This window comes from Pseudomonas sp. Irchel 3A5 (assembly GCF_900187575.1).
Classification (GTDB): Bacteria; Pseudomonadota; Gammaproteobacteria; order Pseudomonadales; family Pseudomonadaceae; genus Aquipseudomonas; species Aquipseudomonas folii.
On sequence record NZ_FYDU01000008.1, the window covers coordinates 173,015 to 230,685 of the forward strand.

The following is a 57,671-nucleotide window of genomic DNA, read 5'->3' on the forward strand; positions in this document are numbered from 1 at the left end:
GTCGGACACCGATGCAGGCATGCCTCTGATGACCAACACCGGAACGGCACCTAATGCAGTGCCCAGAGCGCAAATCGCTCCGCCCTCAAGCGCCCGCATCAAGCGTGGCTCAAGATTCAGCCATTCAAGCGCGTGTGCAACCAGAAGCGCCATACCTGCCAACAGCAGAACCGTTCCCAGTGCCAGGCGGAACAACCGCCCACTGTTGACGGTGAGTATTTCCGTGCGCATAAACTGCCTTGGATCTGATTATCGGGAGATCAGACCAGAGCGGCCTGGTAACGCCGAGCGACTTCCGCCCAGTTGACGACGTTGTAAAACGCGTTGATGTATTCCGGGCGACGATTCTGGTAACGCAGGTAATACGCGTGTTCCCAGACGTCCAGCCCCAGAATTGGCGTATTGCCATTCATCAGCGGACTGTCCTGGTTACCGCTGCTCTCAACCACCAGCTTTTTCTCCGGGGTCACGCTCAGCCATGCCCAGCCACTGCCGAAACGAGTCAGCGCGGCCTTGGTGAAAGCATCCTTGAACTGCTCGAAGCCACCCAATTGCTCGTCAATGGCTTTCGCCAGTGCGCCATCGGGCAAGCCGCCCCCCGCTGGCGTCATCACATCCCAGAACAACGAGTGATTAGCGTGACCACCGCCTTGATTGATCACCGCCGGGCGCAGCTTCTCAGGCAACTGTGCGACAGCTGCCACCAGCTTCTCGATTGGCCACTCGGCCCACTCAGTGCCTTCAACCGCCGCATTCAGGTTGTTGATGTAAGTCTGGTGGTGCTTGCTGTAGTGAATCTCCATGGTCTGCGCATCAATGTGCGGTTCCAGGGCGTCGTAAGCGTATGGCAAGGCAGGCAAAGTAAACGGCATATCAATGTACTCCGTAGAAAAGGCCGGAAGTGGCTGAAGCATTCCGTTGTAATGACGAGCGCGAATGCTCGCCGCCACTGTTCAACAGGCGATGGGTGCGCGGGTATTCACCGTGCTCACTGATAAAATTCAGCAGCTCGGCGTAAGTTTTGCTGCTATGGCGCAACGCGGCCTGACGCAATGCTGGCGGCAGGCGATGCTCTTGCATGACCCGCAACAGGTGCTGATGGATCGCGCACAGGTACTCCGCGCTCTCCTCCGGCTGGCCCAGACTCAAATGCAGGTCGGCAAGGTTGTGGTGGGAAATGACGCAAGCGGCCACCGCTTCATCAGGGTTGGGCCAGCGCTCGAACAACACCTGAGCCAGCGCCAGCGCCTGCAAATACAACTCGCGGGCGTCAACCAGCTCACCGAGATTGAAACAGCGATTGGCTTTTTCGATTGTGCGTTTCCAATGCTCCATGGCGCGACTCCTCAAGCGATGGCCGACAGGTCAGATCCCGCCAGCAGTGAGTTTTTCCGGATCCAGCAGCGCTTCCAGTTGGCTGCGCTGCAGGTCGGTGTGTTCAAGGGCGACATCAATGATCGGACGCCCCTGCTTGTAGGCCGTCTTGGCAATTTCGGCGGCCTTCTGGTAACCGATGATCGGGTTCAGGGCTGTAACCAGAATCGGGTTGCGCGACAAGGCTTCCTTGAGCTTCGCTTCATTGACCTTGAAGGTCGCGATGGCCTTGTTGGCAAGCAATCGGCTGGAGTTGGCCAGCAGTTCGATGCTGCTCAGCAGGTTTTGCGCAATGATCGGCAGCATCACGTTCAACTCGAAGTTGCCTGATTGCCCGGCGACCGTGATCGCCGCGTCATTGCCAATGACCTGTGCCGCCACCATGGCCGTAGCTTCCGGGATCACGGGATTGACCTTGCCCGGCATGATCGACGAACCCGGCTGCAACGCTTCCAGTTCAATCTCACCCAGGCCAGCCAGTGGACCCGAGTTCATCCAGCGCAGGTCGTTGGCGATTTTCATCAGCGAAACCGCAGTACCCTTGAGCTGGCCGGACACAGCAACGGCAGTGTCCTGAGAGCCGATCAACGCGAACAAATCCTTGCCGGGCACAAAAGCCACGTTACTCAAGCGGCTCAAGTGACTGCTGAAACGCTTGGCAAATTCAGGGTGCGCGTTAATCCCGGTTCCCACAGCTGTGCCGCCCTGGGCCAGCGCTTGCAGACTTGGCAGCAAGGCCTGGAGATGTTCGATGTTGGCGCGAATCTGCTGAGCCCAGCCGTTGAGCACCTGACTCATGCGCACCGGCATAGCGTCCATCAGGTGCGTGCGGCCGGTCTTGATGAAGGGATGCACTTCATCGGCCTTGCGCTCGATCACGGCAACCAGATGGTTCAACGCGGGCAGTAACTGCTCATGCAATGCCAGTGCAGCGCTGACATGAATGGTGGTCGGGATGATGTCGTTGCTGCTCTGTCCGCAGTTCACGTGGTCATTGGCATTGACCTTGTCGCCCAATACGCGACTGGCGATGGTTGCAATGACTTCGTTGGCGTTCATGTTGGTGCTGGTGCCGGAACCGGTCTGGAACACATCTACCGGAAAGTGCGCCATGAAGTCGCCGCTCAACAATTCCTGGCAGGCGCTGACGATCGCCCCACTCTGCGCAGCCGTGATCTGCTCCAACTCGAGGTTGGCGTGCGCGGCGGCGGCCTTGGCGAGCAATAGCGCGCGAATGAATTGCGTTGGCATGCGCAGGTTACTGATAGGGAAGTTGTTTACCGCACGCTGGGTCTGAGCGCCATACAGGGCCTCGGCCGGGACCTGCAATTCGCCCATGCTGTCGCGTTCGATACGGGTATTACTCATCGGAATTTCCTTGCACCAGTTCAGTAGGAGAGATCGAGGGCTGCAGCAGACAGGTCGCCAACTGCCAGCTATAGGCCTGCCAGCGTTGTTGATCGGCCGCAGAGTTGATGAGGGCCTTGAGGTCGCGCAACGGACGCCAGGCCTGATCGACGCATAGACAGCGCCAATGCCAGGGCAGAACCGTATCGCGAGCGGTGTCGATGAGCAGCCGGAAGGAGGTTTCAGCGATCATTCGCTGAGGCGTAGCGGTGAAGCGCGCCAGATAACGGCCTTCGGCGAGGTAGTGATCAATCAGCCGGGGTTCGTCAGGCTCCAGGGCACAACGAATTCTGAAACTCATCCCGCGCCAGTTTTCCAGGTGCGCAGGAAGTGCGTGCAAGACAGGACCCATGACCACGGCTCATTCAGATAATGATATTCATTATTAAATGATATTGAGAATCAAAACAACCGTAGAGGATGAAGGGTTTTCGATAACGAGATGTGAAATGCATTGTGGGAGCGGTGCTTGACCGCGATAAGACTGGATGCGATCTGAAGTGAACCGCGTCCAGCCTTATCGCGAGCAAGCACCGCTCCCACAGAGACAGGGGTGGGAGGCGGACAAATTTTTGTATCAGCTACCGGCCACGGTCATCCGCTCGATCAGCACAGACCCCGTGCGGATGTTGCTACGCAGCTCAAGATCGCTACCGACGGCGACAATTTGCTTGAACATGTCACGCATGTTGCCGGCGATGGTCACTTCCTGTACCGCGAACTGGATTTCACCGTTCTCGACCCAGTAACCCGCTGCACCGCGCGAATAATCACCGGTCACCATGTTCAGGCCGCTGCCCATCAACTCGGTGACCAGCAGCCCGCGGCCCATGCGGCGGATCAGCGCTGCTTGGTCTTCCGTCCCGTGGGTGACGAACAGGTTGTGCACGCCGCCCGCGTTTGCAGTGCTAGGCAGGCCCAGTTTGCGGCCCGAGTAAGTACTGAGGATGTACGAGACCAATTCGCCGTTTTCGACGAATGGCTTGGCGTAAGTTGCCAGACCGTCGCCGTCGAACGCCGAACTGCCCATGGCACGCATCAAATGCGGACGTTCATCGATGGTCAGCCACTCAGGGAAGAGGCGCTGGCCGATGGAGCCTTCAAGGAAAGACGACTTGCGATACAGGTTGCCGCCCGAAATCGCTCCCAGGAAACTGCCGAACAGCCCACCCGCCAGCTCGGCGGAAAACAACACCGGGACTTCACACGTAGGGACCGGTCGCGCCCCAAGGCGGCTGGCTGCACGCTCGGCAGCTTTGCGACCGATGCTCTGCGGATCGGCCAGCAACTCACCCTGGCGACTGACGTCATACCAGTAATCACGCTGCATCTGGCCATCGCCTTCAGCAATCATCACGCAGCTCAGACTATGGCGAGTCGAGGCATAACCACCGATAAAGCCATGGCTGTTGCCATACACGCGGCAGCCCTGATGGGTATTGAGGGTCGTGCCGTCGGCATTTTTGATCCGGCTATCGGCATCAAAAGCTGCGGCTTCGCAGATCAACGCCTTCTCGATGGCTTGTTCCGGCGTGATATCCCAGGCGTGGAAAAGATCAAAATCCTGCTGTTCCCTGGCCATCAGCGCAGCATCAGCCAGGCCAGAGGCTTCATCTTCGGAAGTATGTTTAGCGATGGCCAATGCGGCAGCGACAGTTTCACGAATCGCATCAGCGCCGCTGGCCGACGTGCTGGCCGAGCCTTTACGCTGGCCTACGTACAAGGTAATGCCAAAACCCTGGTCGCGATTGAATTCGACGGTTTCCACTTCACGCTGCCGAACCGAGGTCGACAGGCCCTGCTCCAGCGACACAGCTACTTCGCAGGCACTGGCACCCTGACGCCTGGCTTCGGCAATGATTTGCTCGACTTGTTCCTGCAGTGCGGGCAAGGCCTGTGGGCCGACGCTTTGTGATGCACTCATGACTTTCTCCATCAAATTCTGCTTTCGGCACGAGCCGAATACCGAGTGGGCCGGACAAGAGGCCCCTGACTGGTTATCATGGCGGCGTTTATTTGCGGACTGCCCCCATGGTTGATTCTTACGACGACTCCCTCGACGGGGAGAAAAGCAAAACCCAGGTCAAACGCGAGCTGCATGCTCTGGTTGAACTTGGCGAGCGTCTTGTGTCGCTCAAACCTGATTTGCTGAACAAACTGCCTTTGACCGATCCGCTGCGCAGAGCCTTGGCCGATGCGCCCAAGCACACGGCTCATATCGCACGCAAACGGCATATTCAGTTCATCGGCAAGCTGATGCGCGATCAGGATCTGGACGCCATTCTGGTGCTTCTCGATCAACTCGATGCCTCTACTCGCCAATACAACGAACGTTTTCACGGCCTGGAACGCTGGCGTGATCGCCTGATCGCCGGTGATGACGGTGTCCTCGAAACGTTCGTTGCGGAGTATCCGGAAGCGGACCGTCAGCAACTGCGTTCCTTGATCCGTCAGGCCCAACATGAGCTGGCCCATAACAAGGCGCCTGCTTCGAGCCGGAAAATCTTCAAATACATCCGTGAGCTGGACGAGAAGCAACGCGGTCTGCGTTGATTCCCGCATCACACTACGGGACCGCCTTCTGTGGGACCGGCTTCAGCCGGGAATAAATCCCCAGTTGAAGACGGTCCCGCAGATTCAAATCATCAACCGCCCGTACCGCCTACCGTGATCGCATCGATCTTCAGGGTCGGCTGACCCACACCCACCGGAACCGACTGACCATCCTTGCCGCAGGTACCGACGCCGCTGTCCAGCGACAGATCGTTACCGACCATCGACACCTTGCTCATGGCTTCCGGCCCGTTACCGATCAACGTCGCACCTTTGACCGGCGCAGTAATTTTTCCGTCTTCGATCAAATACGCTTCGCTGGTGGAGAACACGAACTTGCCGCTGGTGATGTCTACCTGACCGCCACCCAGATTGGCGCAGTAGATGCCGCGCTTCACTGAAGCAATGATTTCCTGTGGATCGCTTTGACCACCCAGCATGTAAGTGTTGGTCATGCGCGGCATCGGCAGGTGCGCATAGGACTCACGACGACCGTTACCGGTACGCGCAACGCCCATCAGACGCGCATTGAGCTTGTCCTGCATGTAGCCTTTGAGCACACCGTTCTCGATCAGGGTCGTGCATTCGGTTGGCGTCCCTTCGTCATCAACGCTCAACGAGCCGCGACGACCGGCCAGGGTGCCGTCGTCGACGATGGTGCAGAGCTTTGAAGCAACCATCTCGCCCATGCGGCCACTGTAAGCCGAACTGCCTTTGCGGTTGAAATCACCTTCCAGGCCGTGACCAACCGCCTCGTGCAGCAAGACACCGGACCAACCGGAACCGAGCACCACAGGCAGCGTGCCCGCGGGAGCAGGAATCGCTTCGAGATTGACCAGCGCCTGACGCAACGCTTCACGGGCATAACCCATGGCGCGGTCCTCGCTGAGGAAATAACGGTAGTCGGTACGCCCGCCGCCGCCATGACCACCACGCTCGCGACGGCCGTTCTGCTCGACGATGACACTGACGTTGAAACGCACCAGCGGGCGCACATCGGCCGCCAGGCTGCCATCGGTGGAAGCCACTAGAATCCGCTCCCAAACGCCCGCCATGCTCACCGTAACCTGCTGAATGCGCGAGTCCAGTGCACGGGTGGCAACATCGACACGCTTGAGCAGTTCGACTTTCTCAGCGCGGGTCATCACTTCCAGCGGGTTATCCGGCGCATACAACTGGGCAACGTCCTGTGCAGTGAAAGCCTGCACGGTGCCGTTCTGACCGGCACGGGAAATCGAGCGGGCAGCGCGAGCCGCCGTGGTCAGGGCTTCGTGAGTGATGGCGTTGCTGTAGGCGAAACCGGTTTTCTCACCCGATTGGGCACGCACGCCGACACCTTGGTCGAGGTTGAAACTGCCCTCTTTGACGATGCCGTCTTCCAACGACCAGGACTCAGAAATCTGCCCCTGGAAATACAGGTCAGCGGCATCAATGCCCGGACCGGCCAGCTCGCCCAACACCGATTGCAGGCTGTCGAGGTTCAAGCCGCCGGGCGCCAGAAGGTGTTCGCTGACAGAGGACAAGTCGCTCATATTCACTCCGAGGTCTGCACAGGCCGCACGGCGTCCTGCGTAAAAAATCGCCGGTGACTGGACACCGGCATCCGCGCCCTGATGGACGCCTGTTCTTCATTGTCCCGTTCGGCCAGCAACACCGCCTCGCCCTGCGCCTGTTCGGCCAGGACTCGCCCCCAGGGGTCGACGATCGCTGCATGCCCGTAAGTCTCCCGAGGCCCCGGATGGACCCCGCCCTGCGCGGCCGCCAGCAGATAACACTGGGTTTCAATGGCTCGCGCACGGATCAAAATGTCCCAATGCGCTGCGCCGGTAACGGCGGTGAAAGCCGACGGCGCAGTAATCAATTCAGCCCCTGCCGCTCGCAGGGCGGTATACAGCTCAGGGAAGCGCAAGTCGTAGCATACGGTCAAACCGAGACGCCCTACTGGCGTGTCGGCAACCACCACATTGCTGCCATGAGCATAGTCATCGGATTCCCGATAACGTCCACGACTGTCTGACACGTCCACATCAAACAAGTGCAGCTTGTCGTAGCGCGCCACATGCTCGCCATGTTCATCAATCAACAATGAACACGCGGTAATCTTGCCTTCAGGCTGATCATTTGGCGGTAAAGGTATGGTTCCGGCAACTATCCATAACTTGAGGTCGCGAGCGGCAAGTTTCAACCAGGGCAGGATGGGCCCGTGCCCTAACGCTTCGGCCCGACCAATATCGGCAACGTCGCGACGGCCCATGGCCGCAAAGTTTTCCGGCAACACCACCAGGCGGGCGCCAGAAGCTGCGGCTTGCTCCAGCAAGTGACGCGCCTGAGCCAGATTGCCCGGAACGTCGCTCTGGCTGACCATTTGAATCACGGCGAAAGACATGGCGGATTCTCCTCAAACGACACGCGACCCTCTGAATCCGGAGACTTTTTTCTGTAGGAGCTGACGAGCACCTACAGGGTATCGCGGCGTCTGGGCGTTAGCTCTCGTAATGGCTCCCACTGTACTCCATGACGAACTATTGAGGTTTTTCAAACGGCTTGTCGAACGTGATCTTCGGCTCTTTCCAGGGCCCTTCGACCTTGTACTGAACGCTGGCGAAACGTGCGACCCGATCGCCCAGCAGCTTATCGACCAGGAACAACGCGCCGCCAATAGCGGGCGCACCGACAATCAAAGCAGCAATCGGCAGGTTGTTCGTGACCGGCAGCGTGACCAGCAGCTTGGCATCGACTCGATCCTTGACCATGTCCAGCGTACCGTTCAGCTCCAGATTACTCGAAGGACCCGTCAGGGTAATCGGCGTTCGTGTGACATAAACACCATCGCTCGCGACCAGCAGGCCTTTGACTCTATCGTAGCTCAAGCCCTTGCCCAGCAAGTCCGAGAAATCCAGACGCAAGCGGCGGCCGATGGAGTTGAAGTTGAGCAGACCAAACACCCGCAATGCCTGTGCGCCGCCTTCCACCTCGACAAACTGGCCCTTTTCAAGTTTGGCATCCAGGCTACCGGAGAAGCGCTTGAGCGCCACCCAGGCCGGTGAACCGGGCCAGCGACCGTCGGCGTGCAACTCGAACTTTTCGGCGGTGACCGTCGGGGCAAACCCCCATGCCTTGAGGATGTCCCCCAGGTTCTTGCCTTCAACGTTGCCCCGATACCAACTGCTGGTTGAACCCGGCGTGCCTTCCCAGCCGCCCTCACCCTTCAAGCGTATGCCCTTGAGACCAAGATCCAGGTCAGACAGACGAATACCTGTGGGCGTCGGACGAACTTTCAGGGCCCAGGCCCCCAGTAACTGCTCGCCCTGAAATAGCTGTGTGACCTTCACGTCCAGCGCCGGAATCTGGCTCGGATCGACATCGGCCAAGGGGTCTGGTGCATTTTCCACAACGGCGGCAGCTGGATCAGGCGCAGGCAGCCGGACATAAAGCATGTCGATGCCAATGGGTGCGCTTTTTACATCGGGCAGTGTCGCCGTGCCCTTGGCAAGCTGGCTATCCAGCGAAAGCGCCCAATTGTCGGTGTTGCGTTTAAGTTGAACGCTGGCGTTGTCCAGCGTCGTGCCCATGGCGGTCAGCTTGCCAATCTGCAGGTCGACGTTATTGACCAATTGCTTGGCGCTCCCACCGGGATCATCACCGGCGTAACGTTTAACCATGGCTTGCCAGGGCGCGACATCGAGTTCCGAAAGTGAGCCCCTGACACGCAAGCCTTTTGCATCCGGCACAATTGCACCGCCGTCGCCGAGAAACACCTCGCCACGCCCCTCGCCCATTTTGCCCGGTGCAGCGGCGTAGGCCAGATTGGCCAGCTTGCCGTAGGCAAAACCGAAGCGGCGTTCTGCGCCCTGGAGTGTCATGCGGAATTCGCTGTCCAGACTGCTTTCAGCCGTTTTGCCGAACGGTGCAGGCAAATCCACTGCCACACCTTTCAGGCTGGAGTTGATCCGCAACGCACTATCTGTGCCCAGCGTCAGTTGAAGTTGATACGGAATATCGCCAGAAACAGGTAGCGCTTGGGTAACGCCCAGCCATTCAGTCAGCCGTTTTACGGTGACCTGGCCGTTGGCAACCACACGGGTAAGATTCGCACTGGGCGTGCCTTCGGCAGCGATTTCGGCGGTGACAGGACGATCGAACGCCTGCGCCTGAACACCCTTGCCACTCAACCCTTTAGCGTTATCAAAACGAAACTCGCCTTTCAATTGAGTCAGGTCCAGCGCCGGGTCAGCCAGTTTCAAACGTGCGCCCTGGGTGCTGAAGTCCACGGCGATTTTCGGCTCCTGCCCTTTGACCAGCGGGATATCCAGCTTCAGCTTGCCGTCCAGCGGCCCCGTGCCCTGCCATCCCGCGAAGGTACTGGCAGTACCAATAGGCGCCTCTTGCAGAATCTTCACACCATCGGCCAGTTGACCGGAAAAGTTACCGTCTACCAGCAAATGGCTGGGTTGTCCGGCTGGCGCGTGGGGAATGTTGACCACGACCTTGCTGACATCGGTATTGAGCAATTTGCCCTTGCTGGCTTTGACACGTACGCCGCTGTTCTCGACATAGACCTTGCCGTCCACACCGGTCAGCTGCGGCCAGCCAGGCTCGAAGTCCAGTGTCGCGTCGCGCACTTTGAAGAACAGGCTGATGACCCGAGCCGTATCTGCCGCGCTCTTGCTCAGCGAACCTTGATACTGGAAGAAACCCTGATCGACCTTGCCGCCAATGATTGCCGTACGCAGCCATTTGTCCAGATCCGGACTGAGGACAGCCGGCAGATACTTGCTGGTGTAACTGCCGTCGCCGTCGACCATGCCCACCCGCAGGTCCATATAATCCTCATCAGCCCGCTCATGGTCCAGATGCAGTCGAATCAGGAAGTCTGCAGCGATCTTGCCCTCATCACCCAGCACTTTGATGTAGGGCGCGATAAGCGTGAAGGTCTCGTCGTCCAGACGCCACGTCAAGCGAGCGTTGGCTTTTGGATAGGTCCACTCGTTTTTGAAGATCGGATACAGGTGCAGCATGAAGTTGTCGCTGTCGAGGCGCAGTTCACCCCGCCCAAGATCGCCGCTGATCGCGCCGCTGACATTACCTGCCGCCGGAGCACCGTGATAAGCATGAAATCCGATGTTTTCCAGATTGGCGTCAAAGCTCAGGCGCTTGTCACCCACCGCTTGCGGGCGGTAATCCACCAACGCGTTACGCAGCGCACCCGTCACCTTGAGGTTATCAACGACCTGCATGACGGTGTCGGGCAAAGGAGCCAGGGATTTCAACAGCGGCGTTACCGGAGTCAGATCGAGTCGGTCAGCCTGAACATGCCAGGTTTCTTCCTGATCAGGGGTGGCCATTTTTTGCTCAAGCTGAATACGGCTTTCCCAGCGCTTGCCGTTCAGGTCCATAGCGAGGGAGCCGAGGTTCACTTCAACACCGCTATCGCTTCGTTTGAGCCAGGCGTTGAGCGCCAGATTGTCGATCTTCGAGGATTTACGCTCGGCGTAAGCCGCTTTCAGCGTCGGGGCATTGAGGCGGGCAACAGCACTTTGCACAGTGCCTTTGCCCCAGCTCAGCCAAAGCTCGCCACCGGCCTTGAGGGTCGACACTTTCCATTGGCGGGTCAGGGTTTTGGGTAGCCACTTTGCCCAGTCGCTTTGCGGCAGGCTCAGATAGGCATCGGCTTCACCCTCTTTCCACGTTCTGGCCTGAATCCGCGAGCGGACGTTAAGGGCCAACGGCTGACCATCCGGAAGCGTCAAACGCGCGTCAAGGCGCTGATGAGTGCTCCCCGTCGCCAGACTGATATTCACGTAAGTCAGGGTCAGCGGTGCTTGCTCGAAAGGTTGCAGAGTGACCTGACTGTCGAGCAGCGACAGGCGCGAAACCACCTGCATCTGATTGAGAATCTGCTCGGGATCAAGGGGTTTGTCATCCCGGACCGGCAGCCCTTGCAGCGCCCATTGGCCGCCCTGATCCTCCTTGAGGATCACCTGCAGACCGTTGACTTCCACATGGGAAAGTCGCACATCCCACGCCAGCAAGCTGGCCCACAGATCGGGCTCGGCGCGCACTTCATCAAGACGCACAGCGTTCGCGCCCTCGCCGACCATCACATCGTTGGCAACGAAAACCGGTGAAAAGCCACGCCAACTGCCTTCAAGGCTGCCGATGGCCAAGGGCATGCCGACTGCAGTCTGCGCCTTGCTCTGAACCTCGACACGGTAACCCGCGACCAGCGGCGTCAGTTCCCGGCCAACGCTGACATACAGCGCCGCCATGACCAGAACCAGGGCGCAGAGACTCAGGCCCCAGCGAGTCAGGAGCGATGCCAAACGTGTCAGACGCCCCATTTCAGTGAGCCTCCGGACCGGGATGCACACCAACCGGCTTGCGTGAAATGGCCCCACTCAATGGTGCAGATACTGCCAAGGGTTAGCTCATTTACCACGCATAGTTCTCTGCTTGTGACGGCATGCATGCCGCTGGCCCTGAGGCACCGTTAACAATTCACTTTATCAGGCGCACTCTCAGAGCAGCACGACGTCGTATTGTTCCTGTGAATACATGGTTTCTACCTGAAAACGAATAGTGCGGCCGATGAACGCTTCCAGTTCCGCCACATTACCCGACTCTTCGTCCAGAAGGCGGTCTACCACCCGCTGGTTAGCCAGTACCCGGTAACCCACCGCCTGATAGGCACGGGCCTCACGCAGGATTTCGCGGAATATCTCGTAGCAGACGGTTTCCGGCGTCTTCAGCTTGCCGCGCCCCTGGCACGCATGACAAGGCTCGCACAGCACCTGCTCAAGGCTTTCACGGGTACGCTTGCGGGTCATCTGCACAAGCCCCAGCTCGGTGATGCCGATGATGTTGGTCTTGGCGTGATCCCGCTCCAGCTGCTTCTCAAGGGTACGCAGTACCTGACGCTGGTGCTCACCGTCTTCCATGTCGATGAAGTCAATGATGATGATGCCGCCCAGATTGCGCAGGCGCAGTTGACGGGCAATGGCGGTTGCCGCTTCCAGGTTGGTCTTGAAGATGGTTTCTTCGAGATTGCGATGCCCCACGAACGCGCCGGTGTTGACGTCGATGGTGCTCATCGCTTCGGCCGGATCAATCACCAGATAGCCACCCGACTTGAGCGGCACTTTGCGCTCAAGCGCCTTCTGAATCTCATCCTCTACGCCGTAAAGGTCGAAAATCGGCCGCTCGCCGGGGTAATGCTCCAGGCGGTCCGCGATCTCAGGCATCAGTTCAGCCACGAATTGCGTGGTTTTCTGGAACGTTTCCCGGGAATCGATGCGGATCTTCTCGATACGCGGGCTGACCAGATCACGCAGCGTGCGCAGCGCCAGACCAAGGTCTTCATAGATCACATTGGGCGGGCTGACGGTCTTGATCTGCTCACCTATCTGATCCCAGAGGCGACGCAGATAGCGGATGTCCATGAGGATTTCGTCAGCCCCGGCACCTTCGGCCGCAGTGCGCAGGATGAAGCCGCCAACCTCTTTGATGCCTTCAAGGGCGACGCAATCGCTGACCACTTTTTTCAGTCGCTCACGCTCGCCTTCATCCTCGATTTTCAAGGAAATCCCGACGTGCGCAGTCTTGGGCATGTACACCAGATAGCGCGAAGGAATCGACAGCTGCGTCGTCAGCCGCGCGCCTTTGCTGCCAATCGGATCTTTAGTGACCTGAACAACCAGGCTCTGACCTTCATGCACCAGAGCACTGATTGTTTCAACGGCAGAGCCTTCACGCATGGATATTTCCGAAGCGTGAATGAACGCCGCACGGTCCAGCCCGATATCAATGAACGCAGCCTGCATACCGGGTAAAACCCGGACAACCTTGCCTTTATAAATATTGCCGACGATGCCGCGACGCTGGGTCCGCTCGACGTGAACCTCTTGCAAAACACCGTTTTCCACCACTGCCACGCGTGATTCCATTGGCGTGATGTTGATCAGAATCTCTTCACTCATGACTTGTCACCTTCCTGGCCTTGCCAACAGGGTATGCCGAAACGGCCCAGCATTTCTGCGGTTTCGCATAGAGGCAAACCAACCACCGCGGAGTAGCTGCCCTGCAAGCCTTCGACGAAAATCGCCGCCAGGCCCTGAATAGCGTAGCTGCCTGCCTTGTCCTGAGGCTCGCCACTGGCCCAGTAAGTCTGGATTTCTGCAGTAGAGATCGAACGAAAACGGACCCGGCTGGAGACCACGCGAGTTTCGCAACCCCGTTGATTGACCAGCGCAATGGCCGTCAACACCTCGTGTTCACGCCCCGACAACGCCGTCAACATGCTCAGGGCATCCGCCTCATCCTGCGGTTTGCCGAGGATCCGACCGTCGAGCACCACCGCAGTGTCAGCTCCCAACACGCAGCCCTGACCATCGTCAAGCAAAGCCAGCCCGGCCTGTGCTTTGCCACGGGCAAGCCGTTCGACATAGCCCGTCGGGGTTTCTTCGTCTCGGGGAGTCTCATCGATCTGTGCACTGAGCACAGTGAAGCGAACACCAATCTGGGTCAGTAATTCCCGACGGCGCGGCGAGCCAGAGGCCAGAAAAAGCGGGGGCATTGGGACATCTCCGTGTCAAAGATCGTGATGCAGCCCCGAGCCAGAGATGCTCACCCGGGGCTACATGCTGCGTCAGTTGATTTTCAAACGCTTGCTCAAGCCTCGCAGGCCATAGCTGACCCAAGGCCATAACAAGGCACTGACCAGCGCAGGCAACACCAACGCCAGCGTTGGTTGTCGATTGCCGGTCAGGGCGCTGAGCCAGAGCTGCGCCAACTGGGCCAGCCCAAAGATAACCAACAGAATCAGGCACTGCTGCCACATGGGGAACATACGCAACCGCTGCTGCAGGGACATCACCAGAAAGGTGATCAGACACAGCGTCAGCGCGTTCTGCCCCAGCAATGTGCCGTACAGCACGTCCTCCATGAGACCCAAGAGCCATGCGGTGGTCATGCCGACCTTATGGGGCAGATACAGCGCCCAGAAAGTCACAAGCAGCGCCAGCCAGAGCGGACGAAAGATTTCCATGAACTGCGGCAGCGGCGAAACGCTCAACAGCAAACCGACGACGAAAGTGAACCAGACGACCCACCCGTTACGTTCCGGGGCATGACTAGCCATCGATTCTCTCCCGAGTGGCGGCAGGCGCGGCGGCCGGTGGCTTGGTCGCGGCAGGCTTTACAGGCGGCTTGCTGGCGGGCTTGGGTGCTGGCGTGGCCGGGGTTGCGGCCGGTGTTGCAGCTGGGGCGGCGGCAGGAGCTGCAGCACCATGGGCAGCGGGTACGGAATGAGCGGTCCCGGCGGGCGCGGCGGCATTATTGGCATTATTGACAGGAGCAGTAGCCGGTACGACAGCTGGATCGGCACCTTTCTCGATGGACTCCTGGGCGCGTGCGGCATCGGCAGCGCGCTCTTCCGGCGAACGACCGTCGGAGAACACCAGCAACAGGTAACGGCTTCGATTCAACGCAGCAGTCGGCACCGCCCGCACGATAGCGAACGGTTGCCCGGAGTCATGGATGACTTCTTTGACGGTTGCGACCGGATAACCGGCAGGAAAACGCTGACCCAGACCGGAACTGACCAGCAGGTCGCCTTCCTTGATATCAGCGGTGTCCGCTACGTGACGCAACTCCAGACGCTCCGGGTTACCCGTGCCACTGGCGATTGCCCGCAACCCGTTGCGGTTGACCTGTACCGGAATGCTGTGAGTCGTGTCGGTCAGTAGCAGCACACGCGACGTGTAGGGCATCAATTCGACCACTTGCCCCATCAGGCCTCGTGCGTCGAGCACTGGCTGACCGAGGACAACGCCGTCACGTTCGCCTTTGTTGATGATGATCCGGTGGGTAAAAGGATTAGGGTCCATGCCGATCAGTTCGGCCACTTCAACCTTCTCGTTGACCAGCGCCGAAGAGTTGAGCAACTCGCGCAGGCGAACATTTTGCTCGGTCAGGGCCGCGAGCTTTTGCAGGCGCCCTTGCAGGAGCAAGGCTTCAGTCTTGAGTTTTTCGTTTTCGGCGATCAGTTCGGTACGGCTGCCGAACTGGCTGGCCACACCCTGCATCAGGCGTTGCGGCAGATCGACGATCCAGTACGACTGCATCAGCACCAGCGACATCTGGCTGCGCACGGGCTTGAGCACGGTGAACCGCGCATCCACGACCATCAGCGCTACCGACAACACGACCAGCACCAACAGGCGCACACCCAACGAAGGGCCTTTTGCGAAAAGCGGTTTAATAGGCCGCTCCTCCGAAGCAAGATTCCAATCGGTTGTTGTTATTCATGGATACGCAACCGGCTTGAACAGGTGGAAAAAGTAACGCCATATTTTGGCGTCAGCCTAACGCATACAGGTAGCCAAATCGCTACCTGTACACATAAGGATGCATGATAGGTCCTGCTGGCGAGTTACTCGCTTGAGAGCAGATCCATCGTGTGCTTATCCATCATTTCCAGCGCACGGCCACCGCCACGCGCTACGCAGGTCAGCGGATCTTCGGCAACGATCACCGGCAGACCCGTTTCCTGAGCCAGCAATTTGTCCAGATCACGCAGCAAGGCGCCACCACCGGTCAACACCAGACCGCGCTCGGCGATATCCGATGCCAGCTCCGGAGGGGATTGCTCCAGGGCGCTTTTCACGGCCTGGACGATCGTTGCCAGAGATTCCTGCAGCGCTTCCAGCACTTCGTTGGAATTCAGGGTGAAAGCACGTGGAACGCCTTCAGCCAGGTTACGGCCGCGCACGTCAACTTCACGCACTTCACCGCCCGGGTAGGCAGTACCGATTTCCTGCTTGATGCGCTCGGCAGTGGATTCGCCGATCAGACTGCCGTAGTTACGACGCACGTAGGTGATGATCGCTTCGTCGAAACGGTCGCCGCCAACTCGCACGGATTCGGCATAAACCACACCGTTGAGCGAGATCAGAGCGATTTCAGTGGTACCGCCACCGATGTCGACAACCATCGAACCGCGAGCTTCTTCAACCGGCAGACCAGCACCGATGGCAGCGGCCATTGGTTCTTCGATCAGGAACACTTCACGGGCACCAGCACCCAGCGCCGACTCGCGGATGGCGCGTCGCTCAACCTGAGTGGATTTGCACGGTACGCAGATCAACACCCGAGGGCTTGGCTGCAGGAAGCTGTTTTCATGAACCTTGTTGATGAAGTACTGCAGCATTTTTTCGCAAACGCTGAAGTCGGCGATAACGCCGTCTTTCATTGGGCGAATAGCGGCGATGTTGCCCGGGGTACGGCCGAGCATGCGCTTGGCTTCCATCCCGACAGCAACGACGCTTTTCTGGTTTCCGTGGGTCCGAATGGCCACAACTGATGGTTCATTCAGAACGATGCCGCGCTCACGCACGTAAATAAGGGTGTTGGCAGTGCCCAGGTCGATAGACAGATCGCTGGAAAACATGCCACGCAGTTTCTTGAACATGGGAAAGGGACCCTAGGGAACGCGTGGGTAAAAAAGTGCGGCAAACTCTAACAACGACAGGGATTTTGGGCAAGGAGCCAATATGCTAAATTAGCTGTTTTTCCAAGCACGACCCTCGACGTTCGCGGCCTTCTGACCGTAGAAATGCGATAGTGTTCCTCAATCTACCACACGGATCCAATCCGTAGTCATTCCACTGGAGAAACCCATGGCGCTTGATCGCTCCGACGTGGAAAAGATCGCTCATCTGGCGCGAATTCGCCTGAATGACGCCGATATCCCGCGTACTACCGAAGCACTAAACAGCATTCTTGGGCTGGTTGATCAGATGCAAGCGGTCGATACCACCGGTATTGAACCCCTCGCCCACCCCCTCGAAGCGTCCCAACGCCTGCGCGAAGATGTGGTCACCGAGCGAAACCGCCGGGAAACCTATCAAGCCATCGCACCAGCGGTCCAAGACGGCCTCTATCTGGTTCCAAAAGTCATCGACTAAGGGAATGTGCCTTCAATGCATCAAATGACTCTGGCCGAGATCGCCCGCGGACTCGCCGATAAAAAGTTTTCTTCCGAAGAATTGACCCGTGTCCTGCTGGCGCGTATCACGCAGCTGGATCCGCAGCTCAATAGCTTCATTACCCTCACCGAAGACCTGGCCATCACCCAGGCGCAGGCCGCTGATGCCCGTCGCGCCGCCGGTGAAAACAATCCATTGCTGGGCGCACCACTGGCTCACAAGGACCTGTTCTGCACGCAAGGTATCCGTACCAGTTGCGCGTCTAAAATGCTCGATAACTTCAAGGCGCCGTACGACGCCACCGTCGTGGCCAAACTGGCCGCTGCGGGCACTGTGACCCTTGGCAAGACCAACATGGACGAATTCGCCATGGGTTCGGCCAACGAGTCCAGCCACTACGGCGCGGTGAAAAACCCGTGGAATCTTGACCATGTACCGGGCGGCTCCTCAGGCGGTTCGGCGGCTGCAGTGGCTGCGCGTCTGCTGCCTGCCGCCACCGGCACCGATACCGGCGGCTCGATTCGCCAACCGGCCGCACTGACTAACCTGACCGGCTTGAAACCGACCTACGGTCGCATTTCACGCTGGGGCATGATCGCCTATGCGTCGAGCCTCGATCAGGCGGGTCCGTTGGCGCGCAGCGCTGAAGACTGCGCGCTGCTGCTGCAAGGCATGGCTGGTTTCGACCCGCTGGACTCCACCAGCATCGACGAGCCTGTACCGGATTACAGCGCCAGCCTCAACGGCTCGCTGCAGGGCCTGCGCATCGGTCTTCCAAAGGAATATTTCAGTGCCGGTCTCGATCCGCGCATTGCAAATATGGTCATGGCCAGCGTCGAAGAGCTGAAGAAACTCGGTGCCGTGGTCAAGGAAATCAGCCTGCCAAACCTGCAACACGGCATCCCGGCCTATTACGTGATTGCTCCGGCAGAAGCGTCGTCCAACCTGTCGCGCTTTGACGGCGTGCGTTTCGGCCATCGCTGCGAAGAACCAAAAGACCTTACCGACCTGTACGAGCGCTCCCGCGCCGAGGGCTTTGGCCCGGAAGTACAGCGCCGGATTCTGGTCGGTGCCTACGCGCTGTCCGCAGGTTACTACGACGCCTACTACCTGCAGGCGCAAAAAATCCGTCGCCTGATCAAGAACGATTTCATGAGCGCTTTTGCCGAAGTCGATGTGATCCTCGGCCCGACCACGCCTAACCCGGCCTGGAAAATCGGCGCCAAGACCAACGACCCGGTCGCCGAGTATCTGGAAGACTTCTACACCATCACCGCCAACCTTGCGGGTCTGCCGGGCTTGTCCATGCCAGCAGGCTTTGCCGACGGTCTGCCGGTAGGCGTGCAATTGCTCGCCCCGTATTTCCAGGAAGGCCGCTTGCTGAACGTTGCTCATCAATATCAGCAAGTCACCGATTGGCATCTGCGCACGCCTGACGGCTTCTAAGGAGAAAACACATGCAATGGGAAGTCGTTATCGGGCTGGAGATTCACACCCAGCTTTCGACCCAATCGAAGATTTTCTCCGGCAGCGCCATCGCGTTCGGCTCCGAGCCCAACACGCAGGCCAGCCTGGTTGACCTGGGCATGCCCGGCGTATTGCCGGTGCTCAATAAAGAAGCCGTGCGCATGGCCGTCAAGTTCGGTCTGGCGGTAGATGCCGAGATCGGCCAGCACAACGTGTTTGCCCGCAAGAATTACTTCTATCCTGACCTGCCCAAGGGCTATCAGATCAGCCAGATGGAATTGCCGATTGTCGGCAAAGGCCACCTGGATATCACCCTTGAAGACGGCACGGTCAAACGCGTCGGCATCACCCGCGCGCACCTTGAAGAAGACGCAGGCAAAAGCCTGCACGAAGACTTCAGCGGCATGACCGGCATCGACCTGAACCGCGCAGGCACTCCGCTGCTGGAGATCGTTTCCGAGCCGGATATGCGTTCGGCCAAGGAAGCAGTGGCTTACGTCAAAGCCATGCACGCGCTGGTTCGTTATCTGGGCATCTGCGATGGCAACATGGCGGAAGGCTCGCTGCGCTGCGACTGTAACGTGTCGATCCGGCCAAAAGGCCAGGTTGAATTCGGGACTCGCTGCGAGATCAAGAACGTCAACTCGTTCCGCTTCATCGAGAAGGCGATCAACAGCGAAATCCAGCGTCAGATCGACCTGATCGAAGATGGCGGCAAAGTCGTGCAGCAGACCCGTCTTTACGATCCGAACAAAGACGAAACCCGCGCCATGCGCAGCAAAGAGGAAGCCAACGATTACCGTTACTTCCCCGATCCGGACCTGCTGCCAGTGGTGATCGAAGATTCGTTCATCGAAGAAACCCGCGCCACGCTGCCGGAGTTGCCTCCGCAGAAACGCGAGCGCTTCCAGAGCCAGTTCAGCCTGTCGGCCTATGACGCCAGCGTGCTGGCTTCCAGCCGCGAGCAGGCGGACTACTTCGAGCAAGTAGTCAGCATCAGCGGCGACGCCAAACTGGCTGCCAACTGGGTCATGGTCGAACTGGGCAGCCTGCTGAACAAGCAAGGCCTGGAAATCGAAGAATCACCGGTCAGCGCCGAGCAACTGGGCGGCATGCTCAAGCGCATCACCGACAACACCATTTCCGGCAAAATCGCGAAAATGGTTTTCGAGGCCATGGCCAATGGTGAAGGCAGCGCCGATGAGATCATCGAAAAACGCGGCTTGAAGCAGGTGACTGACAGCGGTGCCATCGAGTCGATGCTTGACGAGATGCTCGCGGCCAACGCCGAGCAGGTCGAACAGTACCGCGCTGCGGATGAAGCCAAACGCGGCAAGATGTTCGGCTTCTTCGTCGGTCAGGCGATGAAAGTCTCCAAAGGCAAAGCCAACCCGCAGCAGGTCAATGAACTGCTGAAGAAGAAGCTGGAAGGTTGATTTAAAAAACTCTAACGGCCACAACGACCTGTAGGAGTGAGCTCGCTCGCGATTCGGTATGCCATCCAGCGTATCTATCGAATGGCCTGACGCTATCGCGAGCAAGCTCACTCCTACAGATTGCGTCCAGGCATTCAAGGATCGCAACCCATGCTGCGGCTTCTCGGCACCACAGCCCTGTTCACCTTCCTGGTTGGCTGCGCCAGCCAGAATCAGATCATCGATCCTCGCGGTTACAACGAAACCGGCAATGCCTCCTATTACGGCGCCCGGCATCACGGCAACCGTACCGCCAGTGGCGAACCCTTTGATCAGAATGGACTCACTGCGGCCCATCGCCAATTGCCCTTTGGCACGCGGGTCAGAGTCACCAACCTGGATAACGATAAGACCGTTATCGTCCGGATCAACGATCGCGGTCCTCACACTCGTGGTCGACTGATTGATTTGTCACGTGCTGCCGCCGAGCAAATCGGTATGCTGCGCAGTGGCACCGCGCCTGTGCGTGTACAAAGTCTGAGCGACTAAGGACGCCCCGAATTCTCGAACTCTCATCCCTGCCGTTTCCCGACGTCCTTCAATGGATATGCGGCCTGCTGTTGCTGCTTATCGGAGCCGAACTCTCAGTGCGCGCTGCCGTGAGTCTGGCAACCACCCTTGGCGTGCGCCCCTTGTTCATTGGTCTGACATTTGTCGCACTGGGCAGCAGCGCGCCGCAAATGGCAGTCGGCTTGCAAGCAGCCTTCACTTCCAGCGCCGATATCGCTGTGGGCAGCGTGGTAGGCAGCACTATCTTCAATGTGCTGGTCACCCTTGGCCTGTGCGCCTTGATCATCCCATTGCGGGTTACACGGCAATTGGTGCGCCTGGAAATCCCGCTGATGGTGGTCGCCAGCGCTTTAGTGCTGGCCCTTTCCTGGAACGGTGTGCTGGGCGCTCTCGATGGCGCGATTCTGCTTGTGGGCCTGCTGGTCTACCTGCTGATCGTCCTGCGCCAATCCGGGCAGCGCTTTGCCTACCGCCAGTCAAGCGGGTCCGAGCACTCCCGCAAAACAGGCCAGGTACTGCTACGTCTCGGGGCATTGTTTACCGGGATAGCCTGCGTGGTGCTGGGCAGTCACCTGCTGGTGGCAGCGTCGGTGGTGATCGCGATGGATCTTGGTTTGTCTGAACGGGTGATTGGCCTCACCGTGATCGCAGTCAGTACATCCCTGCCCGCCCTGACCACTTCATTGATCGCCGCCCTGCGTGGCGAGCGTGATATCGCCGTGGGCAACGTGATTGGCAGCAACCTGTTCAATCTGCTGGGCGTGCTGGGCATCACCGCATTAATCGCACCAGTGCCACTGTCCGTCTCGCCCAACGCGCTGGATTTCGACCTGCCCGTGATGCTTGGCGTAGCAGCCCTGTGCATGCCGTTATTCTACTCCGGCTACCGAATCACCCGGATTGAAGGGTTGATGCTGCTGACGCTGTATCTGGCGTACGGGCTGCACATTGTGTCGTTTACCACCGGCATGCCGCTGGCCGACAAACTGGAGCGGCTAATGGTGCAATTTGTCCTGCCGGTGTTCGCGGTGATGATTGTCTTCAGCACCATCAGAGCATGGCGACGCCAGAACTAGATCCAGCCGCCCCATTGCAGGATAAAAATCCCGATATTGGTGGTCACCGCGGCCGCCAGTGTGGTGATCACGATAATCGCAGCCGCTAGCACATGATTGCCATTAGCCGCCCGGGCCATGACGTAGCTGGACGCAGCGGTCGGGCTGGCGAAGTACAGGAACAGAATCCCCAGCTCCGGCCCGCGAAAACCACACAGCCAGGCTGCCAGCGTAGACAACACCGGCAAAGTGACCATCTTCATCACGCTGGCGCTGACGGCCAGCTTGCCACTCTGATGCAGCGAACTCAGCGACAGCGTGCCGCCGATACAGATCAGCGCCAGAGGCAGGGTCATCTGCGCAAGGTAATTGCCCGATGTCTCGATCCAGTGCGGCAGCCCGATCTTGAAGTAGGCGAACGGCGAGGCAAGGATGATGCTGATGATCAGCGGGTTGCCCAGCACGCTTTTGAACAGGCTCCACGGGTCGGATTTGATTACCGGGCTGTACACCGCGAGCACAATGGTCGAGAGCGCGTTGTAGAAAAGGATGACCAGCGCCGCAAGGATCGCTCCCAGGGAAATACCGTAGTCGCCGTACATGCTGGCGGCCAGTGCCAGTCCGATTACGCCGTTGTTGCCACGAAAGGCGCCCTGAACAAAAACCCCACGGTCGACCAGCGGCACGCGCCAGATCGCCCAGCCCCACGCAAAGGCGAAACCGGCCAGGGTGATGATGGTGAAGAAAATCAGCAGCGATGGCTGCAATGCTTGACGCAAATCAGCGTGGATGATGCCGAGAAACAACAGCGCGGGCATCGTCACGTTAAACACCAGACTCGACGCAGTCATGATGAAACTGTCGTCGATCCAGTTGATGCGCTTGAGCAGCACACCCAGGAACAGCATGGCGAAAACCGGTGCGGTGATAGCCAGGGTCTGATAGAAAATGTCCAGCATCGTCGAACCCTGCCCCGTCGTTAGGTGGCTAATGATAAGCCAGCATAGACGATAGCGTTACAAGGAATTTCTGGCGTGCTTCGGTACAACCAATGCCGAGTGGCTTCTGTGGAAAATGCCAAGCCGTTACGCAAGCTGACATTACGACGTGGGACCGGCTTTAGCCGGGAAGAGGCTCGCATATCCACTACATCTTGATCGCCAGAAATGCAGCCTTCCCGGCTAAAGCCGGTCCCACGTCAGCTTGCAGATCTACATAGAATCCCCACAAGAGCATTCATCCAGATCCAGAATACTGTTGTCTTCATGCGTCCCTGGCGGGCACCAGTTTTTTCTCGAACACAGACACCCCGTCCAGATCCCGCAAGGTCACGGTCATCTCCGAGCTCTGCCCGTCAATGTTCACTTCACCAAAAAACTGAAAACCGGCAAACGGCGAGGTGTTCTGCGCAGGCGGGGCCTTTTGGAAAACCAGTTCAGGGCCGAAGGTTTTGTCCAGAGCGTTAGGACCAAAGCTCCCGGCGTTCAAAGGCCCGGCCACAAACTCCCAGAACGGATCGAAGTCCTGAAACACCGCCCGGTCAGGTTGGTAGTGATGCGCCGCGCAATAATGCACATCGGCGGTCAGCCATACACAGTCGCGGATTTTCTGCACGCGCATATACGTCAACAGTTCGGCGACTTCCAGCTCGCGACCAGCCGCCGGGCCGTCCTGACCGTTGGCGATGGCTTCCCAGCGCGCCACACCAGGGCTGACTTCGCCATCCGGTACGCCCAGACCAATCGGCATGTCGGCAGCGATCACCTTCCACTGTGCGGTGGAGTTCTTGAGCCCGGTCTTAAGCCAGTCCAGTTGGGTCCGCCCCAGGAAAGCCGTGGTCGGCCCCGGTTTATCGGCCAGGTTGGAATCGTTGCCGTCGCGATAACTGCGCATGTCCAGCACGAACACGTCCAGCATCGGCCCGTAACTCATCTTGCGATAGATACGCCCGCCGTTATCCGCTTCCTGCAAACGCATAGGCGCGTATTCCAGAAACGCCTGTCGGCCACGGGAGGCCAGCAACTGGATGTCCTTGACCTTGTAGCGGTCGTCCAGTTGTTTGCTTGAGGACCAGTTATTGGTCACTTCGTGGTCGTCCCACTGCCAGATTTGCGGCACTTCCGCGTTGAAGCGGCGCAAGTTGTCATCCATCAGATTGTAGCGATAAGCACCGCGATACTCGTCAAGGGTTTCCGCGACCTTGCTCTTGGCTTCGGTGGTGATATTGCGCCAGATGCGTCCGCCTTCCGTGACGACCTGCGCCGGCACCGGGCCGTCGGCATAGATGGTGTCGCCGCTGTGGATAAAGAAATCCGGCAGGCGCAGACGCATGGCTTCATAGATACGCATGCCGCCTATGTCCGGGTTGATGCCGAAGCCCTGGCCGACCGTGTCGCCACTCCATACAAACCGCAGATCCCGGCGCTGTTGCGGCACGCTGCGCAGATGGCCAAACCAGGGTTCACTGGCTACGCCCGACTGAGCATCTTCGAATTGCACGCGGTAGAAAATCGCCTGATCGGCGGGCAATCCACTCAGCTCGACTCGCGCAGTAAAGTCGGTGCGCTGATCAGCAAGGGCTGAAACCACACGACGCGGGTTGGTGAACATACTGCGAGTGTCCCACTCCACCACCATGCGCGACGGTCGATCACTGCGACTCCAGACCATCGCCCGATCGTCCAGCACGTCACCGGACTGCACACCATCAGTGATTTTCGGCCGGTCCTGAATCGAAGCGATAACGGCTGGCGCCAGACCGGGCAAAAGCAAGCCTGCGCCAGCAGCCTGAATGATGCGGCGACGTGTCGGATCGAACTGAGTCATGGAGGGTCCCCTTGTTGAAGGTAAAGGGGAAAGCTAGCAGTGCAAGATTGGGGAAATATGACAGTGGGGCAGACATTGAACTGGTAGGAGCCAACTTGTTGGCGAGAGGCGGTGTGTCTATCAAATCGCCTCGCGAACAAGTTCGCTCCTACCCAGGCATTGCGCAGTCTCAGGCCTACTGCGCTCAAAGGTAGGAGCCAACTTGTTGGCGAGAAAGGCTGACGCGGTTCCTCAGGCATGCCGCCTCGCGAACAACTTCGCTCCTACCGGGGATATCGCATTACCAGGCCAAGGTGCTAATCACGCCTGCGCTGGCGCAACCTCCATCTCAGCCACTTCCGGCCGCTTGAGCAACGCGTACGTCACGCCTGTCACCACGCTGCCCGCGACAATCGCCAGCAGATACAGCAGCGCATGGTTGATGGCATTCGGGATCAGCATCACGAACAAGCCACCGTGCGGAGCCATCAGTTTGCAGCCGAAGTACATCGACAATGCACCGGTCAACGCGCCACCGGCAATACTGGCTGGAATCACCCGCAACGGGTCTTTCGCAGCAAACGGAATCGCGCCTTCGGAGATGAAACACAGCCCCAGCACAAACGCAGCCTTGCCCGCTTCCCGCTCGCTCTGAGCGAATTTACGGCGGGCGATGAAACTGGCGATGCCCATACCAATCGGCGGAACCATGCCCGCAGCCATCGCAGCTGCCATGGGCGCGTAGCTCTGGGACGCCAGCAACCCCACCGAGAACGCATAAGACGCTTTGTTGATCGGGCCACCCAGATCGACACACATCATTGCGCCGAGCAGCACGCCCAGCAGAATCGCGTTGGTGGTGCCCATGCTGTTGAGAAACACCGTCAGGCTTTCCAGCAGCCCTGCGACGGGCCCGCCTACCGCGTAAATCATCAGCAGGCCAGTGACCAGACTGGCGAGTAACGGGATAATCAGAATCGGCTTGAGCGCCTCGACACTGGCAGGCAAACGAACGTAGCGATTGATTGCCCAGGCGCTGTAGCCCGCGATGAAACCCGCTGCGATCCCGCCGATGAAACCTGCGCCGAGGGTGCTTGCCAGCAGACCACCGATCATGCCGGGAGCCAGGCCCGGACGATCGGCGATGGAGTAGGCGATATACCCGGCCAGCAACGGGACCATCAACGTAAAGGCAGCATCACCCACTTGCTTCAGGATTGCAGCCAGGGTGCCTGGCTCCTTGAACGCCTCAATGCCGAACACAAACGACAGTGCGATCAGCAAACCGCCCGCCACCACCATCGGCAGCATGTACGACACGCCAGTCAGCAAGTGTTTGTAGACGCCGGTTTTCTCCTGTTTGGCCGGTGCAGTCGATGCACTGCCAGAAGATTCCACCTGAGCTTCAGCCAGCGCTTTTTTCAGCGTGGCGTCGGATTGCTTGAGTGCAATACCGGTGCCGCAGCGATAAATACGTTTGCCCGCGAAGCGCTCGGTAGCCACTTCAATATCGGCCGCCAGCAATACCACATCAGCGTCGGCAATCGCCTGAGCGCTGAGGGGATTACGAGCGCCCACCGAGCCTTGAGTCTCAACCTGAAGCTCATAGCCCAGACGCTTGGCTGCCTGCTGAATGGCCTCAGCAGCCATGAAGGTATGCGCAACGCCCGTCGGGCACGCGGTAACCGCGACGATGCGCGGTACGGCGCCAGTCGCTGCAGACGCTACGACAACAGATGCCTCGTAGACGTTGGCCTGCTCGGACGCCCGATGCAGGAAACCGTCCACGTCTTGCAGCGCATGGGCGGGAGAGTCCTGGAACAGACGCTTGCCCACAAAGCGGGACAGATCGACTTCACCGGTGTTGACCACCAGGATCCAGTCGGCGTCAGCAATTTCCTGGGCAGACAAAACCTGTGTCGGGTTGCGCGGATCAAAGACCTCGACGCAAGTGCTCCAGCCCATACGCTGGGCGGCGGCATCCAGCAGCCTCGCACTGAGAACGCTGCTGACCTTGCCGTTCGGGCAGGCTGTCACAATGGCTAATTTCATTACCTGGCCTCTCTTATTAAACAGCGCATAACCAAGTTGATTGGAATGCATTCTGTAGGAGCTGCCGAAGGCTGCGATAAGGCGTGTCTGACACACCTTATCGCAGCCTTCGGCAGCTCCTACACCGACCATGCAGTGGCCGGTTCCTTTATCTTTCCGCCAAAGTGCGAACGTTCACGCCGCCTTCGAGCTTTTTAAGCTGTGCGTTATCGGTAATGCCAAACCCGATCTGGGTCACCGCCATGGCAGCAATCGCCGTGGCAGTGCGCAGGGTTTGTTGAGCCGGATGGCCACTGAGCAAACCGTGCACCATACCCGCTAGCAGCGAGTCTCCGGCACCCACGGTGCTCGCGACGGTGACTTTCGGCGGCAGCGACTGCAACGCGGTCTCGGCGCTGAACCAATGCACACCTTCGGACCCCTGCGAGATCACCACATGCTCAATGCCTCGGGCACGCAGGCTGGCGGCGGCTTCGGCCTGAGCGGCGATGGAAATGATCGGCGCATCCAGCGCATCGGCCAGTTCTTCGGTATTGGGTTTGATCAGCCACGGACCCGCCGCGAGACCGGCACGCAAGGCCAGACCACTGCTGTCCAGCGCGACCTTCAGCCCAAGATCCTTGAGACGGACCAGCAACTTGTGCAGCCATTCCGGGCTGACACCACGCGGCAGGCTGCCTGCAACCACAACCGCGTCAAACTGCGTCGCGATCTGTTCAACACGGGCATACAGCGCTTGCTGTGCCTCTTCGCTGACCATCGGGCCGGGGCCATTCAAGTCGGTGATACGCCCGCTCTGCTCTGCCAGCTTGATGTTGCTGCGGGTTTCACCCGGTACGCGAACGAACTCATCGACAAAGCCGCGACGCGTAACCAGCGCCTCGAACGGTTGCTGATTGTCGACGCCAAGAAAGCCAGCGACGGTCACTTGATGCCCCAGATCAGCCAGCACCTGGGCAACGTTCAAACCTTTGCCTGCCGCATGGCTGAGCATGGCTTCGCTGCGGTTGACTTGCCCGAGCTGCAACGGTCCCAACTGCACAGTCAGGTCCAACGCGGGGTTCATGGTCAGGGTCAGTATCTTGGCCATTAAAAAGCCTCCACAAGGGCACGCACTTCGGCGGCGCTGCCCACCGTCAGCGCGTTCTGCGCCAGTTGCTTCGCCGTACTCAAATTCAATTCACGCACGCAGGCTTTGACTTCACCGATGCTGCGCGCCGAGACGCTCAACTCATCGACGCCAAGGCCGACCAGCACCGGTACTGCCAGCGGATCCGCCGCCAGTTCGCCGCAAATACCCACCCACTTGCCATTGGCATGAGCCGCACGCACGGTGATGTCGATCAGTTGCAACACAGCCGGGTGCAGGCCGTCAGCCTGCGCCGACAAGGTCGGGTGACCGCGGTCAATGGCCATGGTGTATTGGGTCAGGTCGTTGGTGCCGACACTGAAGAAGTCCACTTCTTTGGCCAGCACGGGAGCAAGCAACGCGGCCGACGGCACTTCGATCATGATGCCGATCTGCAAGTCCGCAACCGGGATTTCTTCCCGAAGACGCAGTGTCATGTCCCGCGCCTGACGCCATTCTTCAACGGTGCCGACCATCGGAAACATGATGCGCAGCGGACGATTGTCAGCGGCGCGCAACAAGGCGCGCAGCTGGCTCTCCATGACCTGCGGACGTTGCAGGGTCAGACGAATGCCGCGCACACCGAGGAAGGGGTTTTCCTCTTTGTCGATGGGCCAGTAAGGCAGCGGTTTATCGCCGCCGACGTCCAGCGTACGAACCACCAGAGGACGGCCTTGCAGATCGTCCAGCACGCGACGGTATTCAGCTTCCTGAGTCGCCTCGTCCGGCGCCTGCGAGTGGGCCATGAACAGCAATTCGGTACGCAGCAGCCCGATGCCTTCCGCGCCCTGCTCTACCGCAGCGGGTGTACCGGCGCTATCGCCAATGTTGGCGAACACTTCAACGGCATGGCCGTCGACAGTCAGTGCAGGCTCCATGCGTTTCGCGGCAGCGGCTTGCAGACGTTGTTCGCGGTTGTCGCGATCTTCGGCAGCACGCTGCAAGGTCTCGGCATCTGGCGCAACAGTCAGGCGACCTTTCTGGCCGTCCAGCAACAGCACCGTGCCCGGTTTGAGCAACAACACGCCATCACCGGCACCCACCAGCGCTGGAATGCCCAAAGCGCGGGCCACGATCGCGCTGTGCGCTGTGGCACCACCACGCGCAGTCAGAATGCCAGCCACCTGAGCGGGATCAAGTCGCGCCACATCAGAGGGGCCAACCTCATCCATTACCAGAATGTAGGGTTCGTCCGGGGCAGCAACGTTTTCGATGCCGCAAATCTGCGCCAGTACGCGACGGCCAACATCACGCAAATCCGCTGCGCGCTCAGCCAGAAGCACGTCCTGCAGCTGTTCCTGCTGACGCGCCGCGCTGTCGATCACATTGTCCCAGGCCGCCGCAGCGCTCTCGCCCTGTTTGAGGCGCAGGATGACTTCGTTGATCAGCTCGGGGTCGTCGAGCATTTCGACGTGGGTGATGAAAATCTCGCGGATCGCCTTGGCCTTGCTGCGCTGAATCAGGCCCTGAATGTCCTGACGCACTTCGGTCAGGGCTTTTTCCAGACGTTCGCGCTCGATGGCCGCCGATTCGCCCTGCAACGGGTAATCGAAGGCTTGCAGCACCTGAATATGCGCAGGGCCGATGGCGATACCCGGCGACGCTGGGACCGCGGTGATTTGAGCACCATCCACCGGCGCGGGCATTTCCGGGGCGACGACTGCCGCAGCCGGTGTCGGCGATGTTGCGGTCGGTAGCGGTTCGACTTCTTCGCCCAGACCTTGCTCGACGGCAGCCAACAAAGCAGGCAGCGCATCGGCGGCGACACTCGGCTCGGCAATGAACTCCAGCACCTGGCCACGGCGAGCGCCCAGGCTCAGCAGTTTGCTCAAACTCTTGGCGGAGACCGCGCTCTCGCCGGTGTCCAGCACGCGAACACGAATATCGCCTTCAAACTCCTTGGCCAGTTGCGCCAGGATCTTCGCCGGACGGGCGTGCAAGCCATGGGCGTTAGCCAGCGTCACATGTTGGGTCGGCCATTCAGGAGGCACTTCACCGCCCAGTGCTTCAAGCACCGCGCGATTGCTGGTGGCGTGGCCCAGTTCATGGCCGCGGCCTTCAATCAGCAGGGAGCACAAACGCTCAAGCAACGTCTGGTGCGCTTCGCCCAGACTGGCGAGGCAGAACAACCCGGTGAGCGGCTGCCCGAGATAACGAATCGGCTTGTCCGGCGTGACGAAGGCCAGTCCTGGGCGTTTGACGGTCTGTTCGCTGTGCAGCCACCACAGGCCATCACCCAGAGACAAGGCTTCAACCTGCTGGAGCACGGCAGCGAAGCCGTTATCGACGCAATCGGCCTTACGTAGCAAACGTGCACCACGCCAGACCAGCTCCTCGAAATCGTCCGCGGTAACCCCAAGGCTGATCAACTGGCTATCAAGGGCCAGCTCTTGCGGCGCGCCTTGCAACAGTTTGAGCAGCGCTTCAGGGCTCTCGGCCTGACGCAGGGCTTCGCCAATATCGTTTTCGCCAAGGGCACGCGTCAGGAGTTGCAAGAGGCGTAAATGCTCGTCGGATTTAGCAGCGATACCAATGGCCAGATAGACCATGTGGCCGTCGCCCCAATCCACGCCCTCGGGAAACTGCATGAGGCGCACGCCGGTGGAAAAGACCTGGTCGCGGGTTTCGGGGGTTCCGTGGGGGATTGCGATGCCCTGACCGAGAAAGGTCGAGCCTTGTTTTTCGCGGTTCTGCAAACCGGTCAGGTAGCCGTCGGCAACCAGACCATCGGCAACCAGCAGTTCGGCAAGCAATTGCAAAGCGGCGGGTTTATCCACAGCCGTCTGGGCCATGGATATTTGCTCAACAGTGAGCTCGAGCATGCCTGTCTCCTGTACAGCGCGGGCACGCGCCTGATTCTTGTTTTAAGGACGATCACGGTTTGATCGACAGCTTAGGTGATGAAACAGATAAACGATCAAAGGTATGCCTATGACAACAGCAACGAAAAAAGTTGCTGAAACGTTTAATCTAAGTTGTGGCACGTTACTCGATTATCTCTGCAGGTTGAAGAGCACGAGCTCCAATGTAGCCCGCCAAACGCAAATAAACCTGAGAACATTGAGGGTGGACGATGGTCTGCTGTGCAGATCGGCCACTTTCGGTGAGAATCTTCTCTGATGAGGCATCCATAACAAAAGGAATCACGAGTGAAGCTCAGTGATATTGCACGTCTGGCGGGAGTCTCCGTCACCACGGCCAGTTACGTGATCAACGGAAAGGCCGAACAACAACGCATCAGCAACGCTACCGTCGAGCGCGTTCAGGCAGTCGTCGAAGAGCACGGCTTTCGTCCGAACCCCCAGGCCGCAGGCTTGCGCAGCCGGCACACCCGCACCCTGGGATTTATCCTGCCCGACCTGGAAAACCCCAGTTACGCGCGGATAGCCAAGCTGCTGGAACAGGGTGCACGGGCGCACGGCTATCAATTGCTGATCGCCAGTTCCGACGATGACCCCGTCAGCGAGCTGCAACTACTCCAGCTATTCCGTGCACGGCGCTGTGACGCGCTGTTTGTTGCCAGCTGCCTGCCCGCCAGTGATGACAGCTATCGCGAGCTGCAGGATAAAGGCATGCCGGTCATCGCCATCGACCGGGAAATGGACGCCCGACACTTTTGCTCAGTCGTCAGCGACGACCACGACGCCAGCCTGCAGCTGACTCGTAGTCTGTTGCAGACGAAACCCAGGCACATCGCGCTGATTGGCGCCCGACCGGAGCTGAGCATCAGCCGTGCACGGGCCAGCGGTTTCGAGGATGCGCTGGCGGGCTTCGAAGGCTCGGTGATCATCGAGCATGGCGATGCATTCAGCAGGCAGTGCGGCCAACAATTGATGCAGGATATTTTTGAGCGGCTGGGTGATTTCCCTGACGCGTTGGTCACCACCTCGTACGTCCTGTTGCAGGGGGTTTTCGACGCGCTGCAAAGTCGCGCCGTGAACCCGGCACAATTTCATCTAGGCACCTTTGGTGATACGCAGTTGCTGGACTTCCTGCCGCTACCGGTCAATGCCATGGCCCAGCAACACCAGTTGATTGCCAGCGCTGCACTGGACCTGGCCTTGGCTGCGATTGAAAAAAATCAGTATGAACCGGGCGTACATGCCATCGTGCGAACCTTCAAACAGCGCATTCACGAGGACTGAATGTGACGCTCATTGACACCCACACGCACCTGGACTTCGACGATTTCGATGCAGATCGAGCAGCGGTTCTCGACCACTGCCGGACGCTGGGCGTCGAGCGCATGGTCGTGCTGGGGGTGTACGAGCGCAACTGGCAGCGTGTCTGGGACCTGACACTGGCGAACCCATCGCTGCACGCCGCATTCGGCCTGCATCCGGTGTACATCGACGAGCATCAGCCCGAACATCTCGACCAACTGGCTGACTGGCTGACACGCCTGAAAGGTCACCCGCAATTATGTGCGGTGGGGGAAATTGGCCTGGATTACTACGTTGAAACCCTAAATCGCCCGCGTCAGCAACAGGTTTTCGAGGCGCAATTACAGCTGGCTGCGGACTTCAACCTGCCCGCGCTGCTGCATGTCCGTCGTAGCCACGCCGACGTGATCGCCACCCTCAAGCGCTTCAAGCTCAAGCGCAGCGGCATTGTTCATGCTTTCGCCGGGAGTCGTGAAGAAGCGCGTGAATACATCAAACTGGGTTTCAAACTCGGCCTCGGCGGTGCCGCGACCTGGCCTCAAGCGTTACGCATGCACCGGGTCATCGCTGATCTGCCGCTGGACAGCATCGTGCTGGAAACCGACTCGCCGGACATGGCACCCGCCATGTATCCAGGCCAGCGCAACAGTCCGGAGCATTTGCCGGAGATCTGTGAAGCGCTGGCTGGGTTGATGGATGTTACGCCCGAGCGGTTGGCTGAGGTGAGTACCCGGAATGCCAACGAGTTATTTGGCTGGATTTGATTGAAATGCCGTTTCCGGCACGTTGACGTGGGACCGGCTTTAGCCGGGAAGAGGCCGGGACAGCCGCTGAATATGTAGCATTTTCCAGGCGCCTTTCCCGGCTGAAGCCGGTCCCACGTTCATCAGCGTCTACTATGTGAGGCATTCCAATTCAATGGAGTTGCAGCCTCCCCCCTCAAACTAGCAACGTCCACAACGCAAACCCGGCGTACCAGACAATCGCGGCGCGGATCAGCAACTCCCAGAGCACATCGAGGCTGTTGACGCCTTCCGCCCCCACCACAGGCGCAGGAACCTCTCCAGCCACACAGCCGACTTTCGCAATCAACTGGGCTGCGCTGATATCCCAATTGAGCAGTTCATGCAGCATCACCCGAGTGACTGCAACGAAGTTACCCACCAAGGCAAAGCTTGCCGCCAGCAGGCGTACCGGAATCCAGTCGAAAGCATGACGCAACTGTGCTGCGTTTTCTGCCACGCCTGGGGTCTTGCCATGCTCGGCAGCCAGCGCCAGCAAACGGTAGGCCAAAGCGGCTACCGGTCCCAGCAGGAAGTACCAGAAAATCACCGCAAAGAAACTCTGATAGGCCTGCCACAACAGGTGGCCCTGCACGCCTTTGAGCAAATCTTCGCTGTTGTCGGCCAGCACACCCATGTCGCGCTCGGCAACATGCACCGCAGCCTGCTCGTCACCGCGGCGGCAAGCGTCACGAAACGGACCGAGCGCGGCAATCAGATCGCCACGCCCCAGGCTGTAGATCAACACCAGCAAATGCACCGGCAATGCCAGCCAACCGTTGGCGACTGAACCCAGGACCACCAGAATCAATGCGACCAGCAACACCGGCAGCAACACACTCAACCCGAGAATCAACCAAGGGTGCGACGCCATGCGCGGACTGGCTTCAAGCCTGGCCAGTTCAGACCGCCAGATACCATCTCGCTGGACACGCTCACGCAAGGCCGAAAACTTTTCGATCAAGACCGCCAGCAGTAACACCAGAAAACTCATTTACCTGTCCCTCACTTCAAACCTGCAAGGCCGCTTTGAAACGCGACCAGTCAAAAAATGGCCCCGGGTCAGTCTTCCGACCCGGCGCGATGTCGCTATGGCCACAAATGCGAGCGCTGCTGATCGCCGGGTACGCTGACTGTAGCTGACGGGTCAAATCAATCAGGGCGGCGTATTGCGCGTCCGTAAACGGCTGCTCGTCGGTGCCCTCAAGCTCGATGCCAACGGAAAAGTCGTTGCAGGTTTCCCGCCCCTCGAAAACCGATACGCCCGCATGCCAAGCCCGATCCAGACAGGAAACGAACTGAGTCACCTCCCCGTCCCGCTCGATCAGAAAATGCGCCGACACGCGCAGATCTGCAATCCCTTCAAAATAGGGATGCTCGGTGACATCCAGTTGATTCTGAAAAAAAGCCTGCACTTTGCCGGTCTTGAACTGGGCAGGTGGCAGACTGATGTTGTGAATCACCAATAAAGAGATTTCACCCGCAGGGCGCGCATTGAAGTTGGGCGATGGGCAGTGATGGATGCCATGGCACCAGCCGCTTGCACAATCGAGCTGCATGAAGGTTCCTTGCGCGGATAAATCGACAGGGACAAGTATGCCCGCTATGAGAGAAATAGGGAGGGTGTAAATGGATGAGGATTGGGTAGGAAGGGTCTGGAATCCCCAGCCTGTGCAAAACTTGAAGTCCCCGGGTGCGACGTGGGACCGGCTTTAGCCGGGAAGAGGCGAGTACAACCGACACATTTGCATTGTCAGAAATATCGCCTTCCCGGCTGAAGCCGGTCACACGGGAACTTCACTGGCAGGCCAATACAGAATATCCCACAGGGTTGCATTTCTGCCTTACGCGCCCTTGAGCTTGCGCAAGTTACCCAACACCGACTCCAGCGCACGATCAAACAGCAAGGCGTCGTCGAGCATGCGGATGGTGCCGCGACGGAACTCCAGGGCCAGACCCATGCGGGTCTTTTCCAAGACTTTCATGCCCGTGCGATTAACGAATACATAACGACCGCTCGGCTCGACGATAGCCGCCAGCTTGCAGCGCAGTTTGTGTTCTTCGTCTTCCTGAATTTCTACCCAGCCGCCCAAACGCAGCTTGTCGACCTGAGCCAGACCCGCGTCATCTTCCGGTAGACGTGAAGCAGGCTCGTTGAAAACCTGTTCGCCGGGGGCAATCAAGACGATCTCTTCGACCACCTGAATCATCGCCGGACCATGCGGTTCTTCGGCTTCGGCAGACTCGGACGAGCCTTGGGCCGCGTCGTCCTGAGTGCGCGAGAAATGCTGAAACGCCTGCACGTGCAGCACTTCCAGTTGACTGAAAAACTCACTGGTGGCGAACGGATCGAACGCGGCGCTGGTCAGGCCTTCACGCAGCGCTTTGAGCAAGCCCGGCACCAGATCCAGCAAACGCTGCCTGGCTTCAGGTTCTTCGTGCAGCTCGACACTCCAGACCAGATCATCCATGGCGGCCAGTCCAGCCTGCCACTCAACAGAATCATCACCGTGTTTGAGGCAAGTCAGCAGCAACACTTTGCTCCAGGCTTCCTGCAGCAAACGCACGACCACTTCAGGCAAGACTTTGCCGAGCAGGCGTTGATTCAATTCCTGCTGAACCCGCTGACGGGCCAACTCGGCACGTGCACGGCCTTCTTCGGCATCACGGGTGCGCTGTTCAAGCAATTCGCTGCGGCGACGCTCATCGCTGGTGAAAGCGAGAAAGTCCACCAACAGTTCGGAAAAGATCGCCGGATCATCGACAAAATCGTTCAGCAAACGCTGCACGATCTGCTCGACACGGACATAAAGCGAGTCGCGCTGATAGTCATCACGACCGCCCCAGCCCAACGCCGCAGAAGCGATCTCATTGAGCAGACGTCGCGCCGGATGGCTGCCTCGACTGAAAAAACTCTTGTCGATCACCGCAACTTTGAGCATCGGGATTTGCAGACGACCGATCAGCGCACGCAGCGAGGGCGGCAGATTGCGGTCATCGAGAATGAATTCAAACAGCATGGCGATCAGGTTGATGACGTCTTCGTCACCCACGCCCACCACGCGGAATTTGCCGCTCTTGACGCTGACACGGGTGAGCAACTGTTCCAACTGGTTGCGCAGATCGAAATCTTCCGGCAAATCCGACGAAGGAACATATTGCTGCATGTGCGACAACAGACGCAGCAGATCCTGGCTGGAAATCGGCCGGGCTTCTGCACTGGGCTCGTGACGCGGCACGAGATTACCGCGCACTTGCAGCAACAGCTCCTGCAAGGCCGAGAAAACGTCGTGTACACCTTTGTCGAGTTTGTCCGCTGTCTGTGCCAGAAGAGGATCGGCAAATGGCTCGACGCTGCGGCTAGGACGAGTGCTGCGATCAGTGGAGCGACGCGCTGGCACCGCTTTGAGTTCTGGCAAAACGCCGGTAGCGATCAAAAGTTGGTTAGCCTCGCTGTACAGATCATCAGTGTCAGCCAGCACGTACTTCTCAAACAGCTTGAGCACGATCAGCTTGACCTTTATACCCACGCCAAGGCTGCGCCCGGCCTGCAGGAAATAATCACACAGCATCGCCGGACCCATAGGGTTGGCTTCATTGGTCAGGGGCTGAGTGACCAACTGGTTCAGACGGGTGGTCAACTGGGCAAGCGCAGTGCCGTCACGGCTGAGCACCTTGGTGACCATCGCATCGACGGCGACGGTCTTTTCCAGGTCGTCGTTGTGCACTAGCGACAGTTTGTCGAACGACACCGGCGTCGCGATAACGGGCTCGGAGACCTGATACTGGCCCAGGCGCAAAAAAGCGTCATAAAACTTGTCGAGAAACGCACGCTCGATGCTTTTGCGCTTGAGGCGCAGGTCGCGCATGGCTTCAAAGAAATTATTTTGCTCGGAATTGCTCTGCGCACGATCCGCCATATCAAACAGCGTGTCGTCGGCATTATCGAACAGCTCCTGCAAGGCGTCCTTGAGTTGCTGAGCGGCCTTGTCACGGACCTGCAGCAAAACGACAGGCAGGCGGGCAAGGGGCGAATGAGACGCCAGGTCGGGATTAGCTTTAGTTAACGGCACAACATTCTCGTCGTTTTGCATCAAGCCACCTGCCAGGCAACATCATTGATCCCATCACAAGCCGGGCAAGGTCCCGGGCATGTGAAGCGATCCCCCAGTTCATCTCGTCACCCGTCAAACGCGTGACGTCAAATACAAGTCGCAGCATTTAAAATATATCCGATCTGCCAGAGATGTCTTGTTCTTTACATTTCGTCTCCGGCTAGCGGATTGACGCGTGCAGGGATAGACCGCGAAAAACCCGTTCCATCGCAACGAAATGTAAAAAACCGACCAACTGTCATCCACTTAAGGACAAGCAAACGCCCGCAGTAGATGGGGCGCCGTGAGTTCCGGCGACGACCTGCTTTATACTCGGCTCACCTTAAATGGAGTCCGCTATGCCGAACCTGAAACTCGCCACCCTGACCGCAGAAATCGAAGCCAACGTACGGCGTGCGCTGCTGGAAGACGTCGGCAGTGGCGACATCACCGCCCAGTTGATTCCCGCCGAACGTTTGGCTAAAGCCACGGTTATCTCCCGGGACGCTGCGGTTATTGCCGGAACGGCGTGGGTGGATGCGGTATTCCGGCAACTGGACCCGCGGGTCGCGGTGCACTGGCAGGTGACGGACGGTGATCGGGTTCAACCCAACCAGGCGCTGTTCCATGTGGAAGGCCCGGCTCGCTCGCTGCTGACGGGCGAGCGCAGTGCCCTCAACTTTCTGCAGATGCTTTCAGGGGTGGCCACCAAAGCCCGGCATTACGCTGACATCGTCGCCAATACCCAGGTCAAATTGCTGGACACCCGCAAAACCCTGCCGGGCCTGCGCCTCGCACAAAAATACGCCGTGACCTGCGGCGGTTGCCACAACCACCGCATTGGTCTGTTCGACGCCTTCCTGATCAAGGAAAACCATATCGCAGCCTGTGGCGGCATTGCCCAGGCCATCACCGCCGCGCACAAGATCGCGCCGGGTAAACCGGTGGAGATCGAAGTAGAGAGTCTAGACGAGTTGCGCGAGGCGCTGGATGCCGGGGCCGACATCGTCATGCTCGACGAACTCAGCCTCGACGACATGCGCGAAGCGGTACGCCTCAATGCCGGCCGGGCGAAACTGGAAGCCAGCGGCGGGATCAACGACGACACATTGCTGGTAATAGCCGAAACCGGCGTGGATTACATTTCGATTGGCGCGATGACCAAGGATGTGAAAGCGGTGGATCTGTCGATGCGGTTGAGTCTTTGATGTAAACCCTGAACACAATCAATTGTAGGAGCGCACGAGCACCGCGAGGCCGCGATAGCGTTCTACCTGATGCACCGCTATCGCGGCCTCGCGGTGCTCGTGCGCTCCTACAGATTCAATATTTGACCCGCGAGATAGGGGTGTCAGGAACCTATGCCTGGATTCGGCCTGTTCAAGGGCGTCACGCATCAGCTGTACCGCACAAACGCAAAAGCCCGATCCAGATGGATCGGGCTTTTTGGGCCTGCGGTGCCGAAAACAGGAATCTAACTTGTTGAAATTACCCCAATATATACTGGGATAAACCGAAGCAGCTTAAATTTATGTACTATTAAATGTACTTTTAAGTACTGCGATCTTCAATCAGTGCACCACGGATCCACGACGACTCGGCAAACTGTCCCACCGCCGTCAGGCTGGCCCAGGTGCGCAACGCTTCTCGTCGCGAGTGCACCGGCAGCCAGCGACTGCCTGCGCGCCCCAAACGGATGGCCCACGTCCACTTGTCGTCTTGACGACTCACCAGCACATCGCGCACCGCGCCCGCCTCGAGCATGGCCCGGAGCGTTTCTTCCTGAATTGCTGGATGCATTACGACAGTCGTGCGTTCAGAAGAGTACGAACTGCGACACTCAACACCTGAACGTCGGCGTGGAGCATGCGCGCCATATGAGGATCGATGGCTTGTACGTCTTCCAGAGCCTGTAAATAAGCGGTGCAAAATTGCTGGTGCTCATTGACGAGGGCCGGGGTGGAGCTTTCCCGCAGGTCCGTGAGTGCGCCAATCCAGGAGGCATAGACGTGCTCAGGCAGGTCATCCGGGAGGTTCAACAACGAGGGTTCATGAGTCATGGACAGTATCCGTGCTGCTAGGAGCGAACGGCATCAAGGCCGCAGAGGTATAGTACGGCATGCCAGTCACAAGGAAAATGGTTTCCAGAGGGCGTAAAAAAGCCCACCGGGGTGGGCTTTTCTGTAGGGGGTGATTTAACGAATGTCCCGTTATTCGACCCAGGCTAGGGCCTCTTCCTCGTCCGTTTTGCCGCACCACTCACAAGTTTCACCGTAGTCAGGCTGGTACTCTCCCTCCTCGAGGATATGCTGGTCTCCCTCTCTTTTCGCGTCGTCGGCCACGCATTCATCACACAAGTTCACGATCGGGTATTGTTCGGCAGCGCTGTAGGAAAACAGGTCACCACTAATCATGCAGGTCTTCATAGGTCAGCTCCTTGATCGTGATGGCTCCAGAGCAGTGATTTAGCCTGGATGAAAGGCAGCACGGGTCGAACCAGGTGGTGGCTCGTTCAACACGGCCCAAAACTGACCCAATTCAGAGACCGCTGAGATGAGTTCATCAAACCCGTTGGGCTTCACTACGTAGGCATTAACGCCAAGCTCATAAGCACGGGCTACGTCCTCTTCCATATTAGAGCTGGTCAGCATGGCCACCGGGATACGTTGCAGTTGCTCATCAGCTCGGACAGCCTCCAACACACCGAAACCATCAACTTTCGGAAGTTTCAAATCGAGCAGGATCACAGAGGGATTGCCATCAGCACGCCCAGCAAAATCGTTGCGCTTATGCAGGTAGTCCAAAGCCTCTGAACCATCCCTAAGGATGATGACATCTCTCCAGAGCTGCGAGCGCTCAAGGGCAATCATTATTAGCTCAATCTCCCTGAGATCATCTTCGACCAAAAGTATTTGTTTCAGCATGAAAGACCGTGTGTAGGAAAAAAAACGCCTACACATTACCAGAAGGCAAAATGCGCATGTATAGCCTTTAGTCAGGAGCACACACGCGGGCAGCTGTCCGCCTCCCCAGCAAAATGTAGGGCACACCCATTCCAAGGTCATGCAACGTGCTTACCCGCGCTGCACAGCAGTTCGCGCTCAGCCCCATGACGGACTGGACGAACCTTTCGAGTTCGACCAGTGTTCGCGGAAGGCGGCACTTTTTCAAAGCCGTCTTGTAGCAAGTTTGACGCAATGGTGTTCAGTTGAACATCGGGGCCGTCGCCTCACTAGGATATTGCTACACTCAGACAGTCGTTCGCCAAGCGAAGGGACGGCAGTTAGGTTTTAAACTTGCCCACTAGCACTCCGAACGAGGATGCAAGACGTGAGAGTTCTGAACTGGAGGCGTTTGTCTGATGCGCCCCTGTGGCGGTCTGGGTGGAAAGATCCTGAATATTGATCAGATTGCGGTCGACTTCACGTGCTACATGAGCCTGTTCCTCCGCAGCACTGGCTATCACGAGATTTTTTTCATTTATTGTTGAAACGCCCTCGGTGATGCGCTCGAGAGCTATCCCAGCCTCAACAGCCTGATTACGAGTCTCTGCGGCTAGAGCTTTACTGCTATTCATTGCAAAAACCGCATCTTCGGCACCGGTTCGTACCTGGGCCATCATTGCCTCAATATCTGCGGTTGACGCTTGGGTACGGTGTGCAAGAGCACGAACCTCGTCTGCGACTACAGCAAAGCCTCTTCCCTGTTCCCCCGCCCGGGCGGCTTCAATGGCAGCGTTCAGAGCCAACAAGTTTGTTTGCTCAGCGATAGATTGGATAACTCCGAGTATTTTCGTGATTTCATTGACGCGCGTAGCAAGAACTTCAACCTTGTCGGTTGAGTCTGCAATCTTGTCTGCCATCGCGCTGACAGAATCGACAGCTTTTTTGACCTGGTCTCGTCCCTCTATAGCATTGCGGCTTGTCTGTTCAGAGGCTTCTGAAGCGCCGGAGGCATTACGAGCTACTTCTTCTACAGCAGCTGTCATCTCATTAACGGCAGTGGCGGCTTGCTGAATCTCGTCATTTTGGCGGATTAGACCCCGAGAGCTTTCTTCTGTGACGGCATTCAGCTCTTCGGATGCGGAAGCGAGCTGGTCAGCTGCGCTACCTATCTCCTTTATGGTAGCTCTGAGGTTAGCTTGCATGGTGCTGAGAGCGGTAAGTAGCGCTCCGATCTCATCCTTGCCGCTCACATTGATGTTGCGTGAGAGGTCTCCACCAGCAACCTGCTCAGCAGTGAGCAAGGCTGCTGACAGCGGTCGCGTTATCGACCTTGTTACGATCAATCCCAACGCAATAGCAGCTATAAATGCTATAACTACACCTGAGGCCAGTGACCAGTATGCTCTATTGGTAGTTGAGTCTGCATCAGGCCCTGCCTCCAAGCTTTGACGATTATTAGAGGCAACAATCAGTTTGAGCTCATCGTTCACTACCTTGTACGCAGGGTCCACCTGCTGTGCAAACAGTCTCGCGGCACCTTCCAGATCACCGGCGGTAGTCAGTTCTATCATTCGATTACCTGCTTCGATATAAGCAGGCCAATCTCTCTCAAAACTGTCGCCAGCAACACGCTCATCATCTTCCAGAGGGGTTTGTCTATATTCCCTAAAAAGCTGCTCTACTTCTTTTTGGTTATCTGCTACTGACTGAACTACTGCTTGATAGGCAGCTTGATCTGCTTTCTCATATTTAAATAACAAAGCTCTATGCAAGTCGCGATAGTGCGCCACGGAATTTGTTCGCGCGTTACTCTTTTTATATACAGAAACGAGATTATTGCCGATAACACCGTCGACACTACCCTTCAGACTTTCAATGCCAGCGTAGGCTGTCAGTCCAACGATTAATGTGATTATGGCACACGCCACAAATGCGGACACCAATCGTGTTGTAAGCATTGTTTCACGCAATAGATTCATTTTTAGACTCACTGTCCATCAATTGCTCCGCTTCAAAAAGAGCAGTGCCCTCCACTCTATCTGCCGGTAACCCGGAACACTGAGCAAAATAAATGTGGAATGCGACGAGCGGTGTGATTGCAAAACTTCCACCCAGTGCAGTCGTCATGAGCTGCTTCGGGACGAGGCTGGAGTCCAAGGAGGCTTCTTCCAGAATCCGTAAAAACTGGTTTTTTCAGTGCGGTGACATAGTTGGAGATACCGCTTCAAAAATGCTTGCCTTCTCGGTGATGGACTGCACAGACTAACGAAATCTTTCCCGTATTAGATAGGTGCTATATACATCAGACTTAATTCATACGACTTTTGCACACCCATCGTCCATCACGACGGCATCATTCCTCCGGCAACTACAAGCGAACTGTAGCTTCCTCGCTCAATAGTCTACCTCAGCACGAGAGGTTCACAAGACATCGCGCGGGTTTAACTGGCGAGCTTTTGCCTCATAATGCAGTCCCATCTACAAAGAGAGACGATGGTGATGTGTAACACCTACGCCTGCCGCGGGGAACGGCTCGCAAATCTAGCCGCCCGTCGCATCACGACCCGGCGGGCGAATTGGCGACAGCAGTCAGTGCGAGGGTTGGCCTTATAATATGGAATATCACTCAAGAGGTAACCCAGCTCATGACAGTGATGAAGTCCGCGCTGCCTGGCCACACAGTCAAGCGCATGTTCAAAGGGTTCTTGAGACTGCGCGGCCAAGGAGGCACACAATACAATATCGCCCAGCAGGCTCCAGCGCCCAGCCCAACCGAACATGCCTCTCATGAAGCAGCCCACTGCAATTCACGGTGACGCAACGAGCAACACCCGTATCTTCCAGCATAACAAACCTCCATCTAAGGAATAGGGCACAACCACACATCACCCCCTCCTTAAGCGTAGGCTACCCCTTGGAACATGGATGACCGTTGGGCGCTTCATACCTCCACCTGAAAAGCCTCGATCCCCGTCGACTCGGCAAAACGACCCACTGCTGCCAGGCTGGCCCAGCTACGTAACACCTCTAGTCGCGAACGAACAGGGCGCCGGCGACTGCCCGCGCCGCCTAAGCGAATCGCCAAGCCCCACTTTTCAGCATGCCGACTGACCAGTACTTCTCGCACCGCGGCAGCTTCAACCATCCACGCAACGCGTCTTCGGAATACTTTAGGCATGGTTAAGCCAACTTTCTGATTCTGTACGTAAAGTCAGTGACCTGCGCGGGGGACAGGCAGTTCAACTGACCGAAGCGTTTCAAGTGCAATATCATTGCTTCGTGACTCCCAGGCTCACCGGCAGCGATGCGGCGACAGGTTTTCTCCAGGATTAGTCGGGCCAACTCTGGGTTCTCGATCACTGAGGTGTCAAAGACATTGGCGACGGCAATGGCCAACCTGGCCAACCCTGGATGGCTACATCTTAGCATTCGCAGAGTAACCAATTGCGCGGGTGTAATTGGTAACGGCACGGCAGCTCCTGTGGTCGGTTGATGCCCCAACCACAGGCATGATCTATAGTAATCCACACTCCCGCACTTAGGCATCCACGCTCCAGCAAAAAGCCCGCTAAGGTGGGCTTTCTGTAGGGGACGATTTAACGAATGTCCCGTTACTACTCGACCTAGGCTAGAGCCTCTTCCTCGTCCGTTTTACCGCACCACTCACAGCTTCCGCCGTAGTCAGACTGGTACTCTCCCTTCTCGAAAATATGCTGGTCTCCCTCTCTTTTGGCGTCCTCGGCCACGCACTCGTCACACAGGTTCACGGTCGGGTATTGTTCCGCAGCGCTGTCGGAAGACAGGTCACCACTGATCATGCAGGTCTTCATAGGGTGGCTCCTTGATGGTGATAACGTCAGAGCAGTGGGGCTAGCAACGCGGGGCGAACGGGGCGGCGGCTCGTTCAACACCGCCCAACACCGACCCAATTCAGAGACCGCTGAGATGAGTTCTTTAAACCCATTGGGCTTCACTACGTATGCATTCACGCCAATTTCATAGGCACGGACTACGCCCTCTTCCATATTAGAGCCGGTAAGCATAACCACCGGTATACGTTGCAGTTGTTCGTCAGCTCGGACAGCTTCCAACACACCGAAACCGTCAACTTTCGGAAGTTTCAAATCGAACAAGATCACAGAAGAATTGCCATCCCCGCGCCCCACAAAGTCGTTGCGCCGATACAGGTCAGGTAGTCCAAAACCTCTGAACCGCCACGCAGAATGACGACATTTCAACACAGATGGGCACGCTCCAGGGCAATCAGTATTAGCTCAATATCCCTGAGATCATCCTCGATCAAAAGCTCGATCAAAAGTATCTGTCTTCGCATGAGAGACCGCGTGGAGGAAAACAACGCCTACACATTACCAGAAGGTAAACTGAGCTTGTATCATCCCTCAATCAGGAGCACATCCGCGGGCAGCTGTACGCCTCCCCAGCAAAATGTAGGGCACGTCCATTCCGAGGTCATGCAAGTTGCGCAGGTAAATTGCACACGGGAGACGAGAGCCGTTTTCATATCTGCATTGTGCGTAAGCGCGGACATCCGCGAGTATTGCAAGCGCCCTAACGGACATCCCTTTAGCTCTACGCTCACGACGTAAACGCTGACCGATTGTCATGGTATCTCTCCCTTGAAAGGAAGTAAGCATAACCCCGTCTTTTCCGCTTGAGAATCCTCAGGCAGATAAGGTGGCTGCATCTAGCCACTCAATGGAGTGAACGAACGTGGTGCGTAGAGGTATTTAGGGCATTTAAATGGAATTAAGCACCTATGCGGGCAGGACGTGTCGTTAATATGCTATGTAACAAGGGAGCCTGTAAGTATTTGATTTATAGGTTAAGAGTATGTTCCTTGTAATCAGTCACTCCTGAGTTTGACTTGAGCTCCTAGCCAAGCAGAAACGGTTTTGAGGAGCCAATATTCACGAAGCCCCCCCGCCGGCTCACCAGAATCGTACGTAATCCTCAGTACGATCGCGCCGTTTACCCGATTTGCTCTGCGGCATGAACTCCCGCCGCGTCTCACCGCATGACGGATGGAACAAAATAGAACAACGTCATGTTTGCTCAACCCGATATGAGGCTTGATGTTCATATGCGACCAGGGCCGATTCAAAACCAGAAGAATTAAGCGTGGATAAGGCCTAGCAATTCAAATTATGAAAAATTGACAAGCCTAAAAAATAACAGTTAACTCACCCAGCAGTAATTCATTCCTGACAGAAAAGCTTCCATTACGAAAAAACCAGTTCCTCCCTCAAAACCAATCCACCAACTCAAACAGAAAAACAATTTTTCTGAACTATAAACGCAAAAATCCTATCACATAAATAATCAATATCATCTATTAATTTGGCGACCATTCTTTCGCATTGCATAGTATCACACTGCAACAGCTGGGTTACATCTAGCGCAGAAGCTTTCGACCTCAATAGATCAAGTCGAACCCCATAAGAAACAAGAAGACTTTTAACTTCAAACTCCACATTAACCAGAGAAAACAGGTTGCCTTTGAAATCTCTTTCAAGCGCGCGTAGAACTTTAAAATCGCCCCTCCCTTTACAACCAGCATAGTCCAGCTTATGAATAGATATTAAATCGCCCCGCACAGATAAAATCCGCTCGAAAAATTTCTCAAAACTACTGCAAGCCGAGTAAACTTGGCTTGAGATATCACTCACCTCCCCCCCCAGCTCTCGAAAACCTTCATGGAACCCAAGCATAGTATACTTTCCATCGATCAAAATAAGACTAACTTTTAGACCACTTGTTAAACCGCCAACTTTCAAATCGCTATGAAAGTTATAAGCTTTTACAGAAAACCGGAAGAGCCCTACTTCACCTGCAAGGCTCGATCCGAATTCGAGCTTCGCCCTATCAGACTTTAAATTTGTCTGTCATCTCTTGCAACTGGGCGCTGACTCTGGCCAGCTCAATACTTGAGTTAGCCGTTTCCTCACTTGCCGCTGCCGTCTGATCAGAAATATCCCTCACGTTAGTTACACCTTTCCCTATTTCTTCCCCTACATTGCTTTGCTGTTCGGTAGCGACCGCTATTTGCTCGTTCATTAGTTCAATTTCATGAACCGACGTAGTAATATCTCGCAGCATCTCACTAGCCTGCCTAGAAAGCTCGACGCTACTGTCGGTTAAAAGCAAGTTTTGCTCTAGCACTTCCGTCATATTTTCTGTACTGAGATGCAATTCTTTGATAAGAGCGGCGATCTCATCTGTCGACGTGCGCGTACGTACCGCCAACCCTCTAACCTCATCTGCGACAACAGCGAATCCTCGCCCCGCTTCGCCCGCCCGCGCAGCCTCAATGGCTGCGTTTAAAGCCAGAAGGTTTGTCTGTTCCGCCACCGCCTTTATCACGTCTAGCACACCACCAATACTTTGGGTATTTTCCCTGAGAGCAGCCATCGCCATTTTGGTAGTATCCATTTCACGGGCAAGCGCTTCTATCTGAATGCGAGTTTTTTCAACAACTTGCCCACCTTTCAAGGATAGGTGACTGGCGCCTTGAGCGTTACTTACCGCGCGAGCTGCATTCCTGGACACCTCATGAGTTGTGGCAGTCATTTGCTGCATCGCGGTTGCAATATGCTCTGTTTCCAACTTTTGAGCATTGACCCCCGCGCTGGTTTGCTCTGTTACAGCCGACAGCTCTTCGGCAGCGCTCGCTACCTGTACAACGCCATCTTTCATCTCACCAATCAAGTTTCGTAGCTCCGACGCCATACGGAACATGCTACCCTGAAGAACACCCAACTCATCCCGACGAGTGGGTACTGTGTTGTATGTGAAATCTCCTTTTGCAATTATCTCAACAATCTCAACGGTATCCTTGAGTGGCTGAACGATCGATCGAGTGATAACCCACGCAGCAAGCAAACTCAAAACAACCGACGAAAACAGCCAAAGCACAAGCTTCTGCTGCGCATCTGTTGCATCAGAAGCCCTAAACTCATTCTGGATAGCTGTCATTTTGTCTGATACATCAAGCAATATCGAAATATACTTAGTAACCCCCTCTTGAGCCTCGTCAACCTTAGCTTGGACCACAATCAAACTTTCGAATTTAGAACTGTAATCTTTTAGCGCACCTTCCAACTTAACCAGCTTATCTCCAAACACCTCGGTTCTTTCCAGCTCTATAATCTGAGCGAGAGATTCACCTATTAACTTTCTAGCAGCCTCTTCGGAATCCTTGCTTGGCGATGCCGTGTAAGCACGAAAACCAACACGCATCTTTTGTATTGCAAGGAATGTTAAGGGTAGCTTTTGCCGGTCTTCAAAGCTGCCATCTTCCCTATTTGCAAAATTGGCAAAATCTACTAGACTCGTGTTGGCCACTTCTGCCGAGTTTGCTGCAACCGCGCGAATTTTCTCAAGCTCCTGTGTACTTTCAACCGTCTTCTGATAAAAAATACGATAATTTCGGATCGCCGCTTCTGCATCCGCAATAAGAGCTAAGTTGGTGGACACTTTAAAGTTAGGCGCAATATTTTTTAACTGCTCCTCAGTCCGCTCTAACGCTTTCGACCACTTTGCAGCCTGTACATCATCGGGCTTTTTCAAATACACTAATCGCTCAATTCGCATATCTCGAGCTATCGAGCTAAATTTTGATATATCCGCAATTCTGTCACTGCGATTTTGCAATATACCTGTTGAACTCCAGCCCGTGTACGCCATTAAAAAAATCATGCTAAGAAGGAGAGCAAAACCGAGAAAAAGTTTTGACCTAACAGCCAGATTGCCAAGCAACGCTCGTGCAGCTATGAACATAATAAAAACCTTGAGAATAATGACAGTGCACTCTAGTTATCCGCGGTCGATCATATACCGAAAAACTGAAACTAGAGTCTAAATACTTTCAATTTATTGAATGCACACCAGATTATCTGAATTTATCATTTGTATGATGACCGTATGATGGGGGGGGCGATCAAAGTAATGCGATGATCACGATAAAAGGTTATTGGCATGATAAGCAGCTCAAGGTTGGGTTTACGCCGTTCCATGGCCAGTCGCTATTTATTCGACTCACACTGCCAAATCTATAATTTTTTAATTGCCATGCCGACGAGCGGTAGATCCGTTCATCGGGAAGTTACCGTTCGCGCTTCCCCTTGCAGCGGCATGGCAACAGAGCCGACAAGTCTCACAGACTTCGGTGCATTCGCTAGAAAAAGCCCGCCCAAGGCAGATGGGTCCCAGTTCATGATCACCAGCTCACCAGATAGCCCCGCCGCGCCTTGCCGCTGGTTCGTGGTCGTATAGCGAAGGTCCAATGTTTCGAAATGGAACCCGGCAAACACCCGCCTTATGTCCGGATGATCATTGATGCTGACCATCACCTTGCCTTTGCAGCGCCGCATGAAGTCGGCCATTCGCTCGTAATTCTCGAAGGTGAAATCGACGCCATACCCTGTGGTCTTCCAATAAGGCGGATCCATGTAATGGAACGTGTGAGCACGGTCGTAGCGCTCAGCGCACTCCAGCCAGGGTAGGTTTTCAACGTAGGTGCCGGACAACCGTTGCCAGGCTGCTGACAAGTTCTCTTCAATCCGAAGCAGGTTAATCGCCGGTGCAGTCGTTGCGGTGCCGAAGGTCTGGCCCGATACCTTGCCAGCGAAGGCATGGTGCTGCAGGTAGAAGAATCTGGCAGCGCGCTGAATATCAGTGAGCGTTTCCGGCCGGGTCATCTTCTGCCATTCAAAGACCTGGCGTGAACTGAGCGCCCATTTGAACTGGCGGACAAACTCTTCAAGGTGATTTTGGACGACGCGATACAAGGTCACCAGGTCGCCGTTGATGTCGTTCAAGACCTCAACGGGAGCTGCCTGGGGACGCATGAAATAGAGGGCCGCACCTCCGGCGAACACTTCAACGTAGCATTCATGAGGCGGGAAAAGAGGAATGAGGCGGTCGGCCAGGCGACGTTTGCCGCCCATCCATGGAACGATAGGTGTGGACATTAATTGCAAACCTTTACTGTATGGATAAACAGTTGCTAGACTCCGCTCCGCTTTGTGCACGAAGCGGGAGTCTTGGCTGGACTTGCAGGAAAAGGGCTGCGGGTTCGGCGTTCAGTCCGGATGTTGACGCATCCGGGCTGATCGCTCCTTTTGATTACTCGACCTGCCCGAGGCAGACCGTTCTGACGTACTGCTGCAGTACGCTCAGTTGCCGGATGGCGTCGTCGCCGTCTGTTGCGGTATGGAGAATTCTTTCTGCAATCGCTGGGTCAAGTTCGGCTCTACCCTCTTCATCAGGCTGGCCGGTGGGGCTTGGGGCGGTTCGCACAGCGGGACAACTGGCTTTGACGTACACCCGCTGAGCGCCAGTAGCGACAGCAGCAAGCAGGGGTTTATTGGTTTCATCGGCTTTGGCTTGTTCCTGAGTGTGCTGCGTGTCGAGATCGAGCAGCAGCTTCTGGGTTTTCTTTCGTGATTCATTGGCAGCGGTAAGCTGCTTTACCTTTTCCCGTTCGGCATCACGCTCAAGCGTGACCGCATCGCGGACAGCCTCCACGGTTTCAAGGCGAAGGGCCAGATAGGCAACACCTACCAGTAACGCCACCAGCACCCACACCCAAGCAGGAGCTAGCTTCAGGACGGCCGTCACGGCACATCCCGGAAGAAGATGTGACGGCCGAGTTTTAGCGTTCGCTTGGCGTAGGCCGCCCAGTCCGGAGCTTTTGGCATCGTGGTTGAGTAATAGTGAGTTGCGCCGCCAGTGGGATCGGGCTGTTTGCCATCGATGACGATTGCCGCCGCCTGACGGGCCTGAGCGAATTGAGCCGGTGGGATCGGCACTGCCCCGCTCAAAAATGGAAAGTTAGGATCGTTCTTGTTCCAGCAACTGAACTGCCAGGCCTTCTGGCACACGCCGGTATAGCCCTCCCCCCACCAATCCGGTTTGCCGTCGTTGTGCAAATCCAACTCCACGCGGTTGCGAATGGACCAGGCTACGGCAATCTGCCCCGCTAACCCTTCCCCACGGGCCTCCCCCCAAAGCGTGCGCGCGAGGATGTCTCGATCCTTATCACTGATAATCATGGTTTCTCCAGACGAAAAAAAACCGTCCATAGAACGGCTTGGGTGTTGTGCTTACTCGTTACAGCGCGACAACCTTTAGCGCTTTGTCGGTTTTCTTCTTTTTGCCCTTAGCGTTGGCCTTGCCCTTTTTGCCACCGTTGCACTCGACGGTTGTGGTCCAGCCCGACTGCGTGAACACCTGCTCAACCGAATCGACCAGGTAGCTACCGTCCAAACCGACCTTGAAGCCGCGAGCATCGATCTCGCGCTCAGCGACCAGATCTGTCCGGCCTGCCATTTCCAGCCGGACCCCGGCCGTGGATCGGTTGAACCCCGCCAGACGTGCCTTGGCGGCGGCCTCGGCTGCGCTCTTGTTGGGGTGTATGTGTCGGTCGGTATGGATGGGCGGCAGGCCGTCGGTACTGTCCTCATTGTCGAGCTTGACCGTCACGAGCTGGCCTTTCTTGTCCGCGTATGACGCCTTGACCGCCGACTTAACGTTGTCGTCACCGAGACGGAATTGCCACCGGCTGACATCGCTACGGTTGATCACAACCACACCCAGACTCTTACCACTGGAACTGACGCCGCCCTGACGCGGCAGTACGATCAACTTGCCGTCAGCGACCTTGGCCGTGCAGTCGTATTGCTTAGCCAGGCGCGTGACGAAGTTCAGATCCGACTCGCTCAACTGGTCGGCTCGCTCGACAAGGGTCTGCACTGTGCATTCAGGTTTCCAGCCGTTGCGCCCCGCGATATCGGCAACAATCCTGGCAAGGCTGACGCCCTCCCAGCTTCCGCTGCGTGTGGTCTTGGCGCTACTGCGCGTGTCGCTGGACTTGCTGCGCACGACAATGGTGTCAGGTGGGCCGGACACTTCGATTTCATCCACGGTATATCGGCCGATCAGTGCCAGTTTCTGCCCCTCATAACCCAGGTACACCTCCGTTTTTCCGCCGCGTTTAGGCAGATTAATGGCCCCGTCCCGGTCATCGAGGCGCAATTCAAAGTCGTCAGCACTGGCCCCGGGCTTGTCGATCGTTCGCACCATCAACATGCGATCATTGATCAGAGCGGTGATGTCGACACCGTTAGCGACGATCTTGTAGACAGGCTTCAAGGCAAACTCCAGAAATAAAAAACCCCGCACAGGGCGGGGTTTGGTGTTGCGGATTAGCGTCAGTCCCAGAGGGTGACGGTCGTGTCGGTACTGACCGCAATGTCGGGCAGCGTGATGGTCAGCCCGGCCCGGAACGGTTGAGGCTCATCCGAAAGGCCCTGATTGGCGTCCAGCACCGCCTCCACCGTGCCAATCAAATGCCCGTAGTAGTGCTGACAAATGACGTCCAGGACATCACCATCAGACGTTCTGCATGTCGTCGCCATAGCGCACAAACTCCAGCGTAAAGGCCTGCTTGCGCGGGATGCCGCCTTGCAGCAACGCGCTCTGTTCTTCGTTGAGGTTCACAAGGCACCAATTGCCCAGGACTTCGCCATAACCCGTGGTCAGCATCAGCGGCTGGAGCTTCTGCCCGATGCTGCGCAGGGTGTTGAGCTGTTTCAAACCGCCCTTGAAGCCCGGGAAGATCGCACCCTTGATGGTGATTTTCTCTTCCCCCATACCCACCGCCTGCTGCGCCGGACGACGCGTAAGACGCTCTTGACTGGCCCAGCGGAACGCCGTGGTACGGTTCAGTTCATCAAAGGCGGCCGTGTCGAGGTTGAAGAAGTAAGGCGGCGTATTCGGCGTCAGCGGCTGCATGATCAGCAGATGTGGAAACGGCTTCACCGCCTCCGGCGCGGGCGTGCCGTTGGGCGCGATATCGGCTGTCGAGAACGGCGGCGCGCCGTCCGGATTGATCTTGGCCGCCACCGAGTTGACCGCGCTTTTGAATCGCGCCGTCTGCTCGCCCAGGGCACCAACGCGCTCTTGCAGCGCAGCCGCCGCCCGGGTTGCCTTGCCATACATCGCGGCCGCCTGCCCGATCTTGGCCTGTGCCATGCTCACGGCCCCTGTAATGCGTTTCAGCTTTGCGCCAATGGCAGGCCCGACAAAGGGAATCCCTTCCAGCTCATCCGCTGCGCCGGTCATGTCGCCTATGGCGCTATTGATAGGCCCCAACATGCCATCCATGCTCTTGCGGCCAGCTTCGCCCGCTTTGACCATGGATTTAAAGCCAGCCTGAGCGCTTTCCAAGTACGTCATACCCCCCCCTTAGAACACCGGTTGATCGCTCATATCACGACGCGCAACCTGCTGCGCAGTCGTAGCCAGGCGGCGTTCAATCTCAGGCATCATCTGATTCACCAGCGCAGCCGGATCTTTAGCGTCACCCTGCACAATGATGCTAAACGTCGGTGATAACGTGATTTTCTGATCGATCTTCGGAGCCGCAGGCTTCTCCGGCACCGCTTTAGCAGCCGCCGCCAGCGTCGCGACCGGCGTTTTAGTGTCGGCAGCTTTGAGCGCGCTCGATACGTCCGCAAGGCCCGGCATTGCCGACGACGCGTTACGCGTAACGAGCGGCCCGTTAGGACCGAATGAACTGCCCATGCTTGCCAGACTGGGCACAGCTGGCCCCGGCCGGTCTTTCATCAGCAGCGGCGTTATCGGTGCCGAGTTACCGACCACCGCCTCCGAACCACCAAACAAAGACTTGCTGACCGAACCGCCCAATGCTTTACCACCCACGCTGCCCAAGGCACCACCGATCATCGCGCCGATAGCTGTACCAATGATCGGCACCACAGACCCGATAGCCGCACCGGCAGCGGCCCCGGCCAACGTACCCACAACGCCCCCGCCCGCTTCGCCATAACCCTCGACTTTTTCGTCCTTGGTTTTGGCGTTGTCGTACACGTCCTTGGCGTCAATCAGCCCGTCAAACAGAGCCGCAGGAATGCTGCCCTTGCCGATTCCCCCCCGCAAAGCACCGAGGGCGGACGAAGACGGGACTATGGACGCTACAGCTGGAACGGCAGCCTTCGGCACGGACGTCGGGGGCTTCCAGCCACTGAGCGACTTGGGGGCCTCCACAGGGCCGCCACCGGCATACACACGCATGCGGGGCTTGGCTGCCGAATCACTTGCGGCCGTGGCGGTTACGCCTGCACCGCGCCGACGCCACCCGCGCTTACCCTTGGTCTTGGTCTTTTCACTGCCGCCGCCCAGATCCGGACCACCACCGCCCAGACCACCGAGGCCACTGACCACCGCCACTTTCTGCACGACGTTGGGATTGCCCATCATCGAGCCGCGCCCAATGTTCACAAGACCTTTAACGATCTTGAAACTGTTATAGGCCGCGCTAATACCCGCGATGGCCGCCCCCGCCCCCAGCAACCCCGTGACCAGCGCGGGGGATTTATCGCTGACCGCAGCAACGCCCTTGGCGATAGACGTCAGACCGGTCGACAGCGTGTCAGTCAGCGGCCGAATTGCATCTCCGGCGCTGCGCAAGGCATCGTCCATGGCCTGCCCGGTTTCTTTCCACTTCTGTGCAGATCCGTCGCGCCGCTCATCCAGGTTCTTGTCCAGAATCCCCGAGGCGTTGCCGGAGTCCTTTTTAAGTTGCTTGTACAGATCCTTGTTCTGCATGTAAGCCGTCAAAGCCGCTTTAACCTGCATGTCCGCGAACAGGTCGCCGGTACGCATCGACTCTTCGAAGGCATTCATCATGGCCTTGGCTTTCGTCGGGTCAGCTTCCTTGCTGATCTTCGCCATGGCTTTGGCCATTTCCGCCGCTTTCTTCGGGTCAGTCGCCTCGACGTACTTCTGCGCCAGGGCAAAACTAGCCTCCAGCGTCGACATACCGTTTTGCATGCCGCCGCGCATCGATTTCTGGTAATCAATGCCAGCATCCTTGTAGGCCTTCACCACATCGCCAGAACCGATTTTCTCCATCCAGTTCTTGAGGTTGTTGGCCGCCTCGTCCGAACTACCGGCGGTTTTCATCTGGACCTGAAGCATTGCACCGAGCTGCGCTACCGCGTCATTGCCGGTAATGCCCAGCTTGCCCATGCCTGCCAGTAGAGTTGGAAACCAACGCGCCATATCGGCCGCTTCGAAGCTGCCCGCCTGCCCCTGAAAGGCAATCGCCTCAAGGGCCTTCTGCATGGCCTTTGGGTCGTTGATCTTGGCGTTCTGCCCCAGCGCGTTGATCATCGCGGCCGTATCGGCACCACCCGCGCCCTGCCCCACAACGAACTTGGCCGCCACTGGCGCGTAAGCCATGGCCTGTTTCAGCTCCATACCGGCACCGACCAGGGCGTTAACCGTTTCGGCAACCTCGTTGCGAGCCAGACCGGTATCCCGCGAAGTGCCGATGATGGTTTTGGCCATCTCTTTTTCTTCGTCTTTACCGGCCACACCAGCCTTGATCGCAATGTCACGGATCACAGCCCCGAACTCGGCGCTGACCCTGGTCGGCACAATCATCGTGGCCGACGCTGCACTGGCCGCGAGCGCAGTATTGCGCAGCCCAACCGCGCCCTCTTTCATCTGGCCCTGACCGGTCGACTTGAGTTCGGCTTTGCGCGCCTGCCGTCCAGCCTGTTCGTAAGCCTTGCCGAGGTTTTTCACCTCGACACCCTGTCGCCGCAGGCTTTCAAGGTTGGCATCGAGCTTGCGCCGCAACCCATCGGCCGTAGCAGATCCGCTCAAATGCGCCTTGCGCCATTCTTCCTGCAGGCGCTTGGTTTCACCGATCACCGATTGCAGAACCTTGGCCTTGCCCGCAGTCGATTCAAGACGCTTAACACGCCCCTCGACGTCCTTGAACGCCGCCCCCACAGACTTGCTGACTGCGCCATCAATCACCAGGCCTAGCGCTAATTCCTTCGCCATGCTGTCGCCTCTTGATTACCGTCCACGCGGAAAACAGCTCAATCCCTAAGCCACCACCACATTTCGAAAAACGGCATCGTTTCAATCTCGGCCAAGGAGAACCCAGTTTCCTTAGCCATACGCTTTGCCATCAGCCGCAACAGTGAAGGATCAAACCTCGTCCTCTTCGACCATGCGAAAGTAGCCGGTCTTCACGCGCTGATAGTCCTTTAGCGTGAGGCCCATGAGGTCGTTTTCGCCAATCGTGGCAAGGCTGGAGAACAACATGGCATCAACGGCCAGTTCGTCGGTAGGGTTCGCCTGCTGACAGGCTCGCACCTCACGCACGGTCGGGGAGCGCATGACGATCTTGTCCGACTTGACGCCGTTCAGTTCACTGGGCGTAGACAAGGTGATGATCACACCGGAATCGGTGACGACCAGCCACTTTGGTAGCTCGTTCAGGTTGGTGTTTGCTTTGGCAGAAGTGTTCATGTAATCCCCTTACAGGCCCAGCTGGTTGCGCATCTGAATGAGTTGGTCGACGCCGTTGATCACGCGCACCGAATTCAAAGGATCAAGTTCGTACATCACGGTCCCGTCAATTTCGAGCTTGTAGTACGACACGCCGATGTTGTACTTGAACTCTGCTTTATCACCCGGCTTCCAACTGCCCGGATCGACCTCTTTGAGCATGCCGCGAATAGTCGCGATGACGCCGACAAACTTGCCCTTCTGACCCTTGAAAGAACCACGAAACGAGGAATTGAAGGCGGTGCCATCGACCAGCCCGACGTATTTCAAGGCTTCCTTGCGTACACCGTTGCAGCTGAACGAGGCCTCCATCTTCTCCATGCCCGTGTCCATATCAACCTCGCCATCCGCGCCGCCAGGCCTGTAGCCCTCGGTCTTGACCGTCACTTTCGGCAGGGACAGCTCAGGCACATCGCCGTGGAAACTAATACCGTCAATGAACAGGTTTGTATTAAAAAGAATCTCAGGAATCATGGTGCAGGCCCCTTAGGAATTGGCGTCGAGCACTTCGGTCAGCCACTGGTTGGTGACTTCAACGAGGAAATTAGGGTTTTCAGCAGGCGGCACGTCCGTGAAACGGATGATCCAGAAAACCTTGCCCTGCTCGATCTGGCTGGCCGTGTTGCGCTCAGGGTCCGGATAGACTTCAAAGTTGATGATCGCGCCTTGGTTTTTCAGGTCGCGCATGAAATTCTGAAGGCCTTCCGTCACGTCCTTTACGTAGGTCTTGTTGATCGGGCGGTCTACCGCCCACTTGTGCCCGTAAAGGATCGCGTCCATGACAATGTCCATGGTCCGCACACGGGTAACAAAGGACCACTTCGAGTCGCTGGACTGAGTACGGTTGCCCCACAGGCGGTAGCCGTCGTCACGGATGATGGTCGTAATGTTGGCCGCGTTGAGCAGGTTGGCCCGGCAGGTCTCGTCACCGTCCAAGAACTCGACCGGACGCGTGGTGCCAGTAACACCGACGAACTCTTTGTTCGACGGCGACGCCCAGAATCCAAACTCGCTGTCTGTCCAGGCAAACAAGCCAGCGGTGTACGCCGAGGCCGGTGCGTCGACGGTCGCGTTTTTGGTCGTATCCCAGAACTGAACGCCCGGATCAACGAGAAAGATTCGCTTGCTGCCGAAGTTCTCCGCGTAGGCAATAGCGGCTTCGTCTGTGGTGTTCGGCCCGTCGATGATCGCAATGGCGCGCAGCTTCGCGGCCAGCCCGTCCATGGCGGTGGCCACCGGCAATGTCGCGGAGTGCCCGGGCGCGATCAGCAATCGCGGCTGGGCATTGAACTTGCTCTTGCCATCCAGCAGACCCTGTAAGCCAGTACGCTGACCGTTAGCCAGAACCCCACCAATAATGGCCGAGGTTTGCGCCGCCGCGTCAGTGCCCAGGGTGACGCCGCACGCGACGATCACCGCCTTGGCACGCAGAAACACCGCTTGGCAGGCCTTGGTGATAGCAGCATCAGCGCCCCATGCTGCAATGGCTTCGCTTTCGCGAGTGATCAGCTTCAGCTCATTGGGGTTCGCGCTTGGTACACCACCCACCAGCGGCCCCGGGGTGAAGGTGTCGCACAGTCCGATAATCGAACTCGACGGCAACGAAATAGTGCGTGTTCCGACGTCCACATTCGTGACCGTGACGCCGTGAAAAAAACCGCTCAGACTCATAAAGCTTTTCTCCAGAAACGAAAAAACCCCGCTGGGCGGGGTTGTGTGTGATGTCTGCGTTACGCGTAACGGAAAAGAAAACGCCCCGTCAGTGCGGGGCGTTTATTGCGCCAGGGAGGGAAGCCAACTTGGTACAACGGGGCGACTATCAGCCCAAGGAAAATCAGCAGCCTCTGGCCAGCCACGCAATAACCTACGGTATGTCTGCAACTCGACGTATTGATCCGCGGTTAGAGTAGTAGGAGACCCCTCCTCCACTTCATCACGGTGACGCGTGACTACGCCGTCAGTAGCGGACAACTGCGCGTTGCGCCACTCGCGCTCAATATCAGCCATCTGCTCGACAGACAGCGGAGGCGGGTCAATGAGTATCGGTAGTCCCGTCTCAGGATCGGCAGCGACCACCAGCGGCGCTTGCGACTTGAGCGCGAGCAGCTGCTGCCAGTCTTCCGACGGCATTTGCACGACGTCGGTCGGCATGTCGGAACCATGCACGTCGAGGAAGTAAGCGCCCAGCGTGCTTGGACTGAAAAAGACCACGCCTTGCGGCTGTAGCTGTTCCATTTAGTTTCCCCTAGCTCGGTAATAAACACCCCAGTTCGCCGAAACGGCTCCCTGCAAGTTCTTGATTCGCATCTGTACGCCTGTTTTTGTAAGCGTTCCATATACCGCAATTACAGGAGCAATGTCGCCGCCAAGGTGCATAGCGATCAGAGATCGACAGGCATTTGGCCACGCCATAGGGAACGTCACATTGATATTTCCGTTAGCATCACTGACCCCATACCCCCATT

Annotated in this window: 52 protein-coding genes and 4 pseudogenes (2 of these 56 running past the window's edge); 9 read left to right on the forward strand and 47 right to left on the reverse strand. The window is 57.4% G+C overall.

What is annotated here, in order from left to right; all coding sequences use genetic code 11:
• The 6 genes from CKW31_RS15220 to pmbA all read right to left on the reverse strand — a co-directional run.
• On the reverse strand, window positions 1-231 hold the start of the coding sequence (locus CKW31_RS15220) for a ZIP family metal transporter (protein ID WP_095096453.1). Its footprint begins 654 nt before the window's first position; 231 of the gene's 885 nt are visible here — the first part of the coding sequence; it begins with the start codon at window positions 229-231; its stop codon lies beyond the left edge, outside the window.
• Between the two features lie 29 nt (window positions 232-260).
• A complete protein-coding gene (locus CKW31_RS15225; protein ID WP_095096456.1) occupies window positions 261-872 on the reverse strand; it encodes a superoxide dismutase in 612 nt (203 codons plus the stop codon).
• A gap of 1 nt (window position 873) precedes the next feature.
• Window positions 874-1,335 carry a hypothetical protein gene (locus CKW31_RS15230; protein ID WP_095096459.1) on the reverse strand — a complete coding sequence of 154 codons (462 nt, stop codon included), beginning with the start codon at window positions 1,333-1,335 and terminating at the stop codon, window positions 874-876.
• Window positions 1,336-1,365: 30 nt separating this feature from the next.
• Complete coding sequence (locus CKW31_RS15235; RefSeq protein ID WP_095096462.1) at window positions 1,366-2,742, reverse strand: aspartate ammonia-lyase; 1,377 nt, start codon at window positions 2,740-2,742, stop codon at window positions 1,366-1,368.
• Entirely contained in the window at window positions 2,735-3,133 is a 399-nt protein-coding gene (locus tag CKW31_RS15240) for a FagA protein (protein WP_095096465.1), read from the reverse strand. The genes CKW31_RS15235 and CKW31_RS15240 overlap by 8 nt, the downstream gene beginning before the upstream one ends.
• Before the next feature lie 225 nt (window positions 3,134-3,358).
• The gene (gene pmbA, locus CKW31_RS15245) at window positions 3,359-4,705 is read right to left on the reverse strand and encodes a metalloprotease PmbA (RefSeq protein WP_095096467.1); all 1,347 of its coding nucleotides are present in this window, start codon (window positions 4,703-4,705) and stop codon (window positions 3,359-3,361) included.
• A 107-nt stretch (window positions 4,706-4,812) separates the two neighbouring features.
• Between pmbA and yjgA the strand changes: the two genes are divergently transcribed.
• On the forward strand, window positions 4,813-5,334 hold the full coding sequence (yjgA, locus tag CKW31_RS15250) for a ribosome biogenesis factor YjgA (RefSeq protein ID WP_095096470.1): 522 nt from the start codon (window positions 4,813-4,815) through the stop codon (window positions 5,332-5,334).
• A 92-nt stretch (window positions 5,335-5,426) separates the two neighbouring features.
• On the opposite strand, the gene tldD is transcribed toward yjgA, so the two are convergent.
• The 8 genes from tldD to mreB form a co-directional block, all read right to left on the reverse strand.
• On the reverse strand, window positions 5,427-6,866 hold the full coding sequence (tldD, locus tag CKW31_RS15255) for a metalloprotease TldD (protein WP_095096471.1): 1,440 nt from the start codon (window positions 6,864-6,866) through the stop codon (window positions 5,427-5,429).
• Between the two features lie 2 nt (window positions 6,867-6,868).
• The gene (locus CKW31_RS15260) at window positions 6,869-7,720 is read right to left on the reverse strand and encodes a carbon-nitrogen hydrolase family protein (RefSeq protein ID WP_095096474.1); all 852 of its coding nucleotides are present in this window, start codon (window positions 7,718-7,720) and stop codon (window positions 6,869-6,871) included.
• 136 nt (window positions 7,721-7,856) lie between these two features.
• Entirely contained in the window at window positions 7,857-11,675 is a 3,819-nt protein-coding gene (locus CKW31_RS15265) for a YhdP family protein (protein ID WP_095096475.1), read from the reverse strand.
• A 177-nt stretch (window positions 11,676-11,852) separates the two neighbouring features.
• Window positions 11,853-13,310, reverse strand: a complete 1,458-nt coding sequence (gene rng / locus CKW31_RS15270) for a ribonuclease G (RefSeq protein WP_027902220.1) — start codon at window positions 13,308-13,310, stop codon at window positions 11,853-11,855.
• The gene (locus CKW31_RS15275) at window positions 13,307-13,906 is read right to left on the reverse strand and encodes a nucleoside triphosphate pyrophosphatase (protein WP_095096477.1); all 600 of its coding nucleotides are present in this window, start codon (window positions 13,904-13,906) and stop codon (window positions 13,307-13,309) included. Before CKW31_RS15275 ends, rng begins: the two co-directional genes overlap by 4 nt.
• Before the next feature lie 72 nt (window positions 13,907-13,978).
• On the reverse strand, window positions 13,979-14,470 hold the full coding sequence (gene mreD, locus CKW31_RS15280; RefSeq protein WP_087264911.1) for a rod shape-determining protein MreD: 492 nt from the start codon (window positions 14,468-14,470) through the stop codon (window positions 13,979-13,981).
• A complete protein-coding gene (mreC, locus tag CKW31_RS15285; RefSeq protein ID WP_371856754.1) occupies window positions 14,463-15,545 on the reverse strand; it encodes a rod shape-determining protein MreC in 1,083 nt (360 codons plus the stop codon). The genes mreD and mreC overlap by 8 nt, the downstream gene beginning before the upstream one ends.
• 218 nt (window positions 15,546-15,763) lie before the next feature.
• On the reverse strand, window positions 15,764-16,801 hold the full coding sequence (mreB, locus tag CKW31_RS15290; RefSeq protein ID WP_020292894.1) for a rod shape-determining protein MreB: 1,038 nt from the start codon (window positions 16,799-16,801) through the stop codon (window positions 15,764-15,766).
• Between the two features lie 208 nt (window positions 16,802-17,009).
• Here mreB and gatC point away from each other — a divergent pair, with 208 nt between their 5' ends.
• The 5 genes from gatC to CKW31_RS15315 all read left to right on the forward strand — a co-directional run bounded on the left by gatC (window position 17,010) and on the right by CKW31_RS15315 (window position 21,846).
• Window positions 17,010-17,297 carry an Asp-tRNA(Asn)/Glu-tRNA(Gln) amidotransferase subunit GatC gene (gene gatC, locus CKW31_RS15295; protein WP_087264913.1) on the forward strand — a complete coding sequence of 96 codons (288 nt, stop codon included), beginning with the start codon at window positions 17,010-17,012 and terminating at the stop codon, window positions 17,295-17,297.
• A gap of 15 nt (window positions 17,298-17,312) precedes the next feature.
• Window positions 17,313-18,764, forward strand: coding sequence for an Asp-tRNA(Asn)/Glu-tRNA(Gln) amidotransferase subunit GatA (gatA, locus tag CKW31_RS15300; protein WP_095096483.1), 1,452 nt, complete (start codon window positions 17,313-17,315; stop codon window positions 18,762-18,764).
• Window positions 18,765-18,775: 11 nt separating this feature from the next.
• A complete protein-coding gene (gene gatB, locus CKW31_RS15305; RefSeq protein ID WP_095096485.1) occupies window positions 18,776-20,221 on the forward strand; it encodes an Asp-tRNA(Asn)/Glu-tRNA(Gln) amidotransferase subunit GatB in 1,446 nt (481 codons plus the stop codon).
• A gap of 150 nt (window positions 20,222-20,371) precedes the next feature.
• Window positions 20,372-20,749 (forward strand): septal ring lytic transglycosylase RlpA family protein, encoded by a 378-nt coding sequence (locus CKW31_RS15310; RefSeq protein WP_095096488.1) that lies wholly within the window; start codon window positions 20,372-20,374, stop codon window positions 20,747-20,749.
• Window positions 20,750-20,847: 98 nt separating this feature from the next.
• Complete coding sequence (locus CKW31_RS15315; RefSeq protein ID WP_371856750.1) at window positions 20,848-21,846, forward strand: calcium/sodium antiporter; 999 nt, start codon at window positions 20,848-20,850, stop codon at window positions 21,844-21,846.
• On the opposite strand, the gene CKW31_RS15320 is transcribed toward CKW31_RS15315, so the two are convergent.
• The 5 genes from CKW31_RS15320 to ptsP all read right to left on the reverse strand — a co-directional run bounded on the left by CKW31_RS15320 (window position 21,843) and on the right by ptsP (window position 30,633).
• Window positions 21,843-22,784 carry an AEC family transporter gene (locus CKW31_RS15320; protein WP_095096492.1) on the reverse strand — a complete coding sequence of 314 codons (942 nt, stop codon included), beginning with the start codon at window positions 22,782-22,784 and terminating at the stop codon, window positions 21,843-21,845. The two genes, CKW31_RS15315 and CKW31_RS15320, sit on opposite strands and share 4 nt — an antisense overlap.
• 304 nt (window positions 22,785-23,088) lie before the next feature.
• Window positions 23,089-24,651: an alkaline phosphatase gene (locus CKW31_RS15325; protein WP_095096495.1), complete on the reverse strand. Its 1,563-nt coding sequence runs from the start codon at window positions 24,649-24,651 to the stop codon at window positions 23,089-23,091.
• Between the two features lie 300 nt (window positions 24,652-24,951).
• Window positions 24,952-26,682, reverse strand: coding sequence for a PTS fructose-like transporter subunit IIB (locus tag CKW31_RS15330; protein ID WP_095096906.1), 1,731 nt, complete (start codon window positions 26,680-26,682; stop codon window positions 24,952-24,954).
• A gap of 148 nt (window positions 26,683-26,830) precedes the next feature.
• The gene (pfkB, locus tag CKW31_RS15335; RefSeq protein WP_095096499.1) at window positions 26,831-27,772 is read right to left on the reverse strand and encodes a 1-phosphofructokinase; all 942 of its coding nucleotides are present in this window, start codon (window positions 27,770-27,772) and stop codon (window positions 26,831-26,833) included.
• Window positions 27,772-30,633, reverse strand: coding sequence for a phosphoenolpyruvate--protein phosphotransferase (gene ptsP / locus CKW31_RS15340; RefSeq protein ID WP_095096506.1), 2,862 nt, complete (start codon window positions 30,631-30,633; stop codon window positions 27,772-27,774). Before ptsP ends, pfkB begins: the two co-directional genes overlap by 1 nt.
• Before the next feature lie 327 nt (window positions 30,634-30,960).
• Between ptsP and cra the strand changes: the two genes are divergently transcribed.
• A complete protein-coding gene (gene cra, locus CKW31_RS15345; protein ID WP_095096509.1) occupies window positions 30,961-31,956 on the forward strand; it encodes a catabolite repressor/activator in 996 nt (331 codons plus the stop codon).
• The gene (locus tag CKW31_RS15350; RefSeq protein WP_176469899.1) at window positions 31,953-32,738 is read left to right on the forward strand and encodes a TatD family hydrolase; all 786 of its coding nucleotides are present in this window, start codon (window positions 31,953-31,955) and stop codon (window positions 32,736-32,738) included. Before cra ends, CKW31_RS15350 begins: the two co-directional genes overlap by 4 nt.
• A gap of 175 nt (window positions 32,739-32,913) precedes the next feature.
• On the opposite strand, the gene ampE is transcribed toward CKW31_RS15350, so the two are convergent.
• From ampE to CKW31_RS15365, 3 genes are all read right to left on the reverse strand, one after another.
• Complete coding sequence (gene ampE, locus CKW31_RS15355; protein WP_095096513.1) at window positions 32,914-33,750, reverse strand: regulatory signaling modulator protein AmpE; 837 nt, start codon at window positions 33,748-33,750, stop codon at window positions 32,914-32,916.
• Window positions 33,751-33,766: 16 nt separating this feature from the next.
• Window positions 33,767-34,315 (reverse strand): 1,6-anhydro-N-acetylmuramyl-L-alanine amidase AmpD, encoded by a 549-nt coding sequence (gene ampD, locus CKW31_RS15360; RefSeq protein ID WP_095096516.1) that lies wholly within the window; start codon window positions 34,313-34,315, stop codon window positions 33,767-33,769.
• Window positions 34,316-34,600: 285 nt separating this feature from the next.
• The gene (locus tag CKW31_RS15365) at window positions 34,601-36,850 is read right to left on the reverse strand and encodes a DUF1631 domain-containing protein (RefSeq protein ID WP_095096518.1); all 2,250 of its coding nucleotides are present in this window, start codon (window positions 36,848-36,850) and stop codon (window positions 34,601-34,603) included.
• A 359-nt stretch (window positions 36,851-37,209) separates the two neighbouring features.
• Between CKW31_RS15365 and nadC the strand changes: the two genes are divergently transcribed.
• Window positions 37,210-38,058: a carboxylating nicotinate-nucleotide diphosphorylase gene (gene nadC, locus CKW31_RS15370; RefSeq protein WP_095096520.1), complete on the forward strand. Its 849-nt coding sequence runs from the start codon at window positions 37,210-37,212 to the stop codon at window positions 38,056-38,058.
• 343 nt (window positions 38,059-38,401) lie between these two features.
• Here the strand turns inward: nadC and CKW31_RS15375 are convergent, their stop codons facing one another.
• The 25 genes and pseudogenes from CKW31_RS15375 to CKW31_RS15485 all read right to left on the reverse strand — a co-directional run.
• On the reverse strand, window positions 38,402-38,650 hold the full coding sequence (locus CKW31_RS15375) for a hypothetical protein (RefSeq protein ID WP_095096522.1): 249 nt from the start codon (window positions 38,648-38,650) through the stop codon (window positions 38,402-38,404).
• On the reverse strand, window positions 38,650-38,910 hold the full coding sequence (locus tag CKW31_RS15380) for a hypothetical protein (RefSeq protein ID WP_095096525.1): 261 nt from the start codon (window positions 38,908-38,910) through the stop codon (window positions 38,650-38,652). The genes CKW31_RS15375 and CKW31_RS15380 overlap by 1 nt, the downstream gene beginning before the upstream one ends.
• A gap of 150 nt (window positions 38,911-39,060) precedes the next feature.
• The gene (locus tag CKW31_RS15385; RefSeq protein ID WP_095096527.1) at window positions 39,061-39,276 is read right to left on the reverse strand and encodes a hypothetical protein; all 216 of its coding nucleotides are present in this window, start codon (window positions 39,274-39,276) and stop codon (window positions 39,061-39,063) included.
• Window positions 39,277-39,315: 39 nt separating this feature from the next.
• Window positions 39,316-39,774: a response regulator gene (locus CKW31_RS15390; protein WP_095096529.1), complete on the reverse strand. Its 459-nt coding sequence runs from the start codon at window positions 39,772-39,774 to the stop codon at window positions 39,316-39,318.
• A 359-nt stretch (window positions 39,775-40,133) separates the two neighbouring features.
• Complete coding sequence (locus tag CKW31_RS30370; protein WP_371856755.1) at window positions 40,134-40,997, reverse strand: methyl-accepting chemotaxis protein; 864 nt, start codon at window positions 40,995-40,997, stop codon at window positions 40,134-40,136.
• A pseudogene (locus CKW31_RS30375) lies at window positions 40,989-41,774 on the reverse strand (MCP four helix bundle domain-containing protein); the annotation flags it as partial. The pseudogene CKW31_RS30375 and the gene CKW31_RS30370, both read right to left, overlap by 9 nt.
• Before the next feature lie 962 nt (window positions 41,775-42,736).
• Window positions 42,737-42,973 carry a hypothetical protein gene (locus CKW31_RS15405; RefSeq protein WP_095096537.1) on the reverse strand — a complete coding sequence of 79 codons (237 nt, stop codon included), beginning with the start codon at window positions 42,971-42,973 and terminating at the stop codon, window positions 42,737-42,739.
• Window positions 42,974-42,975: 2 nt separating this feature from the next.
• Window positions 42,976-43,266 (reverse strand): hypothetical protein, encoded by a 291-nt coding sequence (locus tag CKW31_RS30380; RefSeq protein ID WP_095096539.1) that lies wholly within the window; start codon window positions 43,264-43,266, stop codon window positions 42,976-42,978.
• A 152-nt stretch (window positions 43,267-43,418) separates the two neighbouring features.
• Window positions 43,419-43,625: a hypothetical protein gene (locus tag CKW31_RS29965; RefSeq protein ID WP_176469900.1), complete on the reverse strand. Its 207-nt coding sequence runs from the start codon at window positions 43,623-43,625 to the stop codon at window positions 43,419-43,421.
• A 45-nt stretch (window positions 43,626-43,670) separates the two neighbouring features.
• Window positions 43,671-44,128, reverse strand: a pseudogene (locus tag CKW31_RS29970) (response regulator); the annotation flags it as partial.
• Between the two features lie 949 nt (window positions 44,129-45,077).
• Window positions 45,078-45,524: a hypothetical protein gene (locus tag CKW31_RS15420; protein ID WP_095096543.1), complete on the reverse strand. Its 447-nt coding sequence runs from the start codon at window positions 45,522-45,524 to the stop codon at window positions 45,078-45,080.
• 154 nt (window positions 45,525-45,678) lie between these two features.
• Window positions 45,679-46,551: a methyl-accepting chemotaxis protein gene (locus tag CKW31_RS30385; RefSeq protein ID WP_371856756.1), complete on the reverse strand. Its 873-nt coding sequence runs from the start codon at window positions 46,549-46,551 to the stop codon at window positions 45,679-45,681.
• A pseudogene (locus CKW31_RS30390) lies at window positions 46,537-47,592 on the reverse strand (methyl-accepting chemotaxis protein); the annotation flags it as partial. The pseudogene CKW31_RS30390 and the gene CKW31_RS30385, both read right to left, overlap by 15 nt.
• A 401-nt stretch (window positions 47,593-47,993) precedes the next feature.
• Window positions 47,994-48,785: pseudogene (locus CKW31_RS15430) on the reverse strand (DNA adenine methylase); the annotation flags it as partial.
• A 154-nt stretch (window positions 48,786-48,939) separates the two neighbouring features.
• Window positions 48,940-49,434 carry a lysis system i-spanin subunit Rz gene (locus CKW31_RS15435; RefSeq protein WP_176469893.1) on the reverse strand — a complete coding sequence of 165 codons (495 nt, stop codon included), beginning with the start codon at window positions 49,432-49,434 and terminating at the stop codon, window positions 48,940-48,942.
• Window positions 49,431-49,868, reverse strand: coding sequence for a cell wall hydrolase (locus tag CKW31_RS15440; protein WP_095096550.1), 438 nt, complete (start codon window positions 49,866-49,868; stop codon window positions 49,431-49,433). Before CKW31_RS15440 ends, CKW31_RS15435 begins: the two co-directional genes overlap by 4 nt.
• A gap of 58 nt (window positions 49,869-49,926) precedes the next feature.
• Window positions 49,927-50,967, reverse strand: a complete 1,041-nt coding sequence (locus CKW31_RS15445; RefSeq protein ID WP_095096552.1) for a phage late control D family protein — start codon at window positions 50,965-50,967, stop codon at window positions 49,927-49,929.
• A 59-nt stretch (window positions 50,968-51,026) separates the two neighbouring features.
• On the reverse strand, window positions 51,027-51,233 hold the full coding sequence (locus CKW31_RS15450) for a tail protein X (RefSeq protein WP_095096555.1): 207 nt from the start codon (window positions 51,231-51,233) through the stop codon (window positions 51,027-51,029).
• Entirely contained in the window at window positions 51,208-52,053 is an 846-nt protein-coding gene (locus CKW31_RS15455; protein ID WP_095096557.1) for a phage tail protein, read from the reverse strand. Before CKW31_RS15455 ends, CKW31_RS15450 begins: the two co-directional genes overlap by 26 nt.
• 9 nt (window positions 52,054-52,062) lie before the next feature.
• Window positions 52,063-54,693: a phage tail tape measure protein gene (locus CKW31_RS15460; protein WP_095096559.1), complete on the reverse strand. Its 2,631-nt coding sequence runs from the start codon at window positions 54,691-54,693 to the stop codon at window positions 52,063-52,065.
• Window positions 54,694-54,843: 150 nt separating this feature from the next.
• Window positions 54,844-55,167 carry a phage tail assembly protein gene (locus CKW31_RS15465; protein ID WP_095096562.1) on the reverse strand — a complete coding sequence of 108 codons (324 nt, stop codon included), beginning with the start codon at window positions 55,165-55,167 and terminating at the stop codon, window positions 54,844-54,846.
• Window positions 55,168-55,176: 9 nt separating this feature from the next.
• On the reverse strand, window positions 55,177-55,680 hold the full coding sequence (locus CKW31_RS15470) for a phage major tail tube protein (protein WP_095096564.1): 504 nt from the start codon (window positions 55,678-55,680) through the stop codon (window positions 55,177-55,179).
• A 12-nt stretch (window positions 55,681-55,692) separates the two neighbouring features.
• Window positions 55,693-56,877 carry a phage tail sheath family protein gene (locus CKW31_RS15475; RefSeq protein ID WP_095096566.1) on the reverse strand — a complete coding sequence of 395 codons (1,185 nt, stop codon included), beginning with the start codon at window positions 56,875-56,877 and terminating at the stop codon, window positions 55,693-55,695.
• A 102-nt stretch (window positions 56,878-56,979) separates the two neighbouring features.
• Window positions 56,980-57,441: a hypothetical protein gene (locus CKW31_RS15480; protein WP_095096569.1), complete on the reverse strand. Its 462-nt coding sequence runs from the start codon at window positions 57,439-57,441 to the stop codon at window positions 56,980-56,982.
• Window positions 57,442-57,671, reverse strand: the 3' end of a protein-coding gene (locus tag CKW31_RS15485) for a phage tail protein (protein ID WP_095096571.1). The gene runs 1,318 nt beyond the window's last position; only the last 230 of its 1,548 coding nucleotides appear in the window; its start codon lies off the right edge, out of view; its stop codon occupies window positions 57,442-57,444.

Coding starts and splice junctions, on each gene's coding strand:
- mreD (WP_087264911.1), bottom strand. CDS start 14,470: ATGGCTAGTCATGCCCCGGAACGTAACGGGTGGGTCGTCTGGTTCACT.
- CKW31_RS15480 (WP_095096569.1), bottom strand. CDS start 57,441: ATGGAACAGCTACAGCCGCAAGGCGTGGTCTTTTTCAGTCCAAGCACG.
- CKW31_RS15465 (WP_095096562.1), bottom strand. CDS start 55,167: ATGAACACTTCTGCCAAAGCAAACACCAACCTGAACGAGCTACCAAAG.
- nadC (WP_095096520.1), top strand. CDS start 37,210: ATGCCGAACCTGAAACTCGCCACCCTGACCGCAGAAATCGAAGCCAAC.
- ampD (WP_095096516.1), bottom strand. CDS start 34,315: ATGCAGCTCGATTGTGCAAGCGGCTGGTGCCATGGCATCCATCACTGC.
- gatC (WP_087264913.1), top strand. CDS start 17,010: ATGGCGCTTGATCGCTCCGACGTGGAAAAGATCGCTCATCTGGCGCGA.
- CKW31_RS29965 (WP_176469900.1), bottom strand. CDS start 43,625: ATGAAGACCTGCATGATCAGTGGTGACCTGTCTTCCGACAGCGCTGCG.
- CKW31_RS15310 (WP_095096488.1), top strand. CDS start 20,372: ATGCTGCGGCTTCTCGGCACCACAGCCCTGTTCACCTTCCTGGTTGGC.
- CKW31_RS15475 (WP_095096566.1), bottom strand. CDS start 56,877: ATGAGTCTGAGCGGTTTTTTTCACGGCGTCACGGTCACGAATGTGGAC.
- CKW31_RS15235 (WP_095096462.1), bottom strand. CDS start 2,742: ATGAGTAATACCCGTATCGAACGCGACAGCATGGGCGAATTGCAGGTC.
- CKW31_RS15460 (WP_095096559.1), bottom strand. CDS start 54,693: ATGGCGAAGGAATTAGCGCTAGGCCTGGTGATTGATGGCGCAGTCAGC.
- CKW31_RS30385 (WP_371856756.1), bottom strand. CDS start 46,551: ATGTTCCGTATGGCGTCGGAGCTACGAAACTTGATTGGTGAGATGAAA.
- CKW31_RS15265 (WP_095096475.1), bottom strand. CDS start 11,675: ATGGGGCGTCTGACACGTTTGGCATCGCTCCTGACTCGCTGGGGCCTG.
- CKW31_RS15225 (WP_095096456.1), bottom strand. CDS start 872: ATGCCGTTTACTTTGCCTGCCTTGCCATACGCTTACGACGCCCTGGAA.
- CKW31_RS15440 (WP_095096550.1), bottom strand. CDS start 49,868: ATGATTATCAGTGATAAGGATCGAGACATCCTCGCGCGCACGCTTTGG.
- ampE (WP_095096513.1), bottom strand. CDS start 33,750: ATGAGTTTTCTGGTGTTACTGCTGGCGGTCTTGATCGAAAAGTTTTCG.
- CKW31_RS15380 (WP_095096525.1), bottom strand. CDS start 38,910: ATGACTCATGAACCCTCGTTGTTGAACCTCCCGGATGACCTGCCTGAG.
- CKW31_RS15330 (WP_095096906.1), bottom strand. CDS start 26,682: ATGAAATTAGCCATTGTGACAGCCTGCCCGAACGGCAAGGTCAGCAGC.
- CKW31_RS15230 (WP_095096459.1), bottom strand. CDS start 1,335: ATGGAGCATTGGAAACGCACAATCGAAAAAGCCAATCGCTGTTTCAAT.
- pfkB (WP_095096499.1), bottom strand. CDS start 27,772: ATGGCCAAGATACTGACCCTGACCATGAACCCCGCGTTGGACCTGACT.
- CKW31_RS15325 (WP_095096495.1), bottom strand. CDS start 24,651: ATGACTCAGTTCGATCCGACACGTCGCCGCATCATTCAGGCTGCTGGC.
- CKW31_RS15470 (WP_095096564.1), bottom strand. CDS start 55,680: ATGATTCCTGAGATTCTTTTTAATACAAACCTGTTCATTGACGGTATT.
- gatA (WP_095096483.1), top strand. CDS start 17,313: ATGCATCAAATGACTCTGGCCGAGATCGCCCGCGGACTCGCCGATAAA.
- CKW31_RS15455 (WP_095096557.1), bottom strand. CDS start 52,053: ATGACGTACTTGGAAAGCGCTCAGGCTGGCTTTAAATCCATGGTCAAA.
- CKW31_RS15375 (WP_095096522.1), bottom strand. CDS start 38,650: ATGCATCCAGCAATTCAGGAAGAAACGCTCCGGGCCATGCTCGAGGCG.
- tldD (WP_095096471.1), bottom strand. CDS start 6,866: ATGAGCGACTTGTCCTCTGTCAGCGAACACCTTCTGGCGCCCGGCGGC.
- CKW31_RS15365 (WP_095096518.1), bottom strand. CDS start 36,850: ATGCAAAACGACGAGAATGTTGTGCCGTTAACTAAAGCTAATCCCGAC.
- CKW31_RS15240 (WP_095096465.1), bottom strand. CDS start 3,133: ATGGGTCCTGTCTTGCACGCACTTCCTGCGCACCTGGAAAACTGGCGC.
- CKW31_RS15405 (WP_095096537.1), bottom strand. CDS start 42,973: ATGCCTAAAGTATTCCGAAGACGCGTTGCGTGGATGGTTGAAGCTGCC.
- pmbA (WP_095096467.1), bottom strand. CDS start 4,705: ATGAGTGCATCACAAAGCGTCGGCCCACAGGCCTTGCCCGCACTGCAG.
- CKW31_RS15275 (WP_095096477.1), bottom strand. CDS start 13,906: ATGCCCCCGCTTTTTCTGGCCTCTGGCTCGCCGCGCCGTCGGGAATTA.
- CKW31_RS15385 (WP_095096527.1), bottom strand. CDS start 39,276: ATGAAGACCTGCATGATTAGTGGTGACCTGTTTTCCTACAGCGCTGCC.
- yjgA (WP_095096470.1), top strand. CDS start 4,813: ATGGTTGATTCTTACGACGACTCCCTCGACGGGGAGAAAAGCAAAACC.
- ptsP (WP_095096506.1), bottom strand. CDS start 30,633: ATGCTCGAGCTCACTGTTGAGCAAATATCCATGGCCCAGACGGCTGTG.
- CKW31_RS30370 (WP_371856755.1), bottom strand. CDS start 40,997: ATGCAAGCTAACCTCAGAGCTACCATAAAGGAGATAGGTAGCGCAGCT.
- CKW31_RS15260 (WP_095096474.1), bottom strand. CDS start 7,720: ATGTCTTTCGCCGTGATTCAAATGGTCAGCCAGAGCGACGTTCCGGGC.
- CKW31_RS15320 (WP_095096492.1), bottom strand. CDS start 22,784: ATGCTGGACATTTTCTATCAGACCCTGGCTATCACCGCACCGGTTTTC.
- CKW31_RS15420 (WP_095096543.1), bottom strand. CDS start 45,524: ATGCTTGGGTTCCATGAAGGTTTTCGAGAGCTGGGGGGGGAGGTGAGT.
- gatB (WP_095096485.1), top strand. CDS start 18,776: ATGCAATGGGAAGTCGTTATCGGGCTGGAGATTCACACCCAGCTTTCG.
- CKW31_RS15450 (WP_095096555.1), bottom strand. CDS start 51,233: ATGGCGACGACATGCAGAACGTCTGATGGTGATGTCCTGGACGTCATT.
- CKW31_RS15390 (WP_095096529.1), bottom strand. CDS start 39,774: ATGCTGAAACAAATACTTTTGGTCGAAGATGATCTCAGGGAGATTGAG.
- rng (WP_027902220.1), bottom strand. CDS start 13,310: ATGAGTGAAGAGATTCTGATCAACATCACGCCAATGGAATCACGCGTG.
- mreB (WP_020292894.1), bottom strand. CDS start 16,801: ATGTTCAAGAAACTGCGTGGCATGTTTTCCAGCGATCTGTCTATCGAC.